We start from the raw sequence: 57,534 nt of genomic DNA on the forward strand, positions 1-57,534 counted from the left end.
ATGCGAACGCGCCTGCGGCACGCCCAGTTCCGCCCGCGTGATCTCCGGCTCCAGGTATGGGATGCCGTAGAAAGCGACCTCTCCGTGCGCGTCGGACAGCATTACGGGCCGCGCCACTTCGGATATCCCACACCGCAGATGCAGCCCGCCCGCCGCCGCGAAACTCCCCAGCGCACCGAGCCTGGTGGGCGAGTCGTGATTGCCGGAGGTGGCGACAATGGTCGCCCCGGCGTTCCGGATGGCTTCGAAACCGCGATTGCACACCGCGATTGCGTCCGCACTCGGAATGGAGCGGTCGTAGACGTCCCCCGGCAGCACCACCACGTCCACCTGCTCCGCGGCCACCAGTTCGGCAATGGCGCGCAGCGAACACTCCTGATCGGCGAGCAGATCGACACCGTGAAAGGTGCGGCCGATATGCCAGTCGGAGGTGTGCAGGATTCGCATGCCGCAAAACGTAGGCGATCCCTCCGACAGATTCATCCGTACCCTCGCGCGCTTGCGGAAACACGCCGGTGTATTGCGGGCGCGGGCAAACTTCGCACCCCGGCGCGCCGACCGGCTCCGTCGAAAGCTGCCACGCGGTTGCCGGTTTCGCGGTTTTGTCGGTGGCATAGGGCAAACTCGCCACCCATGACCGCACCGATGCTGTTCGCGCTGCTTTTGGTGTTCCTCGCAGGACTCGGCCTGGGCTGGCTCGGGCACTCCGCGCGCGCGGGTCAGCGCGCGGCGGTGGCCGAGGCCCGGCTCTCGGCCATGCACGACAACGAGCGGCTCCTGCATCAGTCGCTGGGTGCGGCCAGTGAGGATGCGGCACGGCGGCAATCGCACGCCCTCGGTTCGATGATGGAACCGCTGCGCGAGGCGGTCGGCACCCTGAACCGGCACATCCAGGAGGTCGAGCACAATCGCATCAACGCGTATTCCGGCCTGCGCGAACAGGTTGCGGGTATGCAGCGCACCTCACTCCATCTCTCCACGCAGACCGGGCAATTGGTCGCCGCGCTGCGGGCGCCGCAGGTGCGCGGCCGCTGGGGCGAAATCCAGTTGGAGCGCGTGGTCGAACTCGCGGGCATGACCCGGCACTGCGATTTCGATACCCAGGTCACCCGCCGCGCCGGCACCACCGGAACCACCGAGGGCGTGGTGCGCCCGGACCTGGTGGTGCGCCTGTCCGCCGGGCGGCAGATCGTGGTGGACGCCAAGGTGCCGTGCACCGCCTATCTGGAGGCCGCGGCCACCGAGGAGCCGCGCGAGCGTGATCACCACCTCGCCCGCCATGCCAAACACCTGCGCAATCATGTCGATCAATTGGCCGCGAAGGAGTACTGGGCGGCATTCGATCCGTCCCCGGAATTCGTCGTTCTCTTCGTCCCCGGCGATCCGTTCCTGGATGCCGCCATGGGCGCCGACCCGGGTCTGCTCGAGTACGCCTTCGGCCGCAATGTGGTGCTCGCTACCCCGACCACATTGATCGCACTACTGCGGACGGTGGCGCTCGGCTGGCGACAGGAGGCCATGTCGCAGGATATGGCGCTGATCCAGCAGCTCGGCCGCGAGCTGTACACCCGGCTGGGCACCACCGGCCGCCATTTGGATCGGCTGGGCGCACAACTCGGCAAGGCGGTGGACTCGTTCAATCACACCGTCGCCTCGGTCGAAACACGAGTCATGGTGACGGCCCGCAAACTTCATGATCTAGAGATTTCGGACACCCCGGTGCCGGAATTACATCAGGTGGAAACCTGGCCCCGGGCCGTCGGATTCGCCGAATCCGACTAATAGGGCAATGCCATTACGGATCACCGCATGATGTCGCCTCCCTCGCGGAGCAGCCGCATGCTTTAGTGTGCTTGACGTGGCAGTTACCCAGCGTGAGCGAGCAGAGGTGCCCCCGTCGCACCGTTCGATCCTGCCGACGGTCCCCGGCGTCCCGGCGGGCGCCGCTGTGCTCATTGCCGTGACCTGCACGTTCATCGGATTCTTCATCGATAAGCAGGGCGGGTCCGAGCTGACCGGCACCTTCGCGACGCTGTACGTGATCGGCTGCCTGGCGGCCGCGCTCGTCGTCCGATATCGCGGGCTCTTCACCACCATGGTGCTGCCCCCGCTGCTGCTGTTCGTCGCTGTGCCGATCTCCTATCAGTTGCTGCTCGGCAACTCCGGCAGCCTGAAGCTCAAAGACATTCTGCTGAACCTGGCCATCCCGCTGGTGAATCGCTTTCCCACCATGGCGCTGGCCACCGTGCTGGTCCTGATCGTCGGTGCGGTGCGAGTGGTGCTGAACCGCCGCGAGCAGAACAAGGATTCGGACAGCACGCCGCGCACCCCGCGGACCCGCACCCCCCGGCCCACCGGAGCCGCGCGCGCCCAGCGCGCCGGCGCGGCCGCTGCCAAGGACCCCGCCAGACGACGCTTCGGCCCCAACTCGGCAGTGCCGGACGCGGGCGATCCACCCGCGTCCACCCCGGCAGCGGGCCGCCGGGCGCCCGGCGGCCGGGTGGCCGCTCGCCCGCCGCGCGTGGGAGCACCGGATCGCCAGGGCGCGCCCGGCCAACCGGGCGCCAACCGGCAGCCCCCGGCCGATCGCAAGCGCACCCCGCCCGCCGACCGCAAGGCCGCCCCGGACCGCAAGCCTCCGGTCGATCGCAACAAGCCCCCCGCCGATCGCGGCAAGCCCCCCATGGACCGCAAACCGCCGATGGACCGCAAGCCTCCGGTCGATCGCAGGCCGCCGCCGGACCGCGCCAATCCGGCGGCCAACCCCGCGGCGGAGCCCCGCCGCCGTCGTGCGGCGAACCCCGAGGTGCCGCCGCACCCGCGCCCGAATGTGCGCTACCGCGAACGAGATTCCGGCCGCATCGAACGCTGAGAACTGACGCAGAAAACAGAAATCCCCGCACCGGAGAGTGCGGGGATTTTTCGCTATTCGAGGTGAATCAGCGCTATCTCAGGTGAATCAGCCTCGCGCGGCACGCAATTCACGCGGCAGCGAGAAAACCAGCGTTTCATTGGCGGTGGACACCGGCTGCACATCGCCGAAACCGTGTTCGGCCAGCAATTCCAGCACGCCCTCGACCAGAATCTCCGGCACCGAGGCGCCCGAGGTGAGGCCGATGGTGCGCACACCCTCGAACCAGGCCGGATCGACCTCGCGGGCGTAATCGACCAGATACGAGGCCTTGGCGCCCGCACCGAGCGCGACCTCGACCAGCCGCACCGAATTGGAGGAATTGCGGGAACCGACCACGATCACCAGATCGCAGGCCGGGGCCATGGCCTTCACCGCGGTCTGGCGGTTGGACGTGGCGTAGCAGATGTCATCGCTCGGCGGATCCTGCAGATTCGGGAACCGCGCGCGCAACCGGTGCACGGTCTCCATGGTCTCGTCCACCGACAGCGTGGTCTGGGAGAGCCAGATCACCTTGTTCTCATCGCGCACGGTCACCCTGTCGACCGAGTCGGGACCGTCGACCAGCTGAATGTGCTCCGGCGCCTCACCCGCGGTGCCCTCCACCTCCTCATGGCCCTCATGGCCGATGAGCAGAATGTCGAAGTCGTCGCGAGCGAAGCGCTTGGCCTCCTGATGCACCTTGGTCACCAGCGGGCAGGTGGCATCGATGGTGTGCAGATCACGCGCGGCGGCCGACTCGTGCACCGCCGGCGAGACACCGTGCGCCGAGAAAACCACGACCGCGCCCGGGGGCACCTCGTCGGTCTCATCGACGAAGATCACACCGCGGTCCCGCAGCGTCTCCACCACGTGCCGGTTGTGCACGATCTCCTTGCGTACATAGAGGGGGGCGCCATGCTTCTCCAGCGCCTTCTCGACAGTGACGACCGCGCGGTCGACACCGGCGCAGTAACCACGAGGTTCGGCGAGCAGTACCCGTTTCGGCGAGTCGGTATCACCTGCCACGGACCGGACGATTCCGACGTTCAAAGGGATAGCCGAGGACATGCTCCCCAGAATACTGTGCTTGATTTTCCCGCGCTGCGCTCCGGCTGGTTCAGCGGCCCGGAAGCACGTGCAGTCAAGGGCAAATAGGACAAAGAATCACATTTGGCGACTTCTCGCCTTTGCATCACAGTGCGTTTCGGGCAGGCTAGGGGCATGTTCCGACCTCCGTTCCTGGCCCGGGTCGCCGCCGGGGCTGCCGTCTATGCCCTCGAGGAAACTCGTCGGCTACCGACCAACGCAATCAATTTCCCGATCACCGCGATCAGTCAGATGCTGCAGACGACCATGCATCTGCAGCAGTTCGTGACCAGCCTCGCTCTCAAAGGCGATGCCGTTTTCGACCGTTTGATCAATCAGCCGGAAGAACAGCCGGCATGGGCAACGTTCGATGAGGACGAGTCCTTCGAGCAAACCCCGAGCGCCGCACCGGAATCGGCACGCAAGAGCAGTTTCGACCTGTTCGTCGCCGAGGAATCGGTCACCGAAACCCCGGCCGCACCCGTCTTCGAACCGATTGCGGCCGAACCGGAACCGATCGCCGAGCCCGTCGCCGAGGAATCGGCCACCCCGCCGGAGGCGGCTTCTGTCCCCGAGCCGGAGGCGGCTGTTGTCATCGAGCCGGAGACAGCTGTCGCCGAGCCGGAGGCCGTAGCCGTCGCCGAGCCGGAGGCGGAGGCGGCCGAAATCGCCGCCCCCGCAACGCCTTCCAAGGCCTCGACCAACGGCCATCAGAATGGCAGCGTCGCGGTGGTCGAGCCCGAAGTGGCCACCCGCTACGACTACCCGAACATGACCCTGGCGCAGCTGCGCGCCCGGCTGCGCATGCTCACCATCGACGATCTGGCCACGCTGCTGGCGTACGAACAGGGCACCCGCGACCGCGCCCCGTTCGTCACCATGCTGACGAACCGGATCGCCACCGTTAAGGCCAAATGACCGAAGATCCACCAGCGCCGATCGTCAGGGGGTATGCCCAGGCGGTCGGCGTTCGACGTTGCCGGACGCCTTTTCGGCGGGCGCTGCGGGTTCCCGTCGGTCGGTACTGCCAGAATCGGTGCGGTGACCACCGACCAGCCGGCGAAGCCGCCGAGTTCCGCCGAGAATCCGATGCCGGTGCGCACCGTTGCCGTGAAGGTGGCGCAGTGGATCGACAAGCTGGGCGCGGTCTGGGTGGAGGGGCAGATCACCCAGATCAATCTGCGTCCCGGCACCCGCACCGCCTTCCTGGTGCTGCGCGATACCGCCGCCGATATGTCGCTCACGGTGACCTGCGATCCGGATCTGCTGCGCAATTCGCCGGTGCCGCTGCAGGAGGGCAGCCGGGTGGTGGTCTACGGCAAGCTGTCGTTCTTCACCGCGCGCGGCACGGTCTCCTTGCGCGTCACCGAGATCCGACCGGTCGGCATCGGCGAATTGCTCGCCCGCATCGAACGGCTCAAGGCGCTGCTGGCCGCGGAGGGCCTCTTCGATCCGCGCCTCAAGCGCCCGATTCCCTTCCTGCCCAATCGCATCGGCCTCATCACCGGCCGCGCCAGCGCCGCCGAGCACGATGTGGTGACGGTGGCCACCCAGCGCTGGCCCGCCGTGCAATTCGAGATCCGCAATACCGCCGTACAGGGCCCGACCGCGGTGCCGCAGATCCTGGAGGCGCTCGCCGCCCTGGACGCCGATGAGGCGGTGGACGTCATCGTGCTCGCGCGCGGCGGCGGCAGTGTCGAGGATCTGCTGCCCTTCTCCGATGAAACCCTCTGCCGGGCAATAGTTTCGGCCAAGACTCCGATTGTCAGCGCGATCGGTCACGAGCCCGACAATCCGCTCAGCGACTATGTCGCCGACCTGCGCGCCGCGACCCCCACCGATGCCGCCAAGCGCATAGTCCCCGACGCCGCCGCCGAATCCGCGCTGCTGCGCGAATTGCAGGCCCGTGCCGCCGCGGCGCTGCGTGGCTGGGTGGATCGCGAATCCCGTGCCCTGCAACAACTCCGCTCCCGTCCGGTGCTGTCGGACCCGCTGCGCCTGCTGGAGCAGCGCCACGACGAGGTGGAGCGTTTCCGCACCGCCACCCGCCGCGCCATCAACCAGAGCCTCACCACCGAATCCACGGCCACCCGGCACCTGCGGGAAAAACTCTCCGCACTGGGACCCGCGGCGACCCTGTCACGCGGTTACGCGGTGGTGCAGAAGGTCGTCGGCAAGGAACGCGAGGTGGTGCGCTCCATCGACGACGCCCCCGCGGGCAGTCAGCTCCGCATCCGGGTCGCCGACGGTGCACTCACCGCCGCCGCGCTCGGCTCCCAATCCCTCGGCCCCCGAAAGGAATCCACCCCGAATGACTGAGTCCGACCTCACCGAGATCGCCGCCTTCGGTTACGAACGCGCCCGTGACGAACTCGTCAATGTGGTGAAGATGCTCGAACAGGGCGGCCTCGACCTCGACGATTCCCTCTCCCTCTGGGAGCGCGGCGAAGCCCTCGCCAACCGCTGCGAGGAGCACCTCGCCGGTGCGCGCAAACGCGTCGAAGACGCCCTCTCCCACCGCACCACGGAGAAGTAGGTCGCGCCGAACCGACCGGCCCGCGTCGTAATCACACAGCCCGCGTCGGACCGAACAGCCCGTGTCGTAGTCGCACAGCACATCTCACTGCTGTCCGACGGCGACACGGGCTGTTCCGTTGCCCGACCGAGACGGGCTATCGCGTGCGGTCCGCGATCAGTGCGCGGGGAGCGGCTGCGCGTTGTCCACGGCGTTCGCGAGGGTGTTGAAGGCGGTCGCGTTGCCGGCGCCCTTGATCAGGACTCGGACATCGCCGAAGTCGGTGATCCATGCGGGTTCGCTGCCGGGCTCGGAGTATTCGACCCACTTGCGGTCGCCGATCTGCGCGGTGCCGCTGGCGTAGCGGGCGCCGACGATCTTCTTGGCGAGCACGTCCTCGGTGGCATTGGACTGCGTGAACTGCATGTAGCTGCCCTGCGGTGTGATGTATCCGACGGTGCTCACCGCGCCGCCGCCCGCGGCGGGAATGGTGTCGCGACTGCCGGAGTTCGGCTTCCAATCGGCGGACAGCGCGGGCTCGCGGATCGGGAACCCGATGGTCTTGGCATCGTCCGCGAGAGCGGTGTGCGCATCGAAGTGCGGAACCTGGCCCTGGGTGGGGCCGTTCGCGGTGAAGGTGCACTGGCTGGCGATGCCGGCAATGACCAGGCAGATCAGTACCAGTGGCAGGAGGGACCAGATGAGGTCCCGCCAGTCGTTCAGGATCCGCGGCTTCGTGTTCGACACGCCCCCAGTATCCACGGCCCCTTACTGCGACCCTCCTCACAGGGCAGGTGTCGGCGCCCCCGCCGATCCCCCGCGTCAAGCGGCTCGTCCGTAAAGGTCCAGCGCCGAGGCGGAAGTGAAACGCAAGTACTTGTCTAGAGCCTCGAGGCGCAATGCGACAATTCACGCAGCAGTAGACAACCTAGGAGGCACCGTAATGACGGCACCGACACCCGCATCCCGCCGTGAGGCCCCGGACCGCAACCTCGCTCTGGAGTTGGTCCGGGTCACCGAGGCCGGCGCGATGGCAGCGGGTCGCTGGGTCGGCCGCGGCGACAAAGAGGGCGGCGACGGCGCGGCAGTGGACGCCATGCGGCAGTTGGTATCGACGGTCACCATGCGCGGCATCGTGGTGATCGGCGAGGGCGAGAAGGACGAAGCGCCCATGCTCTACAACGGTGAGCTGGTCGGCAATGGCGAGGGCCCGGAACTGGACTTCGCGGTCGACCCCATCGACGGCACCACCCTGATGGCCAAGGGCTCGCCCGGCGCGATCTCCGTGCTCGCGGTCGCCGAACGCGGCGCCATGTTCGACCCGTCGGCCGTGTTCTACATGGAGAAGATCGCGGTCGGCCCCGAAGCCGCCGACGTCATCGATCTCGCGGCCCCGATCGCGGAGAACTTGCGCCGCGTCGCCAAGGCCAAGAACTCCTTCGTCTCCGATCTGACCGTGTGCGTGCTGGATCGCCCGCGCCACAATCAGTACATCCAGGATGTCCGCGATGCGGGCGCCCGCATCCGCCTCATCTCCGACGGTGACGTCGCCGGCGCCATCGCCTGCGCCCGCCCGGAATCCGGCGTCGACGTGCTGATCGGCATCGGCGGCACGCCCGAGGGCATTATCGCCGCGGCCGCCATGCGCTGTATGGGCGGTGCGCTGCAGGGCAAGCTGGCCCCGAAGGACGACGAGGAGCGGCAGAAGGCCCTCGACGCCGGCCACGATCTGGACCGCGTGCTCAATACCGAGGATCTCGTCTCCGGTGAGGACGTCTTCTTCAGCGCCACCGGCGTCACCGACGGCGATCTGGTGCGCGGCGTGCGCTACTTCGGCGGCGGCGCGTACACCCAGTCCATCGTCATGCGCGCCAAGTCCGGCACCGTGCGCATCGTCGATGCCTACCACCGCCTCACCAAGCTGCGCGAATACGCGTCGGTCGACTTCGTGGGCGACGACCAGGCCGCCCCGCCCATGTTCTGAGCCGCGAAACCCGCACCGGGGCAATGACTCCGGCACAGCAGGTTCGACGATGACGGCCGGAGCGCTTCGAATGCGCTCCGGCCGTTGCCGTGTTCCGGCCCTATTCCCGAGCGGCCGTGTGCTGATTCCCTCAGGCGTGGCACCCCCATCCGCCCCGGTGCGGGCCTAGGGTCGGATTCATGGCAGACGACACCCGGTACCGCATCGAACACGACACCATGGGTGAGGTCCGTGTTCCCGTAGACGCACTGTGGCGGGCGCAGACTCAGCGAGCGGTAGAGAACTTCCCCATCAGTGGCCGCGGCCTGGAGCGCGCGCAGATCCGGGCGCTGGGCCTGCTGAAGGCGGCCTGCGCGACCGTGAACCGCGATCTGGGTCTGCTGGACCCGGCCAAGGCGGATGCCATTGTCGCCGCCGCCACCGAGATCGCCGACGGCAAGCACGACGACCAGTTCCCGATCGACGTATTCCAGACCGGCTCGGGCACCAGCTCGAATATGAACGCCAATGAGGTGATCGCCGGGATCGCCGCGCGCAATGGCGTCACCGTGCATCCCAACGACGATGTGAACATGTCGCAGTCCTCCAACGACACCTTCCCCACCGCAACGCATGTCGCCGCTACCGAGGCCGTGGTGAAGGACCTCGTCCCGGCGCTCGATCATCTGCGGCTGGCGCTGCTGGACAAGTCGGTGCAGTGGCGGGATGTGGTGAAGTCCGGCCGCACCCACCTCATGGATGCCGTGCCGATCACCCTGGGCCAGGAGTTCAGCGGCTACACCCGGCAGGTCAGCGCCGGTATCGAACGCCTGCTGACCACGCTTCCGCGCCTGGGTGAGCTGGCCATCGGCGGCACCGCGGTCGGCACCGGCCTGAACGCCCCCGACGGGTTCGGCGCGAAAGTGGTTGCCCAGCTGAAGAAGTCGACGGATATCGACGCACTGTCGGAGGCCCGCAACCATTTCGAGGCGCAGGCCGCCCGCGACGGCCTGGTCGAGCTGTCCGGTGCGCTGCGCACGGTCGCCATCAGCCTCACCAAGATCGCGAACGATATTCGCTGGATGGGTTCGGGCCCGCTCACCGGTCTGTCCGAGATCCAGCTGCCGGATCTGCAGCCCGGTTCCTCGATCATGCCCGGCAAGGTGAATCCGGTACTGCCCGAGGCTGTTACGCAGGTGGCGGCACAGGTCATCGGCAATGACGCCGCGATCGCCTGGGGCGGCGGCAATGGGGCCTTCGAGCTCAATGTCTACATTCCGGTGATGGCGCGCAATGTGCTGGAGTCGATCCGGCTGCTGGCCAATGTGTCCCGGCTCTTCGCCGATAAGTGCGTGGCGGGGCTGGTCGCCGATGTGGAGCGGCTGCGCCGGCTCGCCGAATCCTCGCCGTCCATTGTGACGCCGTTGAATTCGGCCATCGGGTACGAGGAGGCCGCAGCGGTCGCCAAGGAGGCGGTCAAGTCGCACAAGACGATTCGCCAGACGGTCATCGATCGCGGTTTGATCGGCGACAACCTCTCGGTCGAGGAACTCGACCGCCGTCTCGATGTGCTGTCCATGTCGAAGGTCGACTACAACAAGGAGTGAGCCCGCACCGGAGGTAATTCCGGACACGACTGTGCGGACACGGAAGGCATTCGCCACCGTGCCCGCATTTGTCGTATTTCACCGAGCGGCAACGATTTCCGGGTAGTTCTTCAGATCGATATCGTTCTTGGACTTCTCGGCGGACTTGACCATCATGGCGAAGAAGCGGGAGCCCAGGAACCAATTGCGGAAGCGCAGCCCGAGCGCGGTCTTCGGCGCCAGGAATGCGCCCGGGCTGGAGGCGCCGGCCATTTTCCCGGTGCGCTTCATCATCTCCTGGTAGCGCGGGAAGGCGACGGTGTAATCGCCGTCCGCGGCGGCCAATTCACCGGCGAGAACGTATGCGCCGACAATCGCGAGACCGCTGCCGAAGCCGGCGAGGGTATTGCCGTAGCCCGCATCACCGACCAGGGCCACTCGGCCCTGCACGAAGTTCTTCATCGTCACCTTGCTGAGGGAGTCGAGGTAGAAGCCGTCCAGATGCGGCAGATCGGCCAGCATGCGCGGTACCTCCCAGCCGATTCCGGCGAAATGCTCGGCGACGATGCGGCGCTGGGCGTCGAAATCATCACGGTCGTAGTCGAGTTGGGGCGAGGCGAACATGTACATCTGCGCGGCCTTGGAGTTGCCGAGGCTGGCCAGATGGCCCGGCGTATTGAGGGCGTAGGCCACCGCGCGCTCGCGCGGGGCATCGGGCCGGCTCTCCCACTTCGACGCGCCCGCGAGGCAGTAGTAGTGGCCCTGGTGCTTCACGAACTTCTGCTCCGGGCCGAAGGCGAGCTTGCGCACCCGGGAGTGGATGCCGTCCGCGCCGAAGACGAGATCGAAGCGCTGAGCGGGGGCGTGCGCGAACTCGACATGGACGCCGTCGGCGGTCTCGTCGAGCGCGGTAATGGTGTCGCCGAACAGGTATCGGCAGTTCCGCGCGGTGCGCTGGTAGATGACGTCGGCCAGATCGCCGCGCAGGATCTCGATATCGCCACCGGTGAAATCGCCTGAGATGAAAGCCTTTTCGTTCCCGCCCTCATCGACGATCACCATATCGGTCTTGCCGGTCTGGCGGCGCTCGATGTCCTCGAGGACGCCCATGCGCTCCAGCACCGCCATGTGGGTGTGGCCGGTGAAGTCGACCGCCTGGCCGCCCGCCCGCAGTGCGGGGGACTTCTCGACCACGGTGACGTCGAAGCCGTAGCGGCTCAGCCAGTAGGCCAGGGCCGGGCCCGCGATGGAAGCGCCGGAGATGAGAACGGTGGTGTTGCGCATGATGTCGCTCCTGATATTTATTTGCGTCCGTCGGCCGCTGTTGTTGATTAGCGTATGATGGACGCAGTTAGACGTCAAGCGGAAATTCCGGGAGGATGACGGCATGCCGGGACCGACCACAACAGAGCTGCTCTGGGGTATCGAGCAGAAGCCCAAGCGCGGGCCGAAACCCTCCCTCACGCTCGAGCAGATCGTCGCCGAGGCCATGGCGCTCGCCGATGCCGAGGGGCTCGGCAATCTGTCCATGCAGCGACTGGCCGAACGGCTGGGGTGCGCCAAGATGGCGCTGTACCGCTATGTCCCGGGCAAGGCCGAGCTCACCGCGGTCATGCTGGACGCGGCGCTCGGGCGGCCGCCGGAGCGGGGTGCCGAAACCCCAGGTGCCGCCGAAAACTGGCGCGACTATCTGACCCGCTATTCCGAAACGGCCTTCGAACGCTTCGGCGCCCACCACTGGGGGCTGGAGCTGGCCGTGGGCATTCGGCCCCTCGGCCCCAATGAAATGAGCTGGCTGGAGGCCGGACTCGACGCCCTGGACGGCAACGGCCTGACCGCGTCGGAACAAATGGACAGCGTGGTGCTGCTGTTCGGCCACGTCCGCGGCCTGGCGCAGACGCTCGGGCCGGCACACGGACTCGATATGGAGGAGGACCTGGTCAAGGAACTGGGTGCGGTGCTGATCGAGCACGGCCACCGCTATCCCCATGTCGCACAGGCCCTCGCCGAGCAGGCCGCCCGTCCCGACGGGGACACCGGCCGCAATCAGGCGCTGCGATTCGGGATCGACCGCATTCTCGACGGCATCGGCGTCCTGATCGACAGCCGGAAGTAACCGTGTCGGGGGTGCGAAGGCGGCGAATGTCTATGCGCCAGTGAGCGCTCGGCCTACAGTCGAACCATGTCCGACTTACCGGAGTTGCAGCAGGATGCCGTCACCACCGTGCGCGAGTTCTTCGCCGCCATGGAGATGAAGGCCGTCACCGAGGCCCTCGATCTCGTCGATCCCGCCATCGTCTGGAAGAACACCTCGCTGCCGGATGTGCGCGGCGCCGACCGGGTGCGCTGGATTCTGGACAAGCTCAGCAATCCCCGCTACGGCTTCCGCGCCGATATGCACCACGCGGCCGCCGACGAGGACGGCGTGGTCCTGACCGAACGCACCGACTACCTACGCTTCGGCCCCGTCGAGATCGCCTTCTGGGTCTGCGGCACCTTCGAACTCCGCGACGGCCGAATCACCCTGTGGCACGACCACTTCAGCTGGGAGAACTTCCTCCGCGGCACCGCGGTAGGCCTCTTCCGCGCGGCCCGCGGCCGCTGAACACGCACGCACCGAACGCGAACGCCCTCCGGCTGACCCCTGAGGGTCAGCCGGAGGGCGTGGCAACAGCCAGAGCATTTTAGGCCTTCGCTGAAAATTCAGCCGATGGCCCGAGAGACGCTGTGGGTCAGGAGCGCAGGTGGGCGAGTTCTGCGCGGGCCTTTTCGCCGGCTTCGCTGAAGTCGGTGCGGGTGAAGATGTTCCAGCGCTCCAGAAGTGGGCCGAAGACGAGGGCGGGCTCGTTGGCGCGGTCGTAGATACCGGCCTCGGCGAGCAGTTCGTCGCTGGTGGTGCCGTCTGCGAGCTTGACCACGGGGACGTGGAAGTCGGCGATGCGGTCGGCGATGGCGCGCACGGTCTGATCGGGGGCCAGGTCGAGCGCGGCGGAGATCAGATTCGCGAAGAAGACGGCCTGCAGTTCATCGTCGGCGGCCAGGCGCTCGGCAATGGTGGCGACGATCGGGCTGTCGGCGGTTGCCGCGGTATTGCGATGCCGGATGGCGGCGGCGGTCTCCTCGAGCGCGCAGGCGGCCAGCACATCGAGCAGATGCATGGCGGGACGGCTGAAGCCCTCCACCATATGCGTCATGCGCGCACGCTCGAGCTCGATCGGATCCACCGCACGGGTCACCATGAGGTAGTTCCGGATCAGGATCTCGTGCCGGTTCTCCTCGGCGGTCCAGCGGCCGACCCAGCGCCACCAGGGACCGGTGCGCAGGTACTTGCCGAGCTCCCGGTGGTACGCGGGCAGATTGTCGGCAATCAGCACGCTCACGGTCAGCGCGAGCTTGGAGACATCACTGAGCTCGGACTGCCCGGGCTCCCAATCGGTTCCACCGAGGAACTCGAAGTTGCGGCCGTCGTCCCACGGCACATAGTCGTGAGGCTGCCATTCCGCCGCGAGGGCGATATGGCGAACCAGGTTTGCTTCCACCTCCGCTGCCAGCGATACCAGCAGTTCGCGGTCGGCCAAATCGTTCTGCACGTGGACAACCTAGCGGCTGCGCGGCAAACGTGGGGATCTTCGTCGTGCATTCGCAACGGCTATGGCCTCGAGGGCGGCCGCAGCCGGGGTTCCGGCAATGCGGTCCGGGGCAGGGAAGGCCCCGGACCGCATGCCCCGCTACTTCTCGTTGACGCTGGTCTGCCCGTTCACCCAGGTGATATTGCCGCCGGTGAACTCACTCTGCTTTCCGCCCGGGATATCGGTCTCATCGCTGGTCGGGTAGCCGAGTTTGCCTCCGGGACCGCCGTTCTCGTCCCAGGCCTTGCGAATCTCGCCCCACACCACGTGTGTTCCGGTGGTCGGGCTGCTGCAGATGGCGCCGCCCGCGAATTCCTGTGAGATGCCGCCGCCGGGTGTGTCCTGCTCCGGACCGGTGGGCGCGCCGAGCGGTCCGGCCTCGCCCTTGAATTCGTTGTACTTGGCGAGAACGGTTCCGCCGACCGCGATTTCACCGTCCCGCGTGGCGATCTTGGTCTCCGTGGCGCCGGTGGTCTCGCCGCCGGTGGTCGGCTGCTCGGTGGTGGTCACCACGACCGTGGTGGTCGTATCGGACTTGGAATCCTTATTGTCCTTATCGCAGCCCGCGGTGAAAAGGGTCACGACCGCAACGGCCGCGATGATGCCAGCCGTACGTCGAGCGAAGGTGTGCATTTCATCCTCTCGGAAACTCGGGCCAGGCACCCGGCAACCATTCGGCGAATATGCAGATCTCGCCGAGTAAACCGCCGAGCAGCTATTTCAGCGAAATATACCCTGCGGCTTGTGAGTTGAAACACACACTGAAGATTTGCCTGATCGGCCGCACGAGTCCGTGCGGCCGATCAAGTATCAGAACAGCCGAACTACCGCACGCTTACGCGTTCGGCCCGAACTCCTCCAGCATCTCGGTGACCAGTGCCGCGATCGGCGACCGCTCGCTGCGGGTCAGCGTGATGTGCGCGAAGAGCGGATGCCCCTTGAGCTTTTCGATCACGGCGGCAACACCGTCGTGCCGGCCGACCCGCAGGTTGTCGCGCTGCGCCACATCGTGCGTCAGCACCACCCGCGACCCGCTGCCCAAACGGCTCAGCACCGTCAGCAGCACATTGCGTTCGAGAGACTGCGCCTCGTCCACGATCACGAAGGAGTCGTGCAGCGACCGCCCGCGAATGTGGGTGAGCGGCAACACCTCCAGCATGCCGCGCGCCTGCACCTCCTCCATCACCTCCGGGCTGGCGAGCCCGTCGAGGGTGTCGAAGACGGCCTGCGCCCACGGCCCCATCTTCTCGCTCTCACTACCGGGCAGATAGCCGAGATCCTGGCCGCCGACCGCGTACAGCGGGCGGAAGACCACCACCTTGCGATGCGTCCGGCGCTCCAGCACCGCTTCCAGACCCGCGGTGAGGGCGAGCGCGGATTTGCCGGTACCGGCACGGCCGCCCATCGAGACGATCCCGATGCTCTCGTCCATGAGCAGATCCAGGGCGATGCGCTGTTCGGCGGAGCGCCCGTGCAACCCGAAGGCCTCACGGTCGCCGCGCACCAGCTGGATCCGCTTGTCCGGAGACACTCGGGCCAGTGCGCTGCCGCGCGAGCTCAGCAGCCGGATTCCGGTGTGGCACGGCATATCCCGCGCCTCATCGAGATCGATGATGGAATCGCTGTAGAGCCGGTCCACGGTTTCGGAACCGACCTCGATCTCCACCATGCCGGTCCACCCGGAGGTGACGACATCCTGGGCGTGGTACTCGTCCGCCTGCAATCCGACCGCGCTCGCCTTGACGCGCAGCGGAATGTCCTTGGATACCAGTACGACTCGTTCACCCTCGGCCGCGAAATTCAGCGCGCAGGCGAGAATGCGGGAATCGTTGCTGTCCGTGCGGAATCCGACCGGAAGCACGCTCGGATCAGTGTGATTGAGCTCCACCTGGAGCGTTCCGCCCCCGGTGCCGATCGGGATCTTCTGGTCGAGCCGACCGTGTGCCAGACGTAAATCGTCCAGCATCCGCAATGCCTCCCGGGCGAACCAGCCCAGTTCGTGGTGGTGACGTTTGCCCTCGAGCTCACTGATCACCACGAGCGGCAGCACCACGCGGTGCTCGCCGAAGCGGGTCAGCGCCCAAGGATCGGAGAGCAGCACCGACGTATCCACAACGAAGGTTTTCAGTCCGGAATCGGACGACTGCGAGGCGCGAACTCCCGGACCTGTGGTGCGCGTGCCCCGGTTGGAGGCGGCGTTCCCGGTGGGAGCGTTGACGGAGCGTGCATCAGTCACGGTGGGCTCCTTTGCCACTCGCGCGGCACCGCGCGAATGTTCTCGCTGGGCCGGTCGGCCGTTAGGGTCGTATGACCCGAGGGCCGGATGCCGGCCCCCTCGCACTGAGTTGCTCAGCCACGATCAGGACCTCCCGTACGAGCCACACCTACGCGGCCCGCACTCCCGACGTTACTGCCGAATTCGCAATCCGGCTGCCCGACTTACAGGCGTGTTGGTGAAGATCGCGTTAACGTCCCTCCCCCGCAGGGCTTTCGGCCAGCTCACCGAGCAATACCGGGACATGACTGTGCTCCGGCTCCTTCACCGCTGTCACCAGCGTCAATGGTCCGGCTGCGGCCTCTCGGCGCAACCGCGCCAGCACATCTCGGGCCGTGTCATTGTCGAGCTCGAGTCGATACCGTGTCTCGAATTCGGCGCGTCGCGCCTCCGGGTCCGCGTGATACCACCTCCGCAGCTCTGTGGAAGGCGTCACCTCCTTGGCCCAGTGGTCGATCGCCGCCTGCTGTTTGCTGATGCCGCGCGGCCACAGCCGATCCACCAGCACCCGGCGGCCGTCGTCCGCATCGGGTGCGTCGTACACGCGCTTGACCCGGTACCTCGGTTGCGCTGCCATGGGTCCATTACAGTCGACGCTATGGCCGATACCCAGGATCTAGAGGCGCTATCCACCAAGGAACTGCACGACCGGGCCGTCAAGGCCGCGGTTCGTCGCGGTGATGTGAAATTCCTCTGGGAGCTGCTGAAGTCCATTCCGGCCGCCGAGGCCGCCGCCGGCGATCTGGGCGAGAGCGAGGCCGATATCAAGTACGTGCTGCCCATGCTCGACGACTACGTGCACGCGGGCGAGGGCGAGATCGGCGAGGTGCTGCGCCCGCTGTACGTGGACTACCTGACCAAGCACGCCTGACCGATCACGCACTGCCGTGCAGGCCGGGCGATCACGCACTGCCGTGCAGGCCGGTCAATACGGCCTGCACGAACGGCAGGTAACCCTCGGGGCCCGAATCCCAGTCCTTCATATGGACCGTGGTGCGAGTGCTGGTCTCGAAGATCGCGCGCACGGCGCGCAGTCGTATCTCGAGATCCAATCCGGACCCCATGATCACATGGTCGACGCTCGTCTCGGCGAAGGCGGCCCGCAGCTCGTCCAGCCCTGTCCCGGAACGGATCTCGATGCCCGAGCCGTTCAGCTGCGCCCGCACATCCTCGATGACATTCGCCCGCGCACCGAGCAGGAATACCGTGGTCGTCATGATGTCCTCCGATCCCTGCGCATCATAGAAGGCCAGGAACTGTTCGCGGACAATCTTTTTCGCCATACAATCCCGGTATGACCGCTGACACCGGCCCTGAACTGGTCGTTTACCGCCGCCCCGGCTGCCCCTTCTGCGCGCGACTGCGCCGGGCGCTCAACAGCAATGGGATCGTGCATCGCGAAGTCGATATCTGGCAGGACCCGGAGGCGGCGGCATTCGTCCGCAAGGTCGCCGACGGCAATGAGACGGTGCCGACCGTCGTGCTGAAAAACGGTGGGTCGGAACGCACCTGGGTGAATCCGCGCCCGAAATGGCTGATCTCCGTCGTCACCACCGAAGCCCCCGCCCTGACCGGCGGCCCGCGCAGCTACTGGCCGATCCGCCGCGACGACCTCCCCCGCCCGCGCCCCGCAGCACCCACACCACCTGCGAACTGACCCTCCACCCAACGGCCACTCCGCCGTAAGCGTCAACGGCCCTGCAGCCGCGTGCCAATGGGTTCCATGCCTGCGTGCCAATGGGTTCCATGCCTGCGCGCCAATGGGTTCCATGCCTGCGCGCCAATGTGTTCCAGCCTGCTCGGCAACGGGTTCGATGCCCGCGCACGGGTAAACGGTCGCGCTCGCGACCCGGTGATCCGGCAAGCAGTCCCGGCATATGCGAAAGCCCCCGCGACCGATTCGGTCGCGGGGGCTTTTCGTCTACGGCTGATCTCAGCCGAGCAGGCGCCAGTCCTCGAGGCCCTCGTACAGCGGGAAGGCCTGGGCCAGTGTGGAGACCCGCTGGCGCAGCGAATCCAGCTCCGCGGAGCCGGTCAGCGCGGCGGCGATGATCTCGGCGACCTCGGTGAACTCGGCATCGCCGAAGCCGCGGGTGGCCAGTGCCGGGGTGCCGATGCGCAGCCCCGAGGTGACCATCGGCGGGCGCGGGTCGAACGGAACGGCGTTGCGGTTCACGGTGATTCCGATTTCGTGCAGCAGATCCTCGCCCTGCTGGCCGTCCAGCTGCGAGTTGCGCAGATCGACCAGAACGAGGTGCACATCGGTGCCGCCGGTGAGGACATTGATGCCCTTCGAGGTGGCATCCTCGCGGGTGAGCCGCTCGGCGAGAATCTGGGCGCCGCGGATGGTGCGCGCCTGACGCTCGGCGAACTCCTCGCCCGCGGCGATCTTGAACGCCACGGCCTTGGCGGCGATCGCGTGCATGAGCGGGCCGCCCTGCTGGCCCGGGAACACCGCGCTGTTGAGCTTCTTGGCGAACTCCTGCTTGGCCAGGATCAGGCCGGACCGGGGACCGCCGAGGGTCTTGTGCACAGTCGAGGAGACGACATCGGCGAACGGCACCGGCGACGGGTGCAGCCCGGCGGCGACCAGACCGGCGAAATGCGCCATATCGACCCACAGGTACGCGCCGACCTCGTCGGCGATCTCGCGGAAGGCCGCGAAATCCAGGTGCCGCGGGTACGCGGACCAGCCGGCGACGATCACCTTCGGGCGGGTCTCGCGAGCGATCTTGCGCACCTCGTCCATATCGACGCGGTGATCTTCCTTGCTGACGCCGTAGGCGTGCACCTCGTACAGCTTGCCGGAGAAGTTCAGCCGCATGCCGTGCGTGAGGTGGCCGCCGTGCGCCAGATCCAGGCCGAGCAGCTTCTCGCCCGGATTCATCAGCGCCATCAGGACGGCGGCATTGGCCTGCGCGCCCGAATGCGGCTGGACATTGGCGTATTCCGCGCCGAAGAGCTCGGTGACGCGGGCGCGGGCCAGATCCTCGACCACGTCGACGTTTTCGCAGCCGCCGTAGTAGCGGCGGCCCGGGTAACCCTCGGCATACTTGTTGGTGAGCACGCTGCCCTGCGCCTGCAGGACCGCGCGCGGCACGAAGTTCTCCGAGGCGATCATCTCGAGGGTGTCGCGCTGGCGGGCGAGCTCGCCACCCATCGCGGCAGCCACCTCGGGATCGAGTTCGGCGAGGGACTGGGAATTGACAGAGGCGGTCGTCTGCGTCACCCGGCCGAGTGTATTGGCCGCCACCGGAGTGTCGACCAGCGGGTTCTGGGTGTCGGTAACTGAGTGATCCATCGCAACCTTCGTGCTCCGGGAGCTTCGGGGGTGCCCGAAGTCCTTATGCCCAGCACCCAGGCGCGCGGTGCGGGACTTGGATGCTTCCCGGTGGTTGCTTCCACCTCGAATGCGCCAGTCGCGGTCCGGCCATCCTATCCGGCACCCGGCCCGCGCGACGCCACGCCGCCCGCGGACGCCGCGCCGACAGCAGTGGTGCCCCTGGAATTGGGGGCATTTTTCGCGTCATTGCAGCCGGGACGGCGGGTTTGTTCGGAGCGGTGGACAGCCTCCGAAATTCAGGCTATGGCGGAGCAACAAATCTCGGTAAGGTGACGGACCACTGGCCTCACTGCGCCAGTGTCATTGGCCCAAACTAGCTTTCGAGGTAGACACACATGCTTTTCAATATCGCCGGCGCCGGTCTCCCGGACATCCTGATCACCCTGCTCAAGTCCCTGTGCACGATGTCGAGCGGCGGCGCGGCCTGTTCCACCTGGGGCGCATAGGCTCCGGAGACCCGATCGGGGAGTCCCCTCACATCCGGCGAATCGCGCCGGGTGTGAGGGGTTCGTCCAAGAGGCGGCGAAAACGCTCGGACCGATTCTCGCCGTCCGGCGCCAGGTCCAGCCAGCCCCCGAGCAGCCGGTAACCCTCCACATACGTACTGATGTACGCCCGCCACAGCGGTGAGGACAGAAAGCGCAGCGATTGCCGCGCCCGCTCCGGCGTGACCAGACTCCAGCGCTGCAGGAATTCCGCGACGGCATCGGCACTGCGCCCGCGATCGTGCAGCAGCAGCGCCGCATCCTGACGCACGCCCAGCAGCTTTCCGGACGCGGTCGACATGCGTTCGGCGCGTTCCCCGTCGAAGCGCAGTCCGAGATCCGCGTAGATGTCCTGCGCCCAGCGGCCCCAGCCCGGCCCCACGATCGACTTCAGCGCCAGATCCGCCAGCCCCTCCGCCATCAGGCACTGCGGGGTATTGACCACGAACAGCGTCTGCTCGTCCTGCCCGGCCCCGACCAGTCCGGCCTCCTTGCGGCAGTGCTCGGTGTGATGGCCCGGATACGACTCGTGCGCGATCAAATGCGGCAGCTGTGACAGATGCTGTTTCAGGTCGGAGTTGATGGCGACCTTGGACTGGAAGTTGCCGAGGTAGTAGTTGAAGCCGGACCACGGCTTATCCCCCACCACTTCGTATTCGACCCGCTCGTTGTCGGGCAGCGGATAGCGCTCGCGCACCAGCTCCCGCAGCGCGCTGGAGAAGGCGTCCACACATTCGCGCAGGCGTTCCGGCGGGATCTCGTCGCCGCGGCGGTGCGCGGTGATGCGCTCGAAGAGCTGTCCGTCGCCGGGCAGCGCCTCGTCCAACTGCCGGTGCGCCTCGCGGTAGTCGTCCTCGTCGCCGGGCGCGATCTCGACATCGAAGTAGGCGTGCACCTCGTCGATGAAGGAGATGTCGTCGCCCGCGAATTTGCGACCCGAGCATTCCAGGGCCCGCAGATGCGCCTCCAGGAATTCGGTGCGGTCGGCGGGCAGGCCCGCCTCCGGAAGTTCCTTCAGCAGTGCGGCGGCCTGGTTCGCGAGCTCGCGCGGCTGCGGCGCGGGTGCGTTCTCGATTTCTCTCCGCAGGGCCGGATCACCGGTGTAGGCGTCGACGAAGCCCTCCTCGAGCCGATCGAAAGCCAGTCCCAGCCGCAGGTATTCGGTGACGAGTGGATGCGCTGCCATAGCGAACGACCTTATTGGATTGCCCGGCAAGCTTCGAGCGTGTAGCCAATGTCACTCCGGTTACCGGTGAGTAGCATCACCTGGTGTTCACCACCCTGTTGAGGCCGAGCACAATTCGGCTATGCGTGGAGTGTTGCCGTGTCTGCCGTCCGGAAACTGTTGTCGGCCGACACTGGGACGTGGCTGAGTGGCACGGATGAGCGAGCCGAGTCCCTATGTGGAATTCGACCGGAAACAGTGGCGCACCCTGCGCAAGTCGACTCCCCTGGTGCTCACCGAGGAAGAACTGACCGGCCTGCGCGGCCTGGGCGAGCAGATCGACCTCGAAGAGGTCGCGGAGGTCTACCTCCCGCTGGCCCGTCTCATTCATTTGCAGGTCGCCGCGAAACAGCGCCTGTTCGCCGCGACCGCGACCTTCCTCGGGGAAACCCATCCCGATCGCCAGGTGCCGTATGTGATCGGCGTGGCGGGCTCGGTGGCGGTCGGTAAATCCACGACCGCCCGTGTGCTGCAGGCACTGCTGGCGCGCTGGGATCACCACCCCCGGGTGGATCTGGTCACCACCGACGGATTCCTGTACCCCACAGCCGAACTCACCCGGCGCGGCATCATGCACCGCAAGGGTTTCCCGGAGTCCTACGACCGCCGCAAGCTGCTGCGCTTCGTCACCGAGGTGAAATCCGGTGCGCCCGAGGTGTGCGCGCCGGTGTATTCGCATATCGCCTACGACATCGTGCCCGACCAGTTCCACTGTGTGCGCCAGCCCGACATCCTCATCGTCGAGGGCCTGAACGTCCTGCAGACCGGACCCCGCCTGATGGTGTCGGACCTGTTCGACTTCTCCGTGTACGTGGACGCCCGGATCGAGGACATCGAGAACTGGTACGTGCAGCGCTTCCTGTCACTGCGCAAAACCGCCTTCACCGATCCGAATTCGGCCTTCCACCACTACGCGAACTTCACCGATTCCGAAGCCACCAATCAGGCCAAGGAGATCTGGCACAGCACCAACCGCCCGAACCTGGTGGAGAACATCCTGCCCACCCGCCCGCGCGCCACGCTCGTACTGCGCAAGGACTCCGACCACGCCATCAACCGGCTGCGGCTGCGCAAGCTCTAGAGTCGCCAGGCGGCGTCCAGGCGCGCCGCCACGTCGATATCGGTGGCGGCCTGGATATTCGGCTTGCAGATCTCGGTCGCGATGTAGCGCGCCACGAAGCGGCGGATCTCGTGATCGACGCTGGCCAGAATGCGCAGCAGCTCCCCGCGGCGGGATGCGCTCGCCACATTGATGCGCACATTGCTGGGCTGCGGTTCGGCGATATCGATGAGCACGCGCAGCGGCTCGGCGGTGCGCACGGTCAGATGCAGGTGGATGGTGCCGTCCACATGGAACGGATAGCGATCCACCGCGAGATCGATGAGCAGATCGACATCGAGCGGGATCACCAGGTCGTACGAGATATTGTCCTGCACTTCCCGATTCAGCCGCGGCTGGCCCAGCCGCACCGCGGCGGACAGTTTGGCTATCCGCCCCGGTCCCACCCCGATCGGGCCGAATTCGAAGGCCTCCCCGGTCAATTTCTCGAAGGCCCCGGCTATCCGCTCCGGCGACGCCGCGTACTCGAGAAATCGGCGGCCGAACTCCTCATAGCTGAGGTACGACTCCGTGGTGACAATCGTCGAATCCCCCGGGCCACTCTGCCCTTCGCGCAGCTCACTCATGCACTCCGACGGTACGGCAGCGAAGCGCCCGCGAACTACGGAAGCCGTTGCTCTGCAATGTAACTGTGCTGACTTCGATGTGAAATGCCGCAACCCGGGTGTTCGCGGCCCGCCCGGGTCTGGACTGACGGAGTGGGGGAGCGAAGCGGAGGAGCGGAGGAGGGAAGACCCGGGTAGCAGGGCCGTGAACCGCCGGAGCGCAGCGGAGGCAAATCAGACACCGAAACGGCGGTGCCGGGCAGCAAAATCGCGCAGGGCCCGCAGAAAATCGACGCGCCGGAACTCCGGCCAGTACGCCTCGGTGAACCAGATCTCCGAATAGGCGCTCTGCCACAGCAGGAATCCGGACAGGCGCTGCTCACCGGAGGTGCGGATGACCAGATCCGGATCCGGCTGACCGGAGGTGTAGAGGTGCTGCCCGATGGCGTCGACGGTGATCGACTGCACCAGATCCTCGCCGGTCTCGCCCGCCTCGATCTCCTGGCGCACCAACGAGCGCACCGCATCGGTGATCTCCTGCCGGCCGCCGTAGCCGATGGCCACATTCACGTGCACGCCGTCGCGGCCGCTGGTGCGCTCGGCCGCCACCCGCAATCGCTTGGCCACATAGTCCGGCAACTGATCGAGCGCGCCCACGATGCGCACACTCGAATTCTGTTCCGGTGCAGAGAGTTCGTCGACCACATCGGTGATCACCTCGAAGAGCGTGTCCAGCTCCTCGCGGTCGCGGCGCAGATTCTCGGTGGAGAGCAGATAGACGGTGACCATCTCGACGCCCGACTCACCGCACCAGCCGACCAGCTCGGCAATTTTGAGCGCCCCCACCCGATGCCCGTGACTGACATCGGTGAAGCCGTTCTCCCGCGCCCAGCGCCGATTGCCGTCACACATGACGGCGACGTGCCGGGGGTGCTGCCTGCCCGCCAGCTGCTGGGCCAGTCTGGCCTCGTAAATCCGATACGGGAGTCCACGCACCTGACTCGCAAGCTTCACGGGAAGTGACAGTACGCTCCCCCGCCTCTCCGGAACTTTGACGCCCGGCCAAGAGGTCGTCCAGTCCCATTCGCGCAGTGCGGTCAGGTGGGGCAAGGGTTCTGGGGGTGCCCCGGGAGTTACCCCGACACTCACGAAACCAGTTGTTCAGAACACTTTCAAGACGTTCGGCCGCTAACCTACGGTACCGTAGGTTACTGAGGAGGTAACTAACGTGTCGGACACTGTGCAGCCCTCCGCCCCGGTGGCGGATGCCCTCGATTCCGGTCGAGAGGAGGGCGCGCTGATCAAACCGCGGATGCGCGGGTGGATTCATGCGTGGGCCTTCGGCGTTGCCGTCATCGCGGTGATCGTGCTGGTGAGCAAGGCCTCGACGATCTCGGCGAGCGCGGCCTGGTCGACCGCCGTCTACGGGCTGACGGTGTGCGGGGTGTTCGGTATCAGCGCGACCTACCACCGGGTGCACTGGCGCACGCCGCGCGCTCGCATGTGGATGAAACGGGCCGATCATTCGATGATTTTCCTGTTCATCGCGGGCAGCTACACGCCGTTCGCACTGCTCGGTGTCCGCGGACACGCCGGGACGACCTTGTTGATCACGGTGTGGGCGGGCGCGGTCGCGGGTGTCGCACTGAAGATGCTGCGGCCCACCGCTCCTCGCTGGGTGGGGGTGCCGCTGTATCTGCTGCTCGGCTGGGCCATTGTGCCGGTGGCCGGAACCCTCATCCACAATGTCGGCTGGACGCCGGTATTACTGCTGCTCGCGGGCGGTATCGCCTATAGCGTAGGCGGCATTCTCTACGCCTCGCGGTGGCCGGACCCGTGGCCCAGGGTCTTCGGATATCACGAGTTCTTCCATGCGGCAACGGTCGTCGCGGCCCTATGCCACTATGTTGCTGTCTGGCTGGTCCTGCTCCACTGACCGGAGCAAAAACTCACAAACGTGCAATTGGGGCCGAAAGGTCTCTAAAGTCCTGAACATCAGCCGGACGACCCCTAGGCATGCAACCGCGATGACACCACCGACTGTCGCCACCCGCGCGACACCCTTGGCGCCGTGATAAGCAGGCTCATCCTCTGGGCGCTGCGCGCGCGCTGGGGACTCTCGGTGGTCGTCATGGCGTGCAACCTCAGCGGGCTCGCGGTCATCTCCACCGAACTGCTGCTGAGCGGATTCTTCGGCCGCCTCGGATCGACGTGGATGACCACCTTCGTCCAGGTCGCCATCTACCCGGCCATCGGCGCCGCGGTCGGCATCGTGCTCGCGGTGCGCGATCGGGAGCACTATTTCAGCTGGCTCGATCAGCGCCGCGCGCCCACCGAAACCGAGGCGCGGCGACTGCTGCATCTGCCCATGGGCATCACCCTGCGGGCGCTGGCCATCTGGATTCCGGGTGTGATCATTGCCGCCGCGGTGTACGCGCACGCCACCTCGCCGCGGAATTTCGCGGTGGTGCTATCCATGTTCACCCTCGGCGGGCTGGAGTCGGCGGCCCTCACCTACCTCATCGTGGACCGGTTGATCCGGCCCACGATCCCGGTGGTGGCGGAGGTGCTCGACGACACCGCGCACTGGAGTTCCACGGTGCTCATGCGGGTGCTGGTCACCTTCGCGGTGGTGGGCGCGGTGCCGCTGCTCATGCTCATCACCGTGCTGGCCGATCCCACAACGGATCCGAGCGACCGTGTCCGCACGGGCATTTACCTTGCGGTGGTGGGACTTTCGGCGGGTTCGGTCGCGACGGCCGCGCTGGCCCGCGCGGTCGCCACCCCGATGCACACGCTGCGCGACGCGCTCGATCGCATCGCCCGGGGCGAGCTCGACGTACAGGTGCCGATCGGCAGCACCAGCGAAATCGGCCGCCTCGAGCATTCGGTGAACGAACTCGCCGCGAATCTGCGCGAGCGCGAACATATGCGCACCGTCTTCGGCCGCCATGTCGGCACCGAGGTGGCCGAACGCGCGCTGGCGGGCACCACCAATCTCACCGGCGATCTACAGGTGGTGACAGCGCTTTTCGTCGATGTCACCGGTTCGGTGGCACTGTCCACCGAACTCGCCCCGCACGATTTCGTCGCCAAACTCAACCGGCTGCTGTCCATCGTGATCACGGCGACCGAGGACAATCACGGGCTGGTCAACAAGTTCGAAGGTGATGCGGCGCTGTGCATCTTCGGTGCGCCGATCGCGCTGGAGGACAATGCCACTCCCGCGCTGCGGGCCGCCCGCCGCATTCGCGACGAGGTCGCCGCGGCGGGGGAACTCGATGTCGGCATCGGGGTGGCGCGCGGTCTCGTCTTCGCCGGTGACGTCGGTGCGGACACCCGCCTCGAATTCACCGTGATCGGGGACGCCGTCAATGAGGCGGCCCGCCTCACGACCGAGGCCAAACAGGTCGGCCGCCGGATTCTGGCCAGTCAGGCCGTTATCGACGCCGCCGCCGAGTTCGAACGCAGCAGGTGGGAGTTGCACGACACCCTCCACCTCCGCGGCCGCAAAGAGCCCACTCCAGGCTGGACCGACACTCCGTCCCGCAGGACAGTCCGCCGCAACGGCACCGACCCGCAGGCCGTTCCCCTCCCGGTCGCACCCCCGGCCCCAGCCGACGCCGACCAGGCAGCCGATCGCTAGTCATCCACGCACGCGTTCCGAGAGTCCCCGGCAAATCCGATCAAAGCACTCGAAATAAACACCCCCGGACTGTAAGACCGCCCGCATCCCCCAGCAACGAATTAACCCATACTCTCGCCCGTCGAGCACCTGCCGGCCTCCATACGCGGTCACACCCGCCCTCCCGCACAGGTCCACCCTGGCATCCCGCACAGGTCCACCCGTCATCCCGCACAGGTCCACCCCGTCATCCCGGCAAAGCACCCCGCCATCCAGCCAGAAGCACCCCGGCATCCAGCCAGAAGCTCCCCCGTCATCCAGCCAGAAGCACCCCCGGCATCCCGGCATGCTTTTGGCCGGGATCCACGACGGCAAGGGTGGATCCCGGCCAAAAGTGCGCCGGGAGGACGGGAGGGCGGGAGGACGGGGAGACCGTCGAGACAAGTTGCTCGGTTGCGTGGATTGGGTTGTCGTACTGCGGGATTAGGGCGTTGCAGTACTCGGGGGTGATCCGGGGAGGTGAGCGGGCGGGACATCGTTGCGGGTATGGACGATGCCGGTTTTACCGATAGAGCGCCGAATACGGTTGGGCCGCAACATGCGCATCTGCTCTCGCTGGCCTTCCGGGCGATTGCCGTCGCACTGCTAGCGGGCGCCGGGGAGACGCTGCTGCATGTGGTGCTGGAGCTGCGCGACCACGGGATGGACGCGAGAGAGCTGCTGCCGGCGTTGATCGTCCGGGCCACTATCTACCTGGCAGTATTCGCGGTCGCGCTACGTATGGCAGCCGATGTCCGCTGGGCCCGAGGCATTCTCGTCTTCGGGCTCGGCACCCTCGGGCTGGCTTCCCTGATCGTCGAACCTCTCACCGCGGTGCTGACGGCGGATCGATTCGGCGACCTGTTCACGCATTGGACCCCGGCCGCGGTCACGCTGGGCGTGTTCCGCGGTGTGCACATCGTGGCGGTGCTGGTGGCCCTCACGGCCATGATTCAGGCCAGTGGCGGCAGCAATGCGGCCCGGACCTCCGACACGGTGGTGACCGGCAGATCACAGACCGAACCGCGGCAGACGTAGGCGGCGGACAGGTCCGCGACCGGGGGACGGTCGGCCAGCAGGGGCTGGGAGTCCTGATCGCCGGAGACGATGACGGTCCCGCCGGGGGCGGCCACGCGGGCCGCGGTGACCAGGCAGGCGGCCCAGCCGTCCAGATCGGCATCGCCGGCGGAGACGGCCACCTGGATGGGACCGCGCAGCGCGGCCTCGGCCACCGCCAGCCAGTGCCCCGCCGACCGAGGCGCCCGAGCGAGCAGAACCGCACCGCGCGTGAGGGTCTGGTCTGCCAGATCGCGATAGCAGACGGCCCGCTCCGGATCACTGAGGGCGGCGGCGGTGAGCAGCGCGTCGGCCAGGACGGAGGTGCCCGCCGGGGTCGCACCGTCGACGGGGTCGCGCGGGCGGGTGACCAGGGTTTCGGCATCATCGGCGGTATCGAACCAGCTGCCCGGCGTTTCCGGATCGGCGAAATGCGTGATCGCGGCATCGAGGATGCGCTCCGCCTGCGCCAGCCAGTCCCCACTGCTGGTCTGATGTACGGAGAGCAAACCCAGTGCCAGCCAGGCGTAATCCTCCAGCACGCCGGGGGCGGCGCCGGCGACCCCGCCGAGCGAGGCGCGGCAGACCCGGCCCTCGCGCACATGTTCGTTCAGCAGGAACGCCGCGCAGCGCTCGGCGGCGGCAATCCAGACCGGATTCAGGTGCGCCGCACCGGCTTCGGCGAGCGCGGTGATGGCCATGCCGTTCCAGGCGGTCACGACCTTGTCGTCACGCGCGGGCTGCGGGCGGGTCTGGCGGGCCGTGCTCAAGGTGGACCGAATGCGTTCGAAGCGTTCGTAATCCGCCGCGCCGGGGTCGCGGTACCGGGTGAGCACCGAGGTGCCCTGTTCGAAGGTTCCGGCGGTGGTGACGCCGAAAAGCTCTGCGGCCCAGGCGCCGTCGTGCGCACCCAGCTCACCGTTCAGTTCCGCCGGAGTCCACACGTAGGTGGCGCCCTCCACGCCGGGCTGTCCGGGTTCGAGGTGGGTATCGGCATCCAGCGCGGAGGCGAAGCCGCCGCGTTCGGTGCCCAGATCGTCCAGCAGGAAGCCGGCGGTTTCGCGAGTCACGCGCAGCGCCAGCGGTTCCGAGGCATCCGGCGCGGCCACCGGATCACGCCAGGGCGCATCCTCCCCGTCCTGTGCCCGCCGCGCCAGATGCGAATACACCCGCAGCAGTTGCGCATTGTCGTAGAGCATCTTCTCGAAGTGCGGCACCACCCAGGCCTCGTCCACCGAGTACCGGGCGAAGCCGCCGCGCAACTGGTCGTAGATGCCGCCCCGCGCCATGGCCTCGGCCGTGAACGAAACCGCCTGCCGCACAGCCTCGTTCCCGGTGCGCTCGAAATCCCGCAGCAGCCCTTCGAGCAGTGCGGACGGCGGAAACTTCGGCGCGCCGCCGAATCCGCCGTGCTTGGGATCCATATCCTTGAGCACCGAAGCCACGGCGTGATCGAGCAGCTTGGCGTCCAGATCCACCGCACTGTCCGGCAGTCCCGCCGTCTGCTGCCGCAGCGCCGCGCCGACCTGCGCGGCCGCCTGGTCCACCTCATCGCGCCGATTCCGCCAGGTATCGGTCACCGCGCTCAACAGCTGGGTGAACGACGGCATCCCGTGTCGCGGCGTCTTCGGGTAGTAGGTCCCGCAGTAGAACGGCTCCCCCTCCGGCGTCAGGAAGCAGGTCATCGGCCACCCGCCCTGCCCGGTCATGGCGACGGTCGCATTCATGTACACCGCATCCAGATCGGGCCGCTCCTCCCGATCCACCTTGATGCACACGAAGTTCTCGTTCATGAGCCTCGCCGTGCCCTCGTCCTCGAACGATTCGTGCGCCATGACATGGCACCAGTGGCAGGACGCGTACCCGATCGACAGCAGGATCGGCACATCCCGCTCCCGCGCCGAGGCCAGCGCCGCAGCATCCCATTCCCGCCAATGCACCGGGTTGTCGGCGTGCTGGCGCAGGTACGGCGAGGTGGCATCCTTCAGGAGGTTCACACCGTCCAGCTTTGCACAGCGGAGCGCCGGTCAGCCGGTGCGCACCCGTGTGTACAGCGGACAACTGCGGGCGCGAGTGGCACTCCACCCCAGCCTCTTCGAGGCGCGAATGCGAATGTCCGGTTCGGCTGGACGCGAGCGGTGCGCATGGCAGACCATGGCCGACATGTTGCGCACGCGCGAGGCCGATGTGTTCGAAGGATCCAGGAGCCGTCTGGAGGCGATCGCCTACCGCCTGCTGGGCTCGGCCGGCGACGCCGAGGACGCGGTGCAGGAGACGTATCTGCGCTGGCAGGCCGCTGACCGCGAGTATGTGCAGACACCCGAGGCGTGGCTGACCAAGGTGCTCACCAATCTCTGCCTCAATCAGCTCACCTCCGCCCGCGCACGCCGGGAAACCTATGTGGGGCAGTGGCTTCCGGAGCCGCTGCTGGCGGGTGACCCGATGCTGGGCCCGGCCGACACCGTCGAACAGCGGGAATCGGTATCGATCGCCATGCTCACGCTCATGGAGCGGCTGACCGCCAACGAGCGCGCGGTGTACGTGCTGCGCGAGGCCTTCGGCTACCCGCACCACGAGATCGCTGACCTGCTCGACATCACCGAATCCCATTGCCAGCAGGTCTATCGCCGCGCCAAACAGCATTTGGCCGTGGAACGGGCGCGCATCGAAGTGGACGAGACGAGCGCCCGCCGGATCGTGGCGGAATTCCTGGCCGCGGCGGTCAGCGGCCGCACCGACGAATTGGTGCGGTTGCTCACCGATGACGCCGCCATCATCGGCGACGGCGGCGCGTACTTCCCCACCTTGAACAGGCCGCTCGTCGGCGCCGAGCGCATCGCGCTGTTCGTGCGGCTCGCCATCAAACCCGCGGGCGCCAAGTGGGATCTGCTCGGCGGCAAGCCCACACCGTTCGCCGCGATCGTCAATGGCAGGCCCGCGCTGGTCCTGGTGGCCGCGGATCGCATTGTCGGCATGGTGGTGCTGGAGGTGACCGCCGACGGCATCGCCGCCGTGCACGGCCACGTCAACCCCGACAAGCTGGCGCACGCCGATCGCCGGTGGGCCACCTGCACACCGGGAGCACCCCTGCCCGAATTGTGGTGACCCACATCACAGTCAGCTCCTGTCAGCATTCGTGCGGCTGTCCGGTTCAAGTTCCGAACCCACCGACAGGAGCAACACCATGAAGCACCGCATCGTCGTCCTCGGAGCCGGATACGCCGGAGCCACCACCGCCGGACGCCTGGCCAAGCGACTGCACCGCGACGACGTCGAGATCACCCTGGTCAATGCCGATCCCGACTTCGTCGAACGGGTGCGCCTGCATCAGCTCGCCGCCGGGCAGGATCTACCGGTCCGCCCGCTGCGAAAGATGTTCGCGGGCACCGGCGTCGAGGTGCGCATCGCACGGGTCGATTCGATCGACGCGGACCGCAAGTCCGTCGAACTGCTCGGCGAGCAGGGAGCCGAGACCCTCGCCTATGACACGCTCGTCTACGCCCTGGGCAGCACCGTCGCCGATTTCGGCGTGCCCGGCGTCGCCGAGCACTCCCACCAGGTGGCGAGCAAGCGGGCCGCGCTGCGGCTGCGGGAACGCCTGAACGAGCTGCGGGCCGACGAGACCGTGCTGATCGTGGGCGGCGGCCTCACCGGCATCGAGATCGCCACCGAAATCGCCGAGGCGCGAACGGATCTGAAGGTCGCCATGGCCGCGCGCGGCGGTGTCGGCGACTGGCTCGACGAGAAGGCGCAGAGCCATCTGCGCGGCGCGTTCGAACGCTTCGGCATCGCCGTCCACGAGCACGCCGACGTCACCCGGGTCACCGAAGCGGGCGTGGTCACCCGGCCGGGTGCGGAGATCCGCGCCCACCTGACCGTCTGGACCGCGGGATTCGCCGTGCACCCGATCGCGGCGGCGAGCACGCTCACCGTCTCCGCGGCCGGGCGAATCGTCGTCGACGCCACCCAGCGCTCGGTGTCGCACCCGGACGTGTACGCCGTCGGCGATGCCGCATACGCCATCGGAGTGGGCGGCAAGACATTGCGCATGGGCTGCGCCACCGCCTCCCCGATGGCCTGGCTGGGCGCCGACGCCCTCGCCGCCCGGCTGACCGGACGCGAAGTCCCCGATGCCCCGATCGGCTACAACAGCCAGTGCATCAGCCTCGGCCGCCGTGATGCCATCGTGCAGAAGGTGACCGCGGAGGATCAGCCGACCTCGAAGGTCGACGTGGGCCGCAAGGCCGCCCGCCTGAAGAAGCTGATCTGCTCGGGCGCGGCCTGGTCCGTACGGCATCCGACCCTGCTGGTGCCGAGCCGGCGTCGCCGAGTCGTCGCGATCGGCGCGGCGGCCCATACCGCGGCCGTCTGAATGCGCGGGTGCCGAACCGGCACAGGTCCGCCCCTACCTGGGGCGGACCGGATGCTGAAGACGATCAGTTCGCCTGCGCGGCTTCATGTTTCGGCAATCCACACACCAGTTACGGTGTGGATCGGGAATCTTCCGGCGTTGTGCCGGTCAAGGTGGCGAGGTCGATGGCTCGCTTGAGGATTTTGCCGGTCGATCCCTTCGGCAGGGCATCGACCAAACGAATGACCCGCGGAACCTTGTATGCGGAGAGTCGCTCGCGGGCCCAGGCCGATACGTCGGTGGCCGCGAGGGCAGATTCCGGGCGGCGCACGATCACCGCGGCGACCTCCTCGCCGTAGTAGTCGTCGGGAATGCCGAGCACGGCCGCCTCGACAATGTCGGGATGCGCGTAGAGCGCCTCCTCGACCTCGCTCGGATAGACGTTGTAGCCGCCGCGAATGATGAGGTCCTTGACGCGGTCGACTATGCGCAGATCACCGTCGGCGTCGGCCTCGCCCAGATCTCCGGTGCGAAACCAGCCGTCGTCGCTGAGCACGCCGGCGGTTTCGGCCGGGCGATGCCAGTAACCCTTCATCACCGTGGCGCCCTTGACGAATATCTCGCCGATCGTCGCAGGGGGACACGGGCGGCCCGCTTCGTCGCGGACCTCGACCCGGGTGGCGGGCGTCGGGCATCCGACGTAGCCGATCTTCCCGCCGCGATCGATATCGGTGAATGTGGCGAGAGCGGTGGTCTCGGTGAGCCCGTACCCCTCGAGAATGGTGCAGCCGAAGCGCGCCTCGAACTCCCGCGCCACCGGACCGGGCAGCGACGCGCCACCGGAGACCGCGATGCGCAGCTGCGCGAAATCCGCGGGATCCGCGTCACCGGTGGCGTGCAGCATGGCGTTCCACATGGTGGGCACCCCGACCATGACGGTGAACCGATCGCGGCGCAGCATGGCCATCATCGCCCGGGCGTCGAAACGGGAGAGCAGAGACAGTGATCCGCCGGCGGTGAAGGTTGTCATCATGACCGAGGCCTGGCCGAAGACGTGGAACAGCGGCAGACCGGTGCCCGTCCGGTCCGCGCTCGATGCCCGACTGCATTCGGCGCCGATCTCGCCCGCCGCCAACAGGTTCGACACCGTCAGCTGCGCCCCCTTGGGCCGGCCCGTGGTGCCGGAGGTGTAGAGGATCGCCGCGGTCTCGTCCGGATCGCGGTCGCGGACCCCGGCCGCCGCCGGGCCGGTGTCGGCGCCGGGCAGCAGGGTCCAGACCGGAATACCCTGTGCCGCAGCCGCACTCGACGCGGCAGGGCCCAGCGCATGCCAGGCGATGACCAGTGCGCATCCGGCATCGCCGAGGACGTACTCGATCTCGTGCCGGGTCGACATGGTGTTGATCGGGACCACTATGGCGCCCGCCGCCTGAATACCCATGTACGCGACCACGAATTCGGGAACCGACGGTGCGGCGAGCAGGATCCGATCACCCGGGCGAATCCCCGCCGCGGCCAGCGTCGCGGCGTAATTGATGCTCGTCGAACGCAATTGGTGATAGGTCCACGCGGCGAATGCGCCGGAATCATTGCTGTCGCCGCGAATGGCCACGGCGTCGGGATGGGTGTCCGCATGCCGGCGGATGGGGTCCAGCAGGTTTGGCACAGGTCTGCCCTCTCGGTCGGGTCGCGCATTCGGTACGGGGATTACGCCGGCCCCTTCACAGGTCGACCATGTCGTATTCGGCGACCCGGCTCATCAGGAATCGCAGATGGTCGCTGGAATTGCCGAAGGTCTGCTCGATGGCGGTCAGGCGGGCGAAATACTGTCCGACCGGGTAGTCCATGGTCATCCCGATACCGCCGTGCAGTTGGACGGCTTCCTGCCCCACGTAGCGCGCCGACCGTCCGATACGAAGTTTCGCGCGGGAGGCGACGGACTGATCGATCACGCCGTCCGCCAATGCCATCGACGCGTAGACGGACATGCCGTGCGCCATCACGACCGCGATGTGCATGTCCGCGGCACGATGGGCGAGCGCCTGGAAAGTACGCAGCGGGACGCCGAATTGTCTACGGGTACACAGATATTCGGCCGTGAGATGCAGGGCCTCGGTCATCGCGCCGACAGCTTCGGCGCACAGCGCCGCCTGGGCGGCGACCAGAGCGGCCTCGATCGCCTCCTCGGCCCTCAGCGAGGCCAGCGGCTCCGCGGCGGCAGCCGTGAACACGATGTCGGCCGCGCTCATACCGTCGTATGTCGCACTCCCCCTTCGGGATACACCCGCACCGGCAGGGTCGACGAGGAACAGCCGGATGCCGTCGGTCACGGCGGCGCTGACAATGAGCAGATCGGCTTCGTCACCGAACAGCACCGGCGACTTGCGCCCCGTCACCTGCCACGTGGCGCCCTGTCGCACAGCCGAAGTCGACAGCGTCCGCAGCGGCCAGCGCGCTCGGGGTTCCTCGTGCGCGAAGGCGGGCCGCAGCTGCCCGGCCGCGATCTTCGGCAGGAGTTCGCGGCGCTGGGCGGGGCTGGCCGCCTCGGCCACCAGGTTCCCGGGCAGGTAGGCGCTGTCGAGCACCGGGACCCGGACCGGGCTCGCACCCAGCTCGGACATGACGATCATCGCCTCGATCGGGCCCGCGCCCTGGCCGCCTTCGGATTCCGGGAAGGTCAGCCCGAGTAGTCCGAGATCGGCCAGCGCAGGCCAGAGGTCGGCGGCGTCCGCCGACGAGTGGAAGGCCAGCACATTGTTCACGGTGTCGCGCAACATCGCCTGTTCCGCGGTCGGTTCGAAGTTCACGGCCGGGGCTCACAATCCGAGGATCGTCGAGGCGATGATGCCGCGCTGCACCTCGGTGGACCCTCCGTAGATGGATGTCTTGCGGCAGTTCAGATACGCCGCGGTGCTGCGTCCGGCCCACTGGGTCGCGTCCGGCAGCAGCGCGCCGGGTCCGGCGACCTCCAGCATCAGCTCGGTGGCGGCCTGCTGCAGTTCGCTGCCGCACAGCTTCAGAATCGACGCGGACCCGCCGGTCTTCGCATCGGTCGCGCCGAGCTGGAGCAATTCCAGTGCCAGCGTGTCGTTTTCGAGTTCGGCCAGACGTGCCGCGAACAGTGGATCGTCCAGTAGCGTGCCGGCGCCCACCCGGGTCTGCCGGGCCCGTGCCTTGATCGTGGACAGCCGGACCTTCGTGCGGCCGATGCCGGCCATACCGATGCGCTCATTGCCGAGCAGGAATTTCGCGTAGGTCCAGCCCTGATTCTCCTGCCCGACAAGGTGATCGGCGGGTACCCGCACCTGATCGAGAAATACCTCGTTGACCTCGCTGCTGCCGTCGACGAGGGCGATCGGGCGCACGGTGACGCCGGGCGCGTCCATGGGAAGCAGCAGCAGGGAGATGCCCGCCTGCTGCTTCACCGCACCGGGGTCGGTGCGCACGAGGCAGAACATCCAGTCCGCGTACTGGGCCGCACTGGTCCAGATCTTCTGCCCCGTGACGATATAGCTGTCCCCGTCGCGAATCGCGGTGGTGCGCAAGGCCGCCAGATCGGACCCGGCCTCCGGCTCGGAGAATCCCTGACACCACCAGATGTCGAGGTTGGCCGTCGGCGCCAGAAACCGCACCTTGAGCTCTTCGGAGCCGAACCGGGCGAGGACCGGCCCGATCATGTCGACATTGAACGTCAAAGGTTCAGGGACGCAGGCGAGTTGCATTTCGTCCTGCCAGATGTGGCGCTGGATGGGGGTCCAGTCCCTTCCGCCCCACTGCTGCGGCCAATTCGGCACCGCGATGTGGTGGGCGTTGAGGATGCGCTGCGTGGTGACGAGGTCCTCGCGGCCGAGCTCACGACCCTCCCGCACGGCGTCCCGGATCTCGAGCGGAATTTCACGGCGGTACAGCGTCCGCAGGTGATTGCGGAACCCGATCTCATCGCCGGTCAGGGCCAATTGCATTGCAGGTCCGCGCTTTCCGAGTCAGAGCTGTGCGATCGATGGAACGTTCACAAACAAACGTTCCACCTTATGGAGTGTTATGTCAATCATCCGGCTACATTTACAGGTAATTTAGCAATATCAGCATTACTGATAGTCAAGAACTGCTAGAACTACGACGGATCGACGATGCCACCCCACCGCGGGCGAACCGCACCGGAGGCGGAGTCGGCCAGGACGGTAGCCTGCTGCGATATGACAAGGTCCGAACCCGAGCCTGCCGGTCCCGCGCCGCGCCGCCGTCCGTCGTCGGTGCGGCCCTCCGACGACGCACTGCTGGACGGCGTGCTGTCGGTATTCGCCGCCCGCGGTTTCGACGACGTCACCATGGATGAGCTGGCCCTCGCGGCCGACACCTCCAAGCCGACGCTGTACGCCCACTTCGGCACCAAGGACCAGCTTCTCGAAGCCTGCCTGCGCCGAGAAGCGGAGGGCCTACTGCGCTGGATGCGTGAAAGTTACCGGCGCGCCCAGGGTTTCGACCTGGACCGGCACGTCGCGACGACAACGCGCGCACTGTTCGACTTCGCCGCCGCCCGCTCCGAAGGGTTTCACGTACTGTTCGGCGCGCCCACCGCCGGCCGTTCGCACGAGGTGCGAGCCGCGGTGCTCTCCTCGGTGGCGGACACCGTCGCCGACCTGATCCGCAACGAATACGGCAGCGCGGATCTGAGCTGGGGCGCCAGCGCCGATTTCTGCGCCTCGGTGATCGCGGATATCGGGGTACGGGGCGTGCAGCAGGCCATCGCCCAGCAGCTGGATTTCACCGCGGCCGCAGATCTGACGGTATCGATCATCGTCGCGGCCATGCGCCACCTCGATCCGGCGGCCGTGCGCGCGGTCGATGCGATCGCGGAACCGAGCGCTGTCTCCGCATCTGCCGAGAGTGCCGGTGCCGCGGCGGATTACCCCGCAATGATCGGCGCGCACGCGCATTCCGAAGCGGACGAGTCCAGGTCGGTGCCTCGAAATGATGTGCTCGACACGGCAATCCGAATCTTCGGCAGCGGAGAGCGGCTGGAACTGCCCGTGGTGGCGGCCGAACTCGGCATCAGCCGCACCACCCTCTACCGCCGCTTCGGAACCAGGGACGAACTGCTGGGCGCTGCCCTGGCCCTGCAGTTCGAGCGTGTGGTCACCTCGATCGACCGGCGCTGCACCGGCCGGGGCGCACACCGGATCTCCGAGATATTCGATCGCGTCCTGCGGCAGCTGGCGGCCGACCCGGCGCTGCGCACCTACCTGCAGAACGAATCCCCGGCCGCGCTGCGCCTGCTCACCCAGGCCGACGGAGCCGTGCACCGGGGCAGCGTCGCGCTGGTCGAACGGCTGCTCCGGCGCGCCCAGGAACAGGACGGGTATCGCCCGCCGATCGAACGGGAGACCCTCGCCTTCGCCCTGGTCGCCCTGGGAGAAGCCTTCCTCTACAACGATGCCGTCGCCGACATCCGAGGCGATATCGACCATCTGCTGCAGGTGCAGACGGCCCTGCTCGGAGTGGCCGGGCCTGTCGGCGGACGGTGAATCGTAGTGCGGTAGCACCACATTCAGCCCAGCTGCCCGGCTGCCGGGATATTCACCCAGCTGGGTTCGGCCGGATCCAATTGCAGGTGTTCCGGTTTCAGCCCGCTGGCATCGAGCATCGGGCGCATGGGCAGTCCGCGCAGGACATCGAAGGCGTAGATATCGACTCGCAGCCGGTGCCCCGGTTGCAGCACACCGTCGGTGGCCGGCATCCCGATATCGACAATGGTCGGCTGCCCCGGCACCACCTCCTGGCGGGTGTCCAGGGTGAGATAGGGGTACGGATCGGTGTAATCACCGTTCGGTGATCGAGTCGCCCTGTCCTCGTTCACTTTTCGCAGGGATGCCTGGAGCTGTCCGCTGGTCCACACTGTTGATCGCCCATCGGGAGCGACGTCGTTGACCGTCGCCGACCAGAAACCGTCCGTGGCATCCAGCACCGTGTTCAGATGCACGGCGATCGGTCCGGAGATCTCGGTCGGAACCCCGACCGGCGCACTGGTGAAGGTCAGACCGTTGGTCTCGTTGATGCGTGCGTCTTTCGCGCAGATGTCCAGCACTCCGGTCTCACCGGCGGTGCCCACCGCGGCTTCGCGGGAGCACAGCCCGGTCAGTCCCGGCGCCACGGTCAGCAGCGCCGCCCCGCCCGGCTCGGTGCGCAGGCTGCCGTCGTGCACACTCAGCGCCGTCCCCGAGGGCGCCGGATCCAGATACAGCCGGCGGTAATCCATACCCGGACTCGGGAACTGCTGCCGGCTCGCCCAATTGCCGCCCTGCTGCCACAGCGTCACCGGATCGAAGCGGTCGATGCCGTTGTCGATGCCCTTGAGCCACTTGTCGAACCAGGCGCGCTGGAGCACATCCAGGCGCGGTGGGCCGCCGGGTAGACCGAGGCCGGCGCCGGTGGTCAGATGGTAGGTATCACCCATGATCAGTTTCTTCTGCTCCGCCGGAACATCGATGGCGTTGTAGATGCGCGTCGCGGAGTAGGCGAAAATGTCCTGCCAGCCGCCGTAGACAAAGGCCGGCACGCTGACCTGCTCGGGATGACCGTCCAGACTGCGGCGTAATGGGCTGTCCCCGTTCAGCATTTCCGTCAGCTCCGGACTGCCGGCCAGGCTGGGGGCGGCCAGCGTGGCGAGCAGGACACCGGCATCGGTGAAGGGATCCTTCATCCGATCTCGCAACCACTGCCCGTCGAGATTGCCGCTGAACAGTGCTTGCAGGTCCGGCACCAGTTTGAGGGCATTGACACTGGCCAGCCAGGTGGGCATGAATCCGACGCCGAATCCGCCTCCGGTGGCGATGATGTCGTGCAGCAGGTCGCTGCCGGGGACGACCGGGAAAATCGCACGCAGCGCCGCCGGTTTACGTTCAGCGGTCTGCAGCTGGTTGGCGGCCGAATACGACAGGCCGTTCATTCCCACCGCGCCGGTCGACCACGGTTGTGCCGCAGCCCAATTCACCACTTCGACGCCGTCCTGCTGCTCGCGTTCGCCGAAGACCTGCCAGTCGCCCTCGGAGAATCCGGTGCCGCGCACATCGACCACGACCTGGGTGTACCCGGACTCCACCAGCTTTCGATCCACGCCGAAATTGCGCAGTGCGCCTGCGGCCAGCGCCTTCGCCAGGTCGGAATAGCCGCTCAGGCCCACACCGGACAGATCGAACCCGGCCACGGCCGCGGTCAGCATGCCCGACAGCGCGGGATCACCGAGCACCGCGTCGACCACGGTGGTGGTGAGCTTCGAATACGGCGTCAGGTTCACGATCGCGGGCGTCTGCTCGGTCGCCGGGATGCCCGCGGCATCGGCCGGTCGGTACACATTGGCCTTCAGCACCACACCGTCGCTCATCGTGATCGGCACGTCCCAGTCGGTGTGCACATTCGGAAACGGTTGCGGCCCATCATGAGTCGCGGTCCAGGCCGCCGCATCGTCGATCGGTTCGGCCGGGGCCGGCGCCACGGTCGACACTCCCAGCGCCAGCAGTAATACGGTGAGGACGGCGAGGGCGCCGGACAGATATCGGGCTCGGGCGGCGGCGATGGGCACAGCGGTGGTCGGCGAACATGCCATGGGGAACCTTCGGGTCGGAATGCGTCGAGTCGGCGGATCAGCTGTTGCGCGGCAGGCCCGAGCAATCGACCGGTAGCGAATTCGCGGGATCCAGGGCGTTCAGAACGTCTTGTGCGGCAACAGGATCGAAGGCCGCGCCATTGTGTTCGAAGATCGCCAGCGGGCACTGGTCCTGCACCACGATATTGGTGACATTCGGCGCGACGGGTCCGTATCCGCTGGTGTAGGGCACCACGGCCTCGTCGTACCGGGTCATCAGGAAGGTGTAGTCGATGCCGGGCGGGTAGGCGACGCCGGAGTTCACCGCATTCAGATAGTCCGATCCGGTGGTCAATTCCACGGTGATGGGCGCCCCGGAATTTTCGGCCAGACGCTGCGCCTGCTCCCACAACCCGACCGCGCCCAGCCCACCCGCGAGCAACCCCGAACCATTGGCCTGCGTGCCATTGTTGATCGGAGCCAGGTTCACCGATTTGGCCACCTTGTCGGCCCCGCCCAGGAACTTGATGTACCAGCGCGGCATGACGGTCCCCTCCGAATGCCCGACAAAGTCGACCTTCGCCGCGCCCGTCGCCGCCAGCACCCGATCCACGAACGGCGCCAATTCCTCGGTGGCGGAATCGATCATCGACCGCACACCCGGCACTCCGTTCAACGGCGACGGCAGCGCGGCACTCCTGCCGTAGGTCAGCGAGAACACGCAGTATCCGTTGTTCGCCAGCAGCGGCGCGAGAGTCGTCCAGTTCTCGGCCTGGGTCGCGGTGAGGCCGTGCAGCAGAATCACCGGTTCCGGATGCTCCGCGCTCGGGCGGCAGCTCCAATCATTCGCTCCCGCAGGCGAAGAGGAATCACCGAAGTGCGCGAGCGCCGCCCCCAGGCCGTACGGAACCGGATAGTGCGACGCGGCCTGCGCGGTGGCGGGGATACCCGCCACCGCCGCGGCCGCACACGCAACGATCACCGCCAGCCGTTTCACCGCCCCTCGACCGGGACCTGCCGACCGGGCTCGAATATGCGCTGGCATGGGGACTCCTTGGACCTCGTCGAAGCTTTCGCAATTTCTAACACTCTTTACGCGCCAGTAACGCGAAATGCTGAAATTGCCTCCAGGTCGCGACAGGGCACAAACCGCCGTCAATAGCTTTACCAGCGGTTTAATATGAGTTTCGGCCACCTCGCCACATCGACGGCAGGACCGTGTCGATGGAACGTTTAGATCTTGGTGTTACATGACGAGGAGCAGGCGGAAACCGCAAGCGAGTGATCAGGGGCACGCTTGGACGCCACGCGAGACGAAGTCAGCGCGCGATCGGTGAACCGGTGGCGGCGAGGGTCAGTTCGACGGGTCGGCGGGTCGATCGATCCGGGCCGGGAGTGGGCTGCCTTCGTCCGAGTCGGGCGCGAAGGGCGGGGTTGACCCGGCGAGGCTCAGGTAGCCGTTCACGCTCTGAGTGAGGGTGAGGCCGTAGCCGTCGGAGGTCTGGGTGTAGCCGGTGCGGGGGCGCGCATCCCGATCAGTGCGGATCGCCCAGCCCTGTGCGGCCCAGGCGCGCAGCACCAGGTCGAAATACCGGTCCGAGGTGTCGGGGGTGGCGCCGAGCACCCAGTAGCGGATGTCGAAGAATTCCAGCAGGTTGTCGGGATCGCTTTCGTCCCAGGGCAGCCTGACGCCGCGGTGGAACGCCGCCGCGGGCAGGTCCGGATGCCGGAGCGCCAGCGCGAGTTCGGCGGGCACGGCCTCGAGGGTCGCTGCGGGCACCGCCTGAAGGGTCTCGGTGAAGTGCCGCAGCAATTGCGCACGGACCTCGCCCTGCGTCGTTGCCGATGGCATACCGTCCTCGTTTCTGTTCAGCGGAGCAGGTCCTCGTGGCCGGTCAGGATCAGCCCGAGACTTCGGTAGGCCTGATTGCGTGAGCCGAAATAGTTCTTACCCACATGGTCGGCCGGATTCCAGCCCAGCCGGGTCTCGCTGGGCGTGGTACCCGATTCGAAAACCGTAGCGCCGAACGCCGGATCGGTCGGCGCGGGGCCGTGGGTGGGCGGCATCAACTGGATGGAGTCGTATTCGGCCATGGTCGCGAAGATGTGGTCGCCGGTCTCGGCGGGGTCGATGCCGGTCAGTCGCAGATCCCCGACGTGCGCCACGCCGGTGCCCCAGCTCCCGATGAATACCAGGGCGTCGGTGTCGAGCGCATTGCCGTGTCCGGCCGAATGCCCGCCGGTGACACCACCGTACGAATGCGCGATGGTCGTCGTATGCGCGGGCGGTCCCTGATGGGTGACCCGCAGCCCGTCGTGATACTCCCGCACCTTCGCCGCACCGTCTTCCGCATGAACCGAATGCAGCGCCGAGACCAGCGAATTCGGATTGTCGTACGCGCCGAACAGAATCACCGACGTTGCCGCGGTCGGATCGATCGCCAGCGCGGCCTGCCGCACCTGCTCCAGGGTTTCCAGCGCGTAGCCGACACCGCTGCGCCGGCGGAACGCACCGGCCAATTCGATCGCCACATTGTGGGCGGTATCGGGATTGCCCAGGGCATAGATGTATTGGAGCTTGTCGTCGAGATACGACAGGTAGTGCTCCGGCATGCCCTCCTCGGTCGGCTCGAGGAATTTCTGCATATCGCGAATGATGTCCAGGCGTTCCGGACTGGTGTGCTCGGCGTGCTCCCGCAGCACCTCGAGGGTCTGCCGGTTGTACCTGTCGCGGTCGATCTGCGGTATGCCGTCCCGGTTTCCGATGAACGGGTCGGCGCGGTGCCACGCGTCCTTCTCCTCCGGTGAGAGGTTCGACCAGACCTCGTGCAGCTGGTGCGGATCGGCGGGCAGCCGATAATCCGGATCGGACGGGAGACCGATGTCCGGCGCCGATGCGCTCGCCGGAGACTCCTCCGCATCCGGCGGCCAGCGGAACCACCGCGCCCCCGAATCAGCGTCCTGGACAAGGTGATTGCCGGTGAGCCGGAGCCGTTCGGCGGTCGCCGCACCCGACCCCTCATCGGCCGATCGGGCGAGATGTTCGGCCATCTCGGCCCGATACGCCAGATGAGCCTTCATGACGGCCTTGTGGAACGGCAGGGAGAGGAAGTCCAGAGCGTTCGAAGCCCTTGTCGCAAGCCGGATCTCGTCGACGAACTGCCGGTCTTCCGGGGCAAGGTCGGACTCGCGGCGACCGACGTCGGCGAGCAGATCGTCCACCTGCCCGCGGGCGTGCTCGGGCAGTCGATCGGCAATGAGCTCGCGCCGCTCGGCCGCGCCCGGTGTGTCCTCTCGCAGACCAAGTCTCTCGACGAGGGACAGCGCTTCACGGCGCAGGGAGTTGTGCTCGGCGGAATCGTGCCGCACGTCCGGTGCGATCCGCGTCGCCTGTTCGGCCAGCGCGTGCAGCTGATCGATCCTGCCGAGATCGTGCGCGGTCGGGACCGACTCGGGATCGAACTCCCCCGGCCGCAGAATGCTCTCGGGCGGCAGATGCGCCAATTCGATGCGGCGCGCGAGGTCCGGATCATATTCGGCCAGTAGCCGTTCCGCGGTGGGGGCGTGCTCGGGATCGCGCAGGCCCACCCGCTCGATCAGATCGTGCAGCCTGCCCTGCAGCTCCGGGACCTCGTGCTGCCGGGCACGATCGGCCGTGGCCTCGTCGATATGGGCCGCCAGCCCGCGCATTTCGTCGAAGCGGTCGCCGAGATGCGGGGTCATCTCCACGGGACGATCACCAGGAGAAGCGCCCTCGACCGCGGACTCCGGAGTCAGATCCGTTGTGCCGCTGTGTCGTCCGTCCAGGGGAGACTCGCCGCCCGCGTCGGCGGGGTCGTGTACCGGGCCGTTCTCGCGGGGACCCGAGGGGTTGCCCACGTCCGAATGTGCCGCATTACCAGTGGAATCCGGCTCATAGGAGATCACCCACCGGTGCTCGGGCTGCGGCGGGGAGTACTCGGCCATCCGTTCGTGCGGGAGCTTATTGCTCGAGCCCGCGTCGATCGTGTAGTCGTAATCCTTATTGCCCGGATGCAGGAAGTCGGTGCGCTCCACCAGCCTGAACGGATTGGTTCCGTCCTGGTGCACTCGCTCCAGCGCCTCCCACAGCTTGGTGCCGAGGATGTGGTTGCGGCTGCCCGGCGGCTCACCCACCTTGTCCGGCTTCATATCCCACTGGACTTCGACGCGCCCGCCCGGTGCGAGGCCCTCCGACAGATTCCTGGCGATGGCGTCGTAGACGGCATCGGGCAGTTTGGCGCTGACATTATTGATGTAGACGCGCGCGATATCGCCGCCGAGCAGGTGGCCGTTGCCCAGCAGATCACCGAAGACCATGACACTGCCCGGTTCGGTGAGCGGGCCGGGATCGAGAATGCCGAGATCGCGGCGGCGCTGACCGGCGAGGGCCGCATCGGCGAGCTCGGTCTTGATGATCAGTCCCCCACCGGCCCGGTCCGCGGCCGGGGTCATCTCGACACCGAAGGCGCCGCGGCCGACACCCACATCGATGGTGTGCCCGCCCGCCTCCGCGGCGGGAATCGGCGGCCGCGGCTGCGGCGCGATCCGCTCATTGTCCGGCCCGAAGACCAACTGGTCCAAGGGCAATCGGTGCTGCGGCTGCGGGCGGGGCAGTACTTCGACGGTGGAGAGGCCGTCCACCGGATCGTGCAGGATCACCGCGTATTCGACGGTGATGCCGTTCTCGGCCGCGCCCCGATTGGCGCGATCGATACCGTGCAGGAAGTCCGCCAGGGTGGTCTGCTCGCCGCCGACGGTCATCCGCCGGGTCGCGTGATCGATCACTCCGGTGATCCGATCCGCGGCGGAGGCGAAAGCGTCTGCGGCAGCGTGCATATGGGCGAAGCGCTCCGGACCGAGAGCCTCGCGGGCTGCTTCGGGCATACCGTCGTGGAAGCGGTCGATGGCGCGGTGGATCGCCGCGGCCCGCTCCGGCCCGCGCAGCGTGGGGTGATTGATGGCCGCGTTGATCGGATCGAGCCCCTGGAACAACCGCGGCACCTGGCCGCGCGCCGCCTTGGCCTCCGGCTCGAAGATCGGGTCGAAGACGCGCCGCGAAAGTTCCTCGCGCAGACGGCCGTTCAGGCCCTGCTCCTCGGTCCGCACCACATCGGCGGCGTGAGTGCCGGTCAGCAGATCACGCAGCCCGCTCAGATGATTCTCGGCCGCGTGGTCGAAATCGGCCTGCGTGAGGTCCGGGTTGAATGCCGGCCGCTGGGAGTGCACACCGTCCCGCTCCAGCTCTATCCGGTGCGCGAGAGTGGGGTCATGCCCGGCGAGTAGGTGTTCCACGGTAGGGGCGTGTGCGGGATCGCGGAATCCCAGGTGGTCCATGAGGTCGCTCAGATCACGGCGCAGCCCCGGAAGCTCTTGCGCCCGGCCCGGATCCATAATCGCGCGATCGATATGTGTTGTCAGAGTGCGCAATTCGGCGAACCGCCCGCCCAATTGCGTCGACATCCGGGTCGGACGATCATCGTGCGGGTCGATGAGGATGTCCTCGTCCTGCGACAGCCGGATCTCCGCCAGTTCGTGCGCCAGCGCCCGAACAACATCCTGGTCCCGCGCGTGCTCCGACACCCGCACATCGAAACCGTCCGCACTCGGCCGGAATTCGGCCACATTGTTCCGCTCGGTCGCCCCCACCTCGACCCGCACAAGCCGTCCGTCCGAGAGCACAAAGTGCTGCTCATCCCGATTCCAGGACACCCCCTCGGGCGTAATGAGCCGCCCCTGCTCCTTGATCTGGTCGTGCACAAAATCCAGCGAGAGCGGATCCCCGGTACGCGCACTGCCATGAAACTCCCCCACCGGCCCCGCCGCGGCGACATCGTATTTCCGAGTCTCACCGGGAACACGCGGACCATCACCCTCGGCCCGGTGCGGTGCGAAGGTATCGACGGGAATCGGAACCACAGCGTCCGGCACCCCCGCACGCTCACCAGCCCTGCCCGCGTGATCGCCTGCGGCACTACCGTGATCGCCCGCCGAGTCCGCATGATCGCGTACGGCACCGGCGTGTTCGCCAGCCGAGTCCGCATGATCACCTGCGGCACCGACGTGATCGCCGGCCAAGTCCGCACGATCGCGTGCTGCACCGGCGTGATCGCCGACCAAGTCCGCATGATCGCTTGCGGCACTACCGTGTTCGCCCGCCGAGTCCGCATGATCGCGTGCGGCACTACCGTGATCGCCAGCCGAGTCCGCATGATCACCGGGCGCGGCCGAGTGATCGGCCGGGGCGGCCGCAAGCGGGTCCTGACCGTTCCGGCCATTGCCGCCCGTATCGGCGCGGTCGGCCGATGCTGCCGCAAGCGAGTCCTGACCGTTCTGAGGATCACTGCCGCTATCGGTCCGGGCGTGCGGCGCGGCGGGTTCGACGCCGGTGCTGGTGGCCCGCACCGCTGCGTCCGGACGGGTTGGGCGGTCGACTGCACCGGCACGGGGATCACTGCCGGGAGCGCTCGGTTTGGGGGCGGTGCCGTCGGACGGTGTTCCGGCACGGAGATCACGCAGGAGCGGGGCAGCCTTGCCGGGATCGGCCCCGGGTGCCCGGACGTCACTGGCAGCCACCGCGTTCGGGCTGGCCGCAGGCGGTGTGTGCGCGGGAGAGGCGCCTGCGGGCGGGGCGGGCTGCCCAGCCTCGCCGACCGGGACGGTGGTACCGGACGGTGAGATATCGTTCGCCGCTTGCGGATACGGGTCTCCCGAAGGATCCGAGGCGGGGTGCGGCGCGGTATCGCCCGGGTGGCTGGCCGCCTCCACCCTTGATGCCGGATCGTCGGCGGGGCTGTGGATATCCGGGCGCGAGTTGGTGCCGGAATCCGAATTCCCGCCGTTGTCAACAAGATTCGTCTCGCCTGCCCGGTCGCCGCCCGGTGCGGAGGTGTCGGTGGAGGGATGCGAGGACGTCTCCGTTGCACCGGTGTCGTCCTGGGCATTCGCATCCGGCTGATCGCGCCGGTTATCGATCACGGACGGGGCATTGTTGTCGCCCGGCGCGGCGTCGTGGCCGGGCGCCGTATCGTCCCGGCCGGGCGCGGTGGTGGTGTCCACCCCGGGCGCACTTGTCGAGTGGACGCCCGGTCCGCCCGGCTGCTGCCCGTCGACCACCGGATCGGTGCTGCCGCCGGGGCGTTCGCCGGTCGTAGCGCCGGGCTGGTCCAGTGTGCTCGCACCGGGTGCGTCCAGTGTGGTGACGCCGGAGTGATCGGTGCCGAAGTTCTGGACACCGGCCTCGCGCGGCATGGGGGCACTGCCGTCGCGGAAGTCCATGGGCCCGGCGTGATTGGTCTGGCCGTCATAGCCGTGCAGCCCGCTGGGTCCGGCTCCGGCCAGCGCACCGCCGGTCAGGGTGCGCGGATCCAGGTCCCAGTTCCCATTGACGAGTCCACCTGCCAGCCAGGCAGTTCCGGCGCCGCCGAGACCAGCCGTCGCACCGGTGAGCGCGCCGTTGAACACACCCCGCAGGCCGCCCGCATCGGTCGGAAACACGTGGTGCGCACCGAAACCCGCGGCACCGCCCCCGGCGCCCGATACGGCGGAGACGAGGGCGTTCTTCCCGATCGCACCCCAGTCGTAGCCGTGCCCGTGACCGGTCTCGTTCTGGATGGTCTGGACGAGGAACTCCTGGGTGGTGCCCTGAAAGGTGGAGACGAGCGCCCCCTGCCCGATCTCGTAGATGAGCTTGGGGAGAACCTCTTTCAGCACCGCATTGGTAATGCGCCCCTCGATCATCTGCTCGATCCGCTCGGCCGCCTGCTGACCGAGCTCCCGGAAGAACACGCGCGCCGTGCTCAGGACAACGGCTTCCGACTCCGGCGCGAACGGCCCGGTCGCCGCGGCCCAGGCGAGTTCGCCGATCAACCACGCGCCCGCAATGTAGAAGTTGAGTTTGCCCGCCTGCAGCTGATCACCCATACCGTCTGCGGCAGTCGACAATTGGCGATAGTTCTCGGCGAATTCCCGCACCGAGCCGTGCCCGGACGCGTCCCCGTCGCGCAGCGGTGTGAGCCACTTCAGCATTTCCTGGCCGCCGTCACCGTCCGGATAGGCGTCGCCGAGGGCATTGATCAGATGATCGAGGTCGCTGTAGATGTCATCGGCCTGTCCCGCAACGGCTTCGATGTCGCGGGCCATCTGCCACATCTTGTCTTCATTGCCGTGCGGCCATGCGGAGCCCACCACCCAGCTCAGCCATTCGAGCCACGACGGAAACTCCAGCGCCACAGCAGTACTACGCGAAACCGTCGCGGTTGCCGTGCTCCATGGCCGTCAGCCGCTGCGCCGAGGTTTGCAGCCCGCTGGTCAGATTGCCGAAGGAGTCCGACAGATTCTCGGTCCCCGCAGCCATATTCGCGCTTCCGGTGACGAATCCCTTGTCGCCCTCGGCGAACTTGCGCCCGAAATCGTCATCACCCCAGGCGGCCTGCCCCGGCGCGACCGCGGCCCGGGCAGCATCGGCCATCCCCTGCAACCGAGCGCGAATATCCCCGGCAATGGTCGCCGCATCCTGCACGAACTCCGGATGCGCGTTCAGCTTCCCCGCCATAGTCAGCCCCTCGCGAGTTCTCCGTTCGACACCGCGGTGCCAGCAGCGCGGTGAGATCGACTGTCCCACAGCCGAACAGTGAACACAATATGAACAGCAGGAACCATCCCATCGTCCCCACCTGATCTGCCGATGTTCAGACCGGACCCCACTGCGGCCCCGGGCAGGCGACACCTGCCGCGGCAGCCGGACATGCCGGGCCGGTGAGTCGTGTGCGAGAAGCGCGATGTGCCGCGGCGGCGCGGTTAGGGTCTGCTGGTGAATTTCTCTGCGCGCGGCGCGATCGTATCGATTGTTTCCGCATGCGCTGTGGCGGGCATCCACGGTGGCATCGACAGCGCGCCGGCGGCGGCGAATCCGGTCGGGCAGCCATTGAGCTGTGTGCCCGCTATCGGGACGTCACAACTGATTCCGCCTTTGCCCGGACTGTTCCTGCCCTTGCCGAGCATCAGGGGCATGTCGGAATTCGACGATCTCGCTCCGGCGCCGGCCGATCTGACTTTCCCGCCGAGCATCGATTTCCGCGATAACACCCAGGGTTTCAACAGCTACGTCGAAGTGGTGCTGCAGCGCGGATCGCTGTTCGTCCGCCCGCGCAATTCGAACGCCACCTGGCGCAGGGTGAATACCCCGGACTGCCTCGACGGCAATATCGTCGCGACCTCGGTGGACAGCAATATGCTTGTGGCAGTGGACAGGAACGGGTGGATCTACTCGCTCGACAATCTGCTCTCCGGCCCCCTGCTGTGGAACTGGACGCATTCCTACGGCGGGCCCATCTGGCTGTGGCCCGGTTCCACCATCCCGCAGGATGCCGCTGCGGCGCCCACCTCGAACAAATGGGCACTGAGCCATCGCATGTCGAGCAGCTTCGTCGACGCGGAGGGAAATACCCATCCCCTGACAGCGGGCCTGGTCCAGATCGTCAGCCTGACCGGAGACGGTTCGCGCATCACCTACCAGGATCCGTGGCTGCCCGCGGACCTCAGCTATGAGATCGGCGGGCCGCAGCAGGGCCGGTTCATTTCCGAATCCCTGTCGACCTCGGGGTCGATGACCGTTGTCATGAATCGCTACGGCGATATGTACACCCGCAAATACGATCTCGACTTCGCGGGCGCGAATCACATTCCGGGGCGGTACACCTGGCTGCCGCAGGGCGCCAAGCCGGAGGGGCCCTCCCAGCTCGCCGAACGCGTCGATACGCAATACGCGGCCATATCGCTGCCCGCCGAAGACTGGCAGCAGCAACCGAAAGTCCCCGGCGAGATCACCTCCCGGCTCTCCATTCACGACACCGGACCCGCCGTGGAAGATCGGGAATTGACCGTCGAAGGCCGGGAGAACGGCCGGACCGGCTACTGGCACAAGGATGTTCGCGCGCAGGCGTGGCAGTTCACCGCGACGGACCGGCCTCTCGAACAGCCTCTGCTGACCGGCAATTCCAGCGTGGACCAGTCCCGGTCGGCGCTGGCCCCGGAGAGTCAGCTCTCCTATCGCGGTGCGCTGCCCGCAGGCTGGACACTGAGCCTCGACAATTTCGACTGGGCACAGACCAAACATCAAGCCACCGTGACCGCGCCGACGGGCCGGACCTATCCGGTCGAGCTGTACACCGCCGACGAGTTGCGATTGCTGCCGCGCGGCCCCGGCCTGGACGACACGCCTCGCGGACTCGAAGGCGCCCTCGATCTGCGCGGTGCGCAGCCCTGGCTGGACGGCAATGCCGAACTCGACGATCTGATCAAGACCCAGTTCGGCGGACAGCAGATATTCGAGGTCAAGGTCGAGGCGACAACCTCGCAGCTGGTGATCAGCCCCGGAGGCATCACTCTCCAGCGAGTCTGATCTCGGCCCCCGGCACCGTGACTTACGATGTAAGAGTCAGCACCCGGATCGGAGCACCCATGCCACCCAAACGCACCCGCGCAGGCCGGGCGGGCCTGTCCCGCGAGCAGGTGCTCGATGCCGCCCTGACCCTGGCCGATCGCGACGGTGTCGCCGCTCTGTCCATGCGCAAGCTCGGCGCGGAACTGGGCGTCGAGGCCATGACGCTCTACCACTACCTGCCGAACAAGGACGCGCTGCTGGACGGACTCGTCGAGCGGGTGCTGTCCGATGCCGCCGCCTTCGACACCGGCGACGGGCCGTGGACCATCGCCCTGCGCGACTACGCCCGGCTGCTGCGCGCCGCACTGCTGCGCCATCCGGGCGTGCTGCCGCTGATCGCCACCCGACCCGCGGTCACACCGCAAACGCTGCGCACCGCCGAACGCGGCCTGGAAATCCTGTGCGCGGCAGGGTTTCCCGTCGGCAGCGCGCTGAGCGCACTGAACGCGCTCACACTGTTCGTCATCGCGCACGCGACCGCGGAGGTCGACATCGCACCGGTCAATGCCGCCGAGGCACCGGGTTCGGCCGATTACATCGCGGAACTGGACCCCGAGCAGTTCCCGCTCCTGGTGCGGGCCGCCCACACCGCGGAGGGCACGGACGACGGCGCTCGCTTCGATTTCGCCATCGAAGCGCTCATCACCGGCTACGCGGCCACGCTGTAATCGATTCTCAGCCCAGGCGCTGCCGGAAGAAGGCGCCGATGTCGTCGGTGGCCTCCCTCGCCTCCGGCGCCTCACCCACGATCGGGTAGACGTGCGGCAACCCGGCGCGGACCTGCAGCGTCACCTCGACACCCGCCGCGACCGCCGCCTCCGCGAAACGCTCTGCGTCACTGAGCAACAGCTCGGCCGAGCCGGCCTGAATCAGCAGCGGCGGCAGACCGTCCAGCTTGCCGAACAGCGGTGAGACCAGCGGGGCGCGCGGATCGGCATCTCCCACATAGGCGGCGAAGGCGCCGCGCAGCATATCCGGGGTGAAAATCACGTCCACACCGTCGTTTTCGGTGATGGAGTCGCCGGAGACGGTCATATCGAGCACCGGAGAAAGCAGGGCGGCAGCGGCAGGCTGCTCACCCGCGTCGCGCAGTGTGACGAGCAGGGCGGCGGCCAGGGTCCCGCCCACCGAATCACCCGCCAGCACAATGGAATCCGCCGGAATGCCCTGTTCCTCGCGCAGCCACTTCCAGACCGCCCGCACATCGTCGAGAGCGGCCGGATACGGATGTTCGGGCGTGAGCCGGTACTCCGGGAACAGCACCCGCACGCCGGCGGCCCGCCCCACTCGCGCGGCGAGTTCACCGTGGCTGCGCAGCGAGCCGAGCGAGAAGCCGCCACCGTGCACGAACAGCAGCACCCGGCTGCGATCCACCCCGGGAGCATCGACCCAGAACGCCGGTACACCGGCGGCCGAAACCTCGCTCACCGCAATATCTTCGGGCAGCTCGTACTGCTTACCCCCGGGCATGAAGGTGGCCCGAATCTGATCCAGCGACGGCGGCTGTGCGGGCCGGTTCGCCCGGCGCAGCCGGAACTGCTCGATGACATGCTGCATTTCGCGACTCGGCATGCCGTCCGAAACCTCGGTGCGGGCGTGTTTGTTCCGAGCCGCGAGCACTACCTCAGCTCGAGGCCGACTCCGGCTTCGCGGTTTCGCTCTCCGGCTTCACAACTCCGGGCTCGGTGCCCTCGTCGGCCTGCTGATCCGGTTCCGGATGCTCCGGGGAGAAGGAGGCGGGCAGGTTCTTCAGGTGCTTGTTCATACTGCGCACGAGCAGCACGGTGCCGGCCAGCAGCACCAGCACGATGACCAGGCCCAGTGGTGACGCCTTGCCGAACTCCGGCCCGGTGGGCGTGTTGTTCTGGGCCTGGGCGAGCAGGGCGAGCATCATCGGTTGTCATCCTCGGTGTCGGCGTCGTCGATCCCGGCGAACAGGTCGGTCTCCGGGATGGCGGTGCGCACCCGGGTCTTCGCCAGTTCGAATTCCTCTGTGGGCCACAGCTTCTGCTGCAGCTCGGTCGGAATCGCGAAGAAGGCGCCGTTGGGGTCTATCTGGGTGGCGTGCGCGCGCAGGGCTTCGTCACGCTGCGGGAAGTACTTGCCGCAATCCACCTGGGTGGTGACGCGGCTCATGATGTCGCCGCGGGCGGCGGCGTATCCGCGCATACGGTCCATCCACTCCTGCATGGGGAACGGTTCGCCCATGCGCTCGTACTCGTCGGCGAACACCTCCATGCGGGCGAGGGTGAAACCGTGGTCGTAGTACAGCTTCAGCGGTGTCCACGGCTCACCGGCGCCCGGGAAGCGCTCCGGATCCCCGGCCGCCTCGTAGGCCTCGACGGAAACCTTGTGGCACATGATGTGATCCGGGTGCGGGTAGCCACCCTGCTCGTCGTAGGTGGTGATCACGTGCGGCTTGAATTCGCGCACCACGCGCACCAGCGCCTCGGTGGCCTCCTCGAGCGGCACCAGGGCGAAGCAGCCCTCGGGCAGCGGCGGCAGCGGATCCCCTTCCGGCAGACCGGAATCCACGAAACCGAGCCAGAGCTGCTGGACACCGAGCGCCGCGGCGGCGGCGGCCATTTCCTGGCGCCGCACCTCGGCGATATTGTCTTTGATGCCGGGCGTATCCATGGCGGGGTTGAGGATGTCGCCGCGTTCGCCACCGGTCAGGGTGACAACGAGCACCTCATTGCCCTCGGCCGCGTAGCGGGCGGTGGTTGCCGCACCCTTGCTGGATTCGTCGTCGGGGTGTGCGTGTACCGCCATGAGGCGAAGACCACTCACTTCTCGTTCACCTCACCGATCACTGTTTCACCTCATCGCTCTCCGCCAGGTCCAGGCAGGGGTGTCCGATCTCTATTCCCTATAGTTCCATCCGACCAACGTTTGTTCCGACCTACCCCCCGGGAGCGTCCCGTCATGAGCGAAAGACCGGCCGACCGGTATGGGTCACCCCATCGCAAGACACCCCGGTGGCTGCCGCTCGCCCTGGGCGCGGTGGTCGTGCTGGCCGGACTCGGCATCGCCTATGTCGGCTACAAGCAATACGGTCCGAAGGACATCGAGCCCGATCGCATCGGATACACGGTCGTCGATGATCACACGGTCGATGTGGATTTCAAGCTGACCCGCAAGGATCCGGGCAAAGCGGTCGTTTGTTTCGTCCGGGCCATGTCCGCCGACAGCGATGAGGTCGGCCGCCGCGAGGTGCTCATCCCGCCCTCCGACAGTGGCACCGTCCGGCTCACGACTACCATCAAGACGACGGCCCGCGCCGGCGCAGGCAATGTGTACGGCTGCAGCGACCAGGTGCCGGCATATCTCCGCGTCGGGTGAAAAGTCCGGAACGCCACTCGCTTTGATGCCTCTACCTGCATCTTTGTGAATCGTGCTAAAATAACGCAACACACGGTTCCGGGGTTCGGAGCCGTGTTTGCTGCATTGACGGCCGGCGCTGTCGGGAACCTCCCCCAGGATGGCTCTGGCTGTCCGCTGTTGTCATGCCCACCCACCGGTGGGTAGCGGCGACGGATTTTTCAGGGAATCCCGGCTTGCGCCGGGGACAACTACTAGGGAGTGATCGAGATGACTGAGACGAACGTGACCTGGCTGACCCCGGAGTCGCACGAGAGGCTCACGAGCGAACTCGGCGTGCTCATAGCCAACCGTCCCGTCATCGCGGCCGAAATCAACGAGCGCCGTGAAGAGGGTGACCTCAAGGAGAACGGCGGGTACCACGCGGCTCGTGAGGAGCAGGGCCAGCAGGAGGCGCGCATTCGCCAGCTGCAGGAACTCCTCAACAATGCCAAGGTGGGCGTGGCGCCGACCAAGTCCGGTGTGGCGCTGCCGGGTTCCGTCGTCAAGGTCTATTACAACGGCGACGAGAGCGATACCGAAACGTTCCTGATCGCCACCCGCGAAGAGGGTCTGAGCCAGGACGGTCTGGAGACCTACTCGCCCGCCTCCCCGCTGGGCGGCTCCCTCATCAACGCCAAGGTCGGCGATACCCGCGAATACACGCTGCCCAACGGCAAGACCATGAAGGTCACGCTGGTGACAGCAGAGCCCTACCACAGCTGAGACTAAAAGCTGAGCGGCCCCCGGTCCTGAACGGACCGGGGGCCGCAGCGTTTCCAAGGCCGTAAACGACGAAGCGCCGCACCGGAATCCGGTGCGGCGCTTCGTTTACTTACCGAATGTGACAACTGATCTCGCAAGCTCGGGGTAACTCCCCGGGTACCCCCGAAATCGGTGCCGCACAAGACCGCTGGCACGCGTTCCCAACGGTCAACGGCTCTCAGCCGTGCGCTAAAGGTCCGGGGAGGCGGCTCAGGCGAGTGCCTGTTCTATGTCGGCCAAGAGGTCGCTGATGTCTTCGATGCCGACCGAGAGGCGGACGAGGTCGGCGGGGACCTCGAGGGCGGAGCCCTCGGTGGAGGCGTGGGTCATGGCGCCCGGGTGCTCGATGAGGGATTCGACGCCGCCGAGGGATTCGGCGAGGGTGAAGATCTTGGTGCGCGAGCAGAAGTCCAGGGCGGCGTCCTTGCCACCGTGCACGCGGACCGAGATCATGCCGCCGAAGCGGCGCATCTGCTTCTGCGCGACGGTGTGGCCCGGGTGCTCGGGCAGGCCGGGGTAGATGACCTGGGCGATCTTCGGGTGGTTGGACAGGAATTCGGCCAGGGTCTCGGCATTGTCGCAATGCCGGTCCATGCGCAGCGCGAGCGTCTTGATGCCGCGCAGGGTGAGGAAGGCGTCCATCGGGCCGGGGACCGCGCCGGCGCCGTTCTGCAGGAACGCGAACTTGGCGTCCATTTCCTGATCGTCGGTGATCAGCGCGCCGCCGACCACATCCGAATGCCCGCCCACGTACTTGGTGGTCGAATGCAGCACGATATCCGCGCCGAGCAGCAGCGGCTGCTGCAGGTACGGGGAGGCGAAGGTGTTGTCCACCACCAGTTTCGCGCCACCGGCGTGCGCGACCTGAGCCAGTGCGGAGATATCGCCGATATTCAGCAGCGGGTTGGTCGGGGTCTCGATCCACACCAGCTTGGTGTTCGGGCGCATGGCCGCGGCCACCGCATCCGGATCGGTCACATCGGCCACCGAGTACTCGATGCCCCACTGCGTGAACACCTTGTCGATGAGCCGGAAAGTGCCGCCGTACGCGTCGTTCGGAATGACCAGATGATCGCCGGGGCGCAGATTGGCGCGCAGCGCACAGTCCGTCGCCGCCATACCCGAGGAGAAGGCCCGCCCGTACGTGCCGGATTCGAGGGCCGCGAGATTGGCCTCCAGCGCCGTCCGGGTCGGATTACCGGTGCGCGCGTACTCGTAACCGCCGCGCATGCCGCCGACACCGTCCTGGGCGAAGGTCGAACTCGCATAGATCGGCACGTTCACCGCACCGGTCTGAGGGTCCGGGTCGAACCCGGCGTGCACGGCCCGTGTGGAGAAACCCAGCTGATCGCTCATGGCGCTAAGCCTAAGTCGCTGCGAATTCACCCTTGCCTCCGGGCACGCATCCGAGCGGCCCCGGGTCTCGTCCGGGACGGGTGCGCCGTCCTAGGCTGGGGCGCATGGTCACCGTAGACGAGCTGTTCGCCATCGACTCCCTGCTCGACGAGGAGGAGCGTGCGATCCGCGATACCGTGCGCGCCTTCGCGGCGGAACGGCTGCGGCCGCATATCGCCGAGTGGTTCGAGGCGGGCACCTTCCCGGCGCGCGAGCTGGCGCCGGAGCTCGGCAAGCTGGGACTGCTCGGCATGCACCTCGAGGGATACGGGTGCGCGGGCACCTCCGCGACCGCCTACGGACTGGCCTGCATGGAGCTCGAGGCGGTGGATTCCGGTGTGCGGAGCATGGTTTCGGTGCAGGGGTCGCTGGCCATGACGGCCATCCACAAGTACGGGTCGGAGCAGCAGAAGCAGCAGTGGCTGCCGGGGATGGCCGCCGGACAGCTGCTGGGCTGCTTCGGGCTCACCGAACCGGATTTCGGTTCCAATCCCGGCGGCATGCGCACCCGGGCGCGACGGGACGGCGACGACTGGATTCTCGACGGGTCCAAGATGTGGATCACCAACGGCAGCGTCGCCGATGTCGCGATCATCTGGGCACAGTCGCGGGAGGGTGAGCGCGACACTATTCGCGGCTTCGTAGTCCCCACGGACACACCGGGTTTCAGTGCGCGCGAAATGCATCGCAAGCTGTCGCTGCGGGCCTCCGTCACCGCGGAGCTGTCGCTGGAGGGTGTGCGCCTGCCCGCCGACGCCCTGCTGCCGGAGGCGCGCGGCCTGGCCGCACCGCTGGGCTGCCTGTCCGAAGCGCGGTTCGGCATCATCTTCGGCGCACTCGGGGCGGCGCGCGACTGTCTCACCGCCACCATCGATTACACCCGCACCCGCGAGGTCTTCGACAAGCCGCTCGCGGGCTACCAGCTGACCCAGGCCAAGCTCGCTGATATGGCGCTGGAGCTCGGCAAGGGACAGTTGCTGGCGCTGCACCTCGGCCGCCTCAAGGACCGCAACGAGATTCGCCCCGAACAGATCAGCGCGGGCAAACTCAACAGCACCCGCGAGGCCATCGCCATCGCGCGCGAATGCCGGACCATCCTGGGCGCCAACGGGATCACGCTGGAGTACCCGGTGCTGCGGCACGCCAACAACCTCGAATCGGTCCTCACCTACGAGGGCACCGCCGAGGTGCATCAGCTGGTGCTCGGCGAGGCGCTCACCGGGTCCAAAGCCTTCCGCTGAACTAGAGGTCGAGTGCGCTATATCTCACAGCCACTAACGCGGATGCCGGGCGATTGCTAGCATGACCAGGTGTTTTTGCCCGGCTCCGCATTGCTCGTCGTCTCGGCGCGTAAGACTTTGAACCGCCTGCAGCGCACGCACGGAGCCCCGGCCTTCAGCGCCGCACAGGAGTTCCCCGGCGTGGCCGCGGTGGTGGATCAGCACGCCGCCTCCGTGCGCGACATTCTCGAAGTGGGCGTGCGGAATTCGAGCATGGTGCCGGTGAGCGTGCTGCTGGCCGGCTACGCGCGCGGCCTGCTCGAAGACCTGCCCGGAATCGACCTGGACGCGCCGGCCACTCCCACGGAATGGCAGCAGGCCGACTGGGTGCACCTGCGCCTGGCCGCGGTCTGCTCACTCGCCCGCGCGGCCTGACCCCGCCGAACCGGGCGACACCGCCCACCCGTCTGAAATCCAACGCACACAACGACATTCGAACCCTCGATCCCGATGCTGCACACCGGCCCGGGCGCACAGTCGAGCGCACGAAGCGGCCCGCGTACCGACGTACGCGGGCCGCTTCACCGTCATCTCGGCGCGTTCACACCGTCATCCCGGCGCGTTTTTGGCCGGGATCCACCACGCCGGCCTAGATCCCGGTCAAGAACATGCCGGGATGACGGGGCTGCGGCGCTCAGTGCATGCCGGGCTGATTGCCTCGATCGGGCATCTGCCCGCCGTGCTCCGGCATCTGCCCGCCGTGCTCCGGCATCTGCCCGCCGTGCTCCGGCATCTGCCCGCCCTGATTCGGCATTCCAGCCTGGCCTGGCATTCCGCCCTGCCCCGGGCCGCCGTATCCGCGCTGCTGACCGTATCCCTGCTGACCCGGCTGGCCGTAGCCAGCGGGCGAGCCAACGGGTTGCTCGGCCCACTTTCCGGGCGGCATCTGCTGGCCGGCCATGGGGCGCGCGCCACCCATCGCGCCCTGCTGCGCCAGCATCTGCTGACGCGCTC

50 protein-coding genes, 1 pseudogene and 1 riboswitch (2 of these 52 running past the window's edge) are annotated in these 57,534 nt (G+C 67.2%); of the genes and pseudogenes, 24 read left to right on the top strand and 27 right to left on the bottom strand.

Translation table 11 applies throughout. The features are described 5' to 3' along the window. Positions 1 to 447, bottom strand: a pseudogene (locus OG326_RS38400) (exonuclease SbcCD subunit D); its annotated part reaches 708 nt to the left of the window's first position; the annotation flags it as partial. 186 nt (positions 448 to 633) lie between these two features. Between OG326_RS38400 and OG326_RS38405 the strand changes: the two are divergent. Both OG326_RS38405 and OG326_RS38410 read left to right on the top strand, forming a co-directional pair. Continuing rightward, positions 634 to 1,782 carry a DNA recombination protein RmuC gene (locus OG326_RS38405; RefSeq protein ID WP_327142005.1) on the top strand — a complete coding sequence of 383 codons (1,149 nt, stop codon included), beginning with the start codon at positions 634 to 636 and terminating at the stop codon, positions 1,780 to 1,782. A gap of 76 nt (positions 1,783 to 1,858) precedes the next feature. Continuing rightward, positions 1,859 to 2,872, top strand: a complete 1,014-nt coding sequence (locus OG326_RS38410) for a DUF6542 domain-containing protein (protein ID WP_327142006.1) — start codon at positions 1,859 to 1,861, stop codon at positions 2,870 to 2,872. Positions 2,873 to 2,959: 87 nt separating this feature from the next. Here the strand turns inward: OG326_RS38410 and OG326_RS38415 are convergent, their stop codons facing one another. After that, on the bottom strand, positions 2,960 to 3,961 hold the full coding sequence (locus OG326_RS38415; protein ID WP_327142007.1) for a 4-hydroxy-3-methylbut-2-enyl diphosphate reductase: 1,002 nt from the start codon (positions 3,959 to 3,961) through the stop codon (positions 2,960 to 2,962). A 153-nt stretch (positions 3,962 to 4,114) separates the two neighbouring features. On the opposite strand from OG326_RS38415, the gene OG326_RS38420 reads away from it, so the two are divergent. The 3 genes from OG326_RS38420 (at position 4,115) to OG326_RS38430 (ending at position 6,515) form a co-directional block, all read left to right on the top strand. Beyond that, on the top strand, positions 4,115 to 4,897 hold the full coding sequence (locus OG326_RS38420; RefSeq protein ID WP_327142008.1) for a lipid droplet-associated protein: 783 nt from the start codon (positions 4,115 to 4,117) through the stop codon (positions 4,895 to 4,897). Between the two features lie 171 nt (positions 4,898 to 5,068). Next, entirely contained in the window at positions 5,069 to 6,298 is a 1,230-nt protein-coding gene (gene xseA / locus OG326_RS38425; protein ID WP_442791092.1) for an exodeoxyribonuclease VII large subunit, read from the top strand. Next, the gene (locus OG326_RS38430) at positions 6,291 to 6,515 is read left to right on the top strand and encodes an exodeoxyribonuclease VII small subunit (protein ID WP_327142010.1); all 225 of its coding nucleotides are present in this window, start codon (positions 6,291 to 6,293) and stop codon (positions 6,513 to 6,515) included. The genes xseA and OG326_RS38430 overlap by 8 nt, the downstream gene beginning before the upstream one ends. Positions 6,516 to 6,671: 156 nt before the next feature. Here OG326_RS38430 and OG326_RS38435 read toward each other — a convergent pair whose 3' ends face one another. Further along, positions 6,672 to 7,241 (bottom strand): DUF4245 domain-containing protein, encoded by a 570-nt coding sequence (locus OG326_RS38435; protein ID WP_327142011.1) that lies wholly within the window; start codon positions 7,239 to 7,241, stop codon positions 6,672 to 6,674. Positions 7,242 to 7,437: 196 nt separating this feature from the next. Here OG326_RS38435 and glpX point away from each other — a divergent pair, with 196 nt between their 5' ends. Continuing rightward, positions 7,438 to 8,478 carry a class II fructose-bisphosphatase gene (gene glpX, locus OG326_RS38440; RefSeq protein ID WP_327142012.1) on the top strand — a complete coding sequence of 347 codons (1,041 nt, stop codon included), beginning with the start codon at positions 7,438 to 7,440 and terminating at the stop codon, positions 8,476 to 8,478. Between the two features lie 179 nt (positions 8,479 to 8,657). After that, a complete protein-coding gene (locus OG326_RS38445) occupies positions 8,658 to 10,064 on the top strand; it encodes a class II fumarate hydratase (RefSeq protein ID WP_327142013.1) in 1,407 nt (468 codons plus the stop codon). A 78-nt stretch (positions 10,065 to 10,142) separates the two neighbouring features. Here the strand turns inward: OG326_RS38445 and OG326_RS38450 are convergent, their stop codons facing one another. Further along, complete coding sequence (locus OG326_RS38450) at positions 10,143 to 11,327, bottom strand: FAD-dependent monooxygenase (protein WP_327142014.1); 1,185 nt, start codon at positions 11,325 to 11,327, stop codon at positions 10,143 to 10,145. Between the two features lie 103 nt (positions 11,328 to 11,430). Here OG326_RS38450 and OG326_RS38455 point away from each other — a divergent pair, with 103 nt between their 5' ends. Beyond that, positions 11,431 to 12,159: a TetR/AcrR family transcriptional regulator gene (locus OG326_RS38455; RefSeq protein ID WP_327142015.1), complete on the top strand. Its 729-nt coding sequence runs from the start codon at positions 11,431 to 11,433 to the stop codon at positions 12,157 to 12,159. Positions 12,160 to 12,225: 66 nt separating this feature from the next. Further along, positions 12,226 to 12,648: a limonene-1,2-epoxide hydrolase family protein gene (locus OG326_RS38460; RefSeq protein WP_327142016.1), complete on the top strand. Its 423-nt coding sequence runs from the start codon at positions 12,226 to 12,228 to the stop codon at positions 12,646 to 12,648. A 127-nt stretch (positions 12,649 to 12,775) separates the two neighbouring features. Here OG326_RS38460 and OG326_RS38465 read toward each other — a convergent pair whose 3' ends face one another. From OG326_RS38465 to OG326_RS38480, 4 genes are all read right to left on the bottom strand, one after another. Next, positions 12,776 to 13,633 carry an acyl-ACP desaturase gene (locus OG326_RS38465; protein WP_327142017.1) on the bottom strand — a complete coding sequence of 286 codons (858 nt, stop codon included), beginning with the start codon at positions 13,631 to 13,633 and terminating at the stop codon, positions 12,776 to 12,778. 138 nt (positions 13,634 to 13,771) lie between these two features. Next, complete coding sequence (locus OG326_RS38470) at positions 13,772 to 14,305, bottom strand: LGFP repeat-containing protein (protein ID WP_327142018.1); 534 nt, start codon at positions 14,303 to 14,305, stop codon at positions 13,772 to 13,774. 202 nt (positions 14,306 to 14,507) lie between these two features. Continuing rightward, the gene (locus tag OG326_RS38475) at positions 14,508 to 15,908 is read right to left on the bottom strand and encodes a PhoH family protein (protein ID WP_327142019.1); all 1,401 of its coding nucleotides are present in this window, start codon (positions 15,906 to 15,908) and stop codon (positions 14,508 to 14,510) included. A 229-nt stretch (positions 15,909 to 16,137) separates the two neighbouring features. Then, a complete protein-coding gene (locus OG326_RS38480) occupies positions 16,138 to 16,524 on the bottom strand; it encodes a DUF488 domain-containing protein (RefSeq protein ID WP_327142020.1) in 387 nt (128 codons plus the stop codon). Between the two features lie 21 nt (positions 16,525 to 16,545). On the opposite strand from OG326_RS38480, the gene OG326_RS38485 reads away from it, so the two are divergent. Next, a complete protein-coding gene (locus OG326_RS38485; RefSeq protein WP_327142021.1) occupies positions 16,546 to 16,818 on the top strand; it encodes a hypothetical protein in 273 nt (90 codons plus the stop codon). A 31-nt stretch (positions 16,819 to 16,849) separates the two neighbouring features. Here OG326_RS38485 and OG326_RS38490 read toward each other — a convergent pair whose 3' ends face one another. Continuing rightward, positions 16,850 to 17,230 (bottom strand): hypothetical protein, encoded by a 381-nt coding sequence (locus OG326_RS38490; RefSeq protein WP_327142022.1) that lies wholly within the window; start codon positions 17,228 to 17,230, stop codon positions 16,850 to 16,852. Positions 17,231 to 17,241: 11 nt separating this feature from the next. On the opposite strand from OG326_RS38490, the gene OG326_RS38495 reads away from it, so the two are divergent. Then, positions 17,242 to 17,604 carry a glutaredoxin family protein gene (locus tag OG326_RS38495; RefSeq protein WP_327142023.1) on the top strand — a complete coding sequence of 121 codons (363 nt, stop codon included), beginning with the start codon at positions 17,242 to 17,244 and terminating at the stop codon, positions 17,602 to 17,604. 276 nt (positions 17,605 to 17,880) lie between these two features. Here the strand turns inward: OG326_RS38495 and glyA are convergent, their stop codons facing one another. Together glyA and OG326_RS38505 are read right to left on the bottom strand one after the other, a co-directional pair. Beyond that, the gene (gene glyA, locus OG326_RS38500) at positions 17,881 to 19,176 is read right to left on the bottom strand and encodes a serine hydroxymethyltransferase (RefSeq protein ID WP_327146719.1); all 1,296 of its coding nucleotides are present in this window, start codon (positions 19,174 to 19,176) and stop codon (positions 17,881 to 17,883) included. Between the two features lie 119 nt (positions 19,177 to 19,295). After that, a riboswitch (ZMP/ZTP riboswitch) is annotated at positions 19,296 to 19,380 on the bottom strand. Positions 19,381 to 19,764: 384 nt separating this feature from the next. Continuing rightward, positions 19,765 to 20,961: a DUF885 domain-containing protein gene (locus OG326_RS38505; RefSeq protein WP_327142024.1), complete on the bottom strand. Its 1,197-nt coding sequence runs from the start codon at positions 20,959 to 20,961 to the stop codon at positions 19,765 to 19,767. A gap of 187 nt (positions 20,962 to 21,148) precedes the next feature. On the opposite strand from OG326_RS38505, the gene coaA reads away from it, so the two are divergent. Further along, positions 21,149 to 22,081, top strand: a complete 933-nt coding sequence (gene coaA, locus OG326_RS38510; protein WP_327142025.1) for a type I pantothenate kinase — start codon at positions 21,149 to 21,151, stop codon at positions 22,079 to 22,081. Here the strand turns inward: coaA and OG326_RS38515 are convergent. Further along, positions 22,078 to 22,686: a hypothetical protein gene (locus OG326_RS38515; RefSeq protein ID WP_327142026.1), complete on the bottom strand. Its 609-nt coding sequence runs from the start codon at positions 22,684 to 22,686 to the stop codon at positions 22,078 to 22,080. The two genes, coaA and OG326_RS38515, sit on opposite strands and share 4 nt — an antisense overlap. A gap of 213 nt (positions 22,687 to 22,899) precedes the next feature. Next, entirely contained in the window at positions 22,900 to 23,679 is a 780-nt protein-coding gene (locus tag OG326_RS38520) for an isoprenyl transferase (protein WP_327142027.1), read from the bottom strand. Between the two features lie 298 nt (positions 23,680 to 23,977). Between OG326_RS38520 and trhA the strand changes: the two genes are divergently transcribed. From trhA to OG326_RS38535, 3 genes are all read left to right on the top strand, one after another. Beyond that, positions 23,978 to 24,601, top strand: coding sequence for a PAQR family membrane homeostasis protein TrhA (trhA, locus tag OG326_RS38525; protein ID WP_327146720.1), 624 nt, complete (start codon positions 23,978 to 23,980; stop codon positions 24,599 to 24,601). Positions 24,602 to 24,736: 135 nt separating this feature from the next. Further along, on the top strand, positions 24,737 to 26,311 hold the full coding sequence (locus OG326_RS38530; protein WP_327142028.1) for an adenylate/guanylate cyclase domain-containing protein: 1,575 nt from the start codon (positions 24,737 to 24,739) through the stop codon (positions 26,309 to 26,311). A 525-nt stretch (positions 26,312 to 26,836) separates the two neighbouring features. Then, positions 26,837 to 27,367, top strand: coding sequence for a hypothetical protein (locus OG326_RS38535; protein ID WP_327142029.1), 531 nt, complete (start codon positions 26,837 to 26,839; stop codon positions 27,365 to 27,367). Here the strand turns inward: OG326_RS38535 and OG326_RS38540 are convergent. Then, entirely contained in the window at positions 27,283 to 29,382 is a 2,100-nt protein-coding gene (locus OG326_RS38540) for a thioredoxin domain-containing protein (RefSeq protein WP_327142030.1), read from the bottom strand. The genes OG326_RS38535 and OG326_RS38540 overlap by 85 nt on opposite strands. A gap of 166 nt (positions 29,383 to 29,548) precedes the next feature. On the opposite strand from OG326_RS38540, the gene sigJ reads away from it, so the two are divergent. Continuing rightward, positions 29,549 to 30,490 (top strand): RNA polymerase sigma factor SigJ, encoded by a 942-nt coding sequence (gene sigJ / locus OG326_RS38545; RefSeq protein WP_327142031.1) that lies wholly within the window; start codon positions 29,549 to 29,551, stop codon positions 30,488 to 30,490. A 79-nt stretch (positions 30,491 to 30,569) separates the two neighbouring features. After that, complete coding sequence (locus OG326_RS38550) at positions 30,570 to 31,757, top strand: NAD(P)/FAD-dependent oxidoreductase (protein ID WP_327142032.1); 1,188 nt, start codon at positions 30,570 to 30,572, stop codon at positions 31,755 to 31,757. Positions 31,758 to 31,866: 109 nt separating this feature from the next. Here the strand turns inward: OG326_RS38550 and OG326_RS38555 are convergent, their stop codons facing one another. Genes OG326_RS38555 through OG326_RS38565 form a run of 3 tightly spaced genes read right to left on the bottom strand, consistent with a single transcriptional unit; the run spans position 31,867 to position 35,698 of the window. Then, entirely contained in the window at positions 31,867 to 33,402 is a 1,536-nt protein-coding gene (locus OG326_RS38555; RefSeq protein WP_327142033.1) for an AMP-binding protein, read from the bottom strand. A gap of 55 nt (positions 33,403 to 33,457) precedes the next feature. Then, positions 33,458 to 34,543, bottom strand: coding sequence for an acyl-CoA dehydrogenase family protein (locus OG326_RS38560; protein ID WP_327142034.1), 1,086 nt, complete (start codon positions 34,541 to 34,543; stop codon positions 33,458 to 33,460). A gap of 9 nt (positions 34,544 to 34,552) precedes the next feature. After that, the gene (locus OG326_RS38565; RefSeq protein WP_327142035.1) at positions 34,553 to 35,698 is read right to left on the bottom strand and encodes an acyl-CoA dehydrogenase family protein; all 1,146 of its coding nucleotides are present in this window, start codon (positions 35,696 to 35,698) and stop codon (positions 34,553 to 34,555) included. Between the two features lie 234 nt (positions 35,699 to 35,932). Between OG326_RS38565 and OG326_RS38570 the strand changes: the two genes are divergently transcribed. Next, entirely contained in the window at positions 35,933 to 37,261 is a 1,329-nt protein-coding gene (locus tag OG326_RS38570; RefSeq protein WP_327142036.1) for a QsdR family transcriptional regulator, read from the top strand. A 23-nt stretch (positions 37,262 to 37,284) separates the two neighbouring features. Here the strand turns inward: OG326_RS38570 and OG326_RS38575 are convergent, their stop codons facing one another. The 5 genes from OG326_RS38575 to OG326_RS38595 all read right to left on the bottom strand — a co-directional run bounded on the left by OG326_RS38575 (position 37,285) and on the right by OG326_RS38595 (position 47,890). Then, a complete protein-coding gene (locus OG326_RS38575; protein ID WP_327142037.1) occupies positions 37,285 to 39,339 on the bottom strand; it encodes a CocE/NonD family hydrolase in 2,055 nt (684 codons plus the stop codon). Between the two features lie 37 nt (positions 39,340 to 39,376). Continuing rightward, positions 39,377 to 40,363, bottom strand: coding sequence for a lipase family alpha/beta hydrolase (locus OG326_RS38580; protein ID WP_327142038.1), 987 nt, complete (start codon positions 40,361 to 40,363; stop codon positions 39,377 to 39,379). 309 nt (positions 40,364 to 40,672) lie between these two features. Beyond that, the gene (locus tag OG326_RS38585) at positions 40,673 to 41,170 is read right to left on the bottom strand and encodes a hypothetical protein (RefSeq protein ID WP_327142039.1); all 498 of its coding nucleotides are present in this window, start codon (positions 41,168 to 41,170) and stop codon (positions 40,673 to 40,675) included. 17 nt (positions 41,171 to 41,187) lie between these two features. Beyond that, positions 41,188 to 47,568: a WXG100-like domain-containing protein gene (locus tag OG326_RS38590; protein ID WP_327142040.1), complete on the bottom strand. Its 6,381-nt coding sequence runs from the start codon at positions 47,566 to 47,568 to the stop codon at positions 41,188 to 41,190. Positions 47,569 to 47,575: 7 nt separating this feature from the next. Beyond that, the gene (locus OG326_RS38595; RefSeq protein WP_327142041.1) at positions 47,576 to 47,890 is read right to left on the bottom strand and encodes a hypothetical protein; all 315 of its coding nucleotides are present in this window, start codon (positions 47,888 to 47,890) and stop codon (positions 47,576 to 47,578) included. Between the two features lie 258 nt (positions 47,891 to 48,148). Here OG326_RS38595 and OG326_RS38600 point away from each other — a divergent pair, with 258 nt between their 5' ends. Continuing rightward, positions 48,149 to 49,738: a hypothetical protein gene (locus OG326_RS38600; protein ID WP_327142042.1), complete on the top strand. Its 1,590-nt coding sequence runs from the start codon at positions 48,149 to 48,151 to the stop codon at positions 49,736 to 49,738. A 59-nt stretch (positions 49,739 to 49,797) separates the two neighbouring features. Further along, positions 49,798 to 50,448 (top strand): TetR/AcrR family transcriptional regulator C-terminal domain-containing protein, encoded by a 651-nt coding sequence (locus OG326_RS38605; protein ID WP_327142043.1) that lies wholly within the window; start codon positions 49,798 to 49,800, stop codon positions 50,446 to 50,448. Between the two features lie 7 nt (positions 50,449 to 50,455). Here OG326_RS38605 and OG326_RS38610 read toward each other — a convergent pair whose 3' ends face one another. Genes OG326_RS38610 through mca form a run of 3 tightly spaced genes read right to left on the bottom strand, consistent with a single transcriptional unit; the run spans position 50,456 to position 52,552 of the window. Next, positions 50,456 to 51,352, bottom strand: coding sequence for an alpha/beta hydrolase (locus tag OG326_RS38610; RefSeq protein WP_327142044.1), 897 nt, complete (start codon positions 51,350 to 51,352; stop codon positions 50,456 to 50,458). 52 nt (positions 51,353 to 51,404) lie between these two features. Further along, positions 51,405 to 51,671, bottom strand: coding sequence for a hypothetical protein (locus OG326_RS38615; RefSeq protein ID WP_327146721.1), 267 nt, complete (start codon positions 51,669 to 51,671; stop codon positions 51,405 to 51,407). Further along, positions 51,671 to 52,552 carry a mycothiol conjugate amidase Mca gene (gene mca, locus OG326_RS38620; RefSeq protein ID WP_327146722.1) on the bottom strand — a complete coding sequence of 294 codons (882 nt, stop codon included), beginning with the start codon at positions 52,550 to 52,552 and terminating at the stop codon, positions 51,671 to 51,673. The genes OG326_RS38615 and mca overlap by 1 nt, the downstream gene beginning before the upstream one ends. A 153-nt stretch (positions 52,553 to 52,705) precedes the next feature. Between mca and OG326_RS38625 the strand changes: the two genes are divergently transcribed. Continuing rightward, a complete protein-coding gene (locus OG326_RS38625) occupies positions 52,706 to 53,122 on the top strand; it encodes a DUF4307 domain-containing protein (RefSeq protein ID WP_327142045.1) in 417 nt (138 codons plus the stop codon). 249 nt (positions 53,123 to 53,371) lie between these two features. Then, on the top strand, positions 53,372 to 53,866 hold the full coding sequence (gene greA / locus OG326_RS38630; RefSeq protein ID WP_327142046.1) for a transcription elongation factor GreA: 495 nt from the start codon (positions 53,372 to 53,374) through the stop codon (positions 53,864 to 53,866). 249 nt (positions 53,867 to 54,115) lie between these two features. Here greA and OG326_RS38635 read toward each other — a convergent pair whose 3' ends face one another. Next, positions 54,116 to 55,261: a cystathionine gamma-synthase gene (locus tag OG326_RS38635; RefSeq protein WP_327142047.1), complete on the bottom strand. Its 1,146-nt coding sequence runs from the start codon at positions 55,259 to 55,261 to the stop codon at positions 54,116 to 54,118. Positions 55,262 to 55,365: 104 nt separating this feature from the next. Between OG326_RS38635 and OG326_RS38640 the strand changes: the two genes are divergently transcribed. Both OG326_RS38640 and OG326_RS38645 read left to right on the top strand, forming a co-directional pair. Further along, entirely contained in the window at positions 55,366 to 56,541 is a 1,176-nt protein-coding gene (locus OG326_RS38640; RefSeq protein WP_327142048.1) for an acyl-CoA dehydrogenase family protein, read from the top strand. Positions 56,542 to 56,610: 69 nt separating this feature from the next. Next, positions 56,611 to 56,955, top strand: a complete 345-nt coding sequence (locus OG326_RS38645) for a DUF6401 family natural product biosynthesis protein (RefSeq protein ID WP_327142049.1) — start codon at positions 56,611 to 56,613, stop codon at positions 56,953 to 56,955. Between the two features lie 259 nt (positions 56,956 to 57,214). Here the strand turns inward: OG326_RS38645 and OG326_RS38650 are convergent, their stop codons facing one another. Then, positions 57,215 to 57,534, bottom strand: the 3' portion of a protein-coding gene (locus tag OG326_RS38650; RefSeq protein ID WP_327142050.1) for a mechanosensitive ion channel family protein. 727 nt of this gene lie beyond the right edge of the window; only the last 320 of its 1,047 coding nucleotides appear in the window; the start codon falls outside the window, past its right edge; it ends in the stop codon at positions 57,215 to 57,217.

This window comes from Nocardia sp. NBC_01327, from assembly GCF_035958815.1.
Lineage (GTDB): Bacteria > Actinomycetota > Actinomycetes > Mycobacteriales > Mycobacteriaceae > Nocardia.

Bases quoted from the DNA above. Each gene is read 5' to 3' on its own strand.
- OG326_RS38405 (WP_327142005.1), top strand. From the start codon at position 634: ATGACCGCACCGATGCTGTTCGCGCTGCTTTTGGTGTTCCTCGCAGGA.
- OG326_RS38415 (WP_327142007.1), bottom strand. From the start codon at position 3,961: ATGTCCTCGGCTATCCCTTTGAACGTCGGAATCGTCCGGTCCGTGGCA.
- OG326_RS38420 (WP_327142008.1), top strand. From the start codon at position 4,115: ATGTTCCGACCTCCGTTCCTGGCCCGGGTCGCCGCCGGGGCTGCCGTC.
- xseA (WP_442791092.1), top strand. From the start codon at position 5,069: ATGCCGGTGCGCACCGTTGCCGTGAAGGTGGCGCAGTGGATCGACAAG.
- OG326_RS38430 (WP_327142010.1), top strand. From the start codon at position 6,291: ATGACTGAGTCCGACCTCACCGAGATCGCCGCCTTCGGTTACGAACGC.
- glpX (WP_327142012.1), top strand. From the start codon at position 7,438: ATGACGGCACCGACACCCGCATCCCGCCGTGAGGCCCCGGACCGCAAC.
- OG326_RS38445 (WP_327142013.1), top strand. From the start codon at position 8,658: ATGGCAGACGACACCCGGTACCGCATCGAACACGACACCATGGGTGAG.
- OG326_RS38450 (WP_327142014.1), bottom strand. From the start codon at position 11,327: ATGCGCAACACCACCGTTCTCATCTCCGGCGCTTCCATCGCGGGCCCG.
- OG326_RS38455 (WP_327142015.1), top strand. From the start codon at position 11,431: ATGCCGGGACCGACCACAACAGAGCTGCTCTGGGGTATCGAGCAGAAG.
- OG326_RS38460 (WP_327142016.1), top strand. From the start codon at position 12,226: ATGTCCGACTTACCGGAGTTGCAGCAGGATGCCGTCACCACCGTGCGC.
- OG326_RS38470 (WP_327142018.1), bottom strand. From the start codon at position 14,305: ATGCACACCTTCGCTCGACGTACGGCTGGCATCATCGCGGCCGTTGCG.
- OG326_RS38480 (WP_327142020.1), bottom strand. From the start codon at position 16,524: ATGGCAGCGCAACCGAGGTACCGGGTCAAGCGCGTGTACGACGCACCC.
- OG326_RS38485 (WP_327142021.1), top strand. From the start codon at position 16,546: ATGGCCGATACCCAGGATCTAGAGGCGCTATCCACCAAGGAACTGCAC.
- OG326_RS38490 (WP_327142022.1), bottom strand. From the start codon at position 17,230: ATGGCGAAAAAGATTGTCCGCGAACAGTTCCTGGCCTTCTATGATGCG.
- OG326_RS38495 (WP_327142023.1), top strand. From the start codon at position 17,242: ATGACCGCTGACACCGGCCCTGAACTGGTCGTTTACCGCCGCCCCGGC.
- OG326_RS38505 (WP_327142024.1), bottom strand. From the start codon at position 20,961: ATGGCAGCGCATCCACTCGTCACCGAATACCTGCGGCTGGGACTGGCT.
- OG326_RS38515 (WP_327142026.1), bottom strand. From the start codon at position 22,686: ATGAGTGAGCTGCGCGAAGGGCAGAGTGGCCCGGGGGATTCGACGATT.
- trhA (WP_327146720.1), top strand. From the start codon at position 23,978: ATGCGCGGGTGGATTCATGCGTGGGCCTTCGGCGTTGCCGTCATCGCG.
- OG326_RS38535 (WP_327142029.1), top strand. From the start codon at position 26,837: ATGGACGATGCCGGTTTTACCGATAGAGCGCCGAATACGGTTGGGCCG.
- sigJ (WP_327142031.1), top strand. From the start codon at position 29,549: ATGTTGCGCACGCGCGAGGCCGATGTGTTCGAAGGATCCAGGAGCCGT.
- OG326_RS38550 (WP_327142032.1), top strand. From the start codon at position 30,570: ATGAAGCACCGCATCGTCGTCCTCGGAGCCGGATACGCCGGAGCCACC.
- OG326_RS38565 (WP_327142035.1), bottom strand. From the start codon at position 35,698: ATGCAATTGGCCCTGACCGGCGATGAGATCGGGTTCCGCAATCACCTG.
- OG326_RS38570 (WP_327142036.1), top strand. From the start codon at position 35,933: ATGACAAGGTCCGAACCCGAGCCTGCCGGTCCCGCGCCGCGCCGCCGT.
- OG326_RS38575 (WP_327142037.1), bottom strand. From the start codon at position 39,339: ATGGCATGTTCGCCGACCACCGCTGTGCCCATCGCCGCCGCCCGAGCC.
- OG326_RS38580 (WP_327142038.1), bottom strand. From the start codon at position 40,363: ATGCCAGCGCATATTCGAGCCCGGTCGGCAGGTCCCGGTCGAGGGGCG.
- OG326_RS38585 (WP_327142039.1), bottom strand. From the start codon at position 41,170: ATGCCATCGGCAACGACGCAGGGCGAGGTCCGTGCGCAATTGCTGCGG.
- OG326_RS38595 (WP_327142041.1), bottom strand. From the start codon at position 47,890: ATGGCGGGGAAGCTGAACGCGCATCCGGAGTTCGTGCAGGATGCGGCG.
- OG326_RS38605 (WP_327142043.1), top strand. From the start codon at position 49,798: ATGCCACCCAAACGCACCCGCGCAGGCCGGGCGGGCCTGTCCCGCGAG.
- OG326_RS38610 (WP_327142044.1), bottom strand. From the start codon at position 51,352: ATGCCGAGTCGCGAAATGCAGCATGTCATCGAGCAGTTCCGGCTGCGC.
- OG326_RS38615 (WP_327146721.1), bottom strand. From the start codon at position 51,671: ATGCTCGCCCTGCTCGCCCAGGCCCAGAACAACACGCCCACCGGGCCG.
- mca (WP_327146722.1), bottom strand. From the start codon at position 52,552: ATGGCGGTACACGCACACCCCGACGACGAATCCAGCAAGGGTGCGGCA.
- OG326_RS38625 (WP_327142045.1), top strand. From the start codon at position 52,706: ATGAGCGAAAGACCGGCCGACCGGTATGGGTCACCCCATCGCAAGACA.
- greA (WP_327142046.1), top strand. From the start codon at position 53,372: ATGACTGAGACGAACGTGACCTGGCTGACCCCGGAGTCGCACGAGAGG.
- OG326_RS38635 (WP_327142047.1), bottom strand. From the start codon at position 55,261: ATGAGCGATCAGCTGGGTTTCTCCACACGGGCCGTGCACGCCGGGTTC.
- OG326_RS38640 (WP_327142048.1), top strand. From the start codon at position 55,366: ATGGTCACCGTAGACGAGCTGTTCGCCATCGACTCCCTGCTCGACGAG.